A 56,743-nucleotide genomic window follows, 5' to 3' on the forward strand; every position below is an offset into this window, starting at 1 on the left:
AAGGATGAACGTAATTCCGGGGTCCGCCATCAAGAACGGGCCTTCGTCCACGATCCTTTTCTGATCCCATCCGACGCTGACACCGAACTGGACCATGGCGATGTAACGGTCGTATTGCTCTTTTTGCGGACGCATGGATGGATCGACATGGCCTGTATCGCGCCGTGTGTATGGCCCGACATTCGATCCATCGACGCCGGCCATGCCGATATCCCAGTCCGGGCAATTGTCGCGCCCGCTTTCCCACGGGTGGGTAATCGCAGCCGGTCCGTGCACGCAACGTACTTCATGCCACCAGCGATGCCATGCCAGCAGCTTGGGATAGATCGCCGCCAACCTGCCGCGGCCTGCGTTGCGGTCCATTTCCCACACACGCCGCACCATCGTCGCCGCCACTGGGGGCTGTGAGATGCCGGAGGTTGCGGGGCTTTGCCCCGTCGACCAGACATCGGGGCCGGGGAAGTAACTCGGGTCGGGTGCATGGAAGATGATATGAGGAACCATTCCGCACTCCCACTGGCTGGCGAGCAGAGTGTCGAATTCGTCCCAAGCGCGCGGTATATCAAAGGTCGCAAAGCCCCATGCTGCAAAGGCGCTGTCCCAGTTCCACTGGTAGGGGTAAAGACCGTGGGTGGGCAGCGTGTATCCACCCTTGTCGTTCTGGCGCAGGATCTGACGCGCCCGTTCGTGTAAGTCCATGGTCATCCTTTTACCGACCCTGCGGTCAGTCCTTTTGTCATGAAGCGTTCCAATCCCAGAAACAGGGCCATGATCGGCACGGTCGCAATGACCGATCCAGCCATCAGGTGCTGTCTTGGAATTTCAGAAGAATTGAGTGCTGCGATGCCCCGCGTTAGTGTGAACTTGGAGGGATCATCCAGCAGCATGAAGGCCAGCAGGAATTCATTCCACGCGATCATGAACACATAGAGTGAGACAGAGGCCAGCGCGGGCAGGGACAGCGGCAACGTGATCTTCCAGATCACTGCGAGGCGCGACAGCCCGTCCATCAGCCCGGCCTCCTCGACCTCGGCTGGCAGACCGCGGAAATAACCCTGCAGCATGTAAAGTGCGACGGGAATTGTCGTCACCGGATAGATCATCACGATCCCCCAGAACGAATTGCGCAGGCCCGTCATCGAAAAGGCGATGTAGATCGGCAGAGCCAGCACGATCATCGGCACCATGTAGATCAGCAGGATTGAGCGCGAAAACGCCGCCCGTCCCTGAAACCGCAGACGCGCGACCGCGTAGGCTCCGGGGATCGCGAAAGCCAGCGTGATAAACACTGTCAGTACCGAGATGAAGAAGGAGTTGAACAGGTACGTGCCGAAATTGAACTGGCTGAACAGTTCATTATACGACCGGAACAGTTCTGCCCCTTTGCCGATGTCGATTGAAAAATCCAGCGGGTTCTGCATCAGCTCGGACTGGTTTTTGAAGCTGGTCATCACCATGACGTAGAAGGGAATCAGCACGATTGCGGTGAAGAAGATGTAGCCGAACCCGGTCAGGAACCGGATCACCGCACCTTCGAATTCGTGCCGTGTCAGAGCGCCGGGCACCAGATCGTCTAGGATCACGCGGGCGGACACTACGAAGCCTGCCGCCAGTGCGACAGCGGCCAGTATCGCCACAAACGGCGAGGCCAGTTCGCCGATGGTGAGCGGGCCGACGTTCAGCAGGATCAGCGTCACCAGCGCGACCCCGCCAATGAGTTCGCCGATCCGCCCGCCCATCCGGTGACCGATCGCAAAGCCGATCACGCCCCCCCAAAGCAGCGAGAACAGGATGTGAGGCCGGAACGGATCGCCCGTTGCAAAGCTCATGATGATCGCAACCGTGGTCGACAGCACCACCATCCAGAGCGCGCCCAGAACCGGGCTGGTGAACCAGTTGAAACGGAGTGCTTTCATAGCCCTTCCTCCTGGCTGATATACTTGAGAAAGAAGATCGAGAACGTCAGCAGGCAGCCAAAGATGACAACCGCCACCGCAGCACCTGCGCCGATGTTCGAGACCGCAAAGGCCTGTTCATAGACGTTTACCGTAAGTGTCCGCGTACCCGCGTTTCCGCCTGTCAGCAGGAAGATGTCGTCGAACTTGTTGAAAGTCCAGATGAACCGCAGCAAGAACAACACGCTGAGGATGCCCAACAGTTGCGGAACGCTGAGATACCAGAATTGTTGAAACGGGGATGCGCCGTCCATGTCTGCGGCTTCGTACATGTCGGTGTCGATGCTTTGCATCCGGGCGAGGATGAACAGGAAGGACAGCGGGAAATACCGCCAGATTTCGAACACGGTGACCATGATCAGCGCCAGCGGGCGTTCGCCAAAGAAGTTGATCGCTTGCGGCGTCACGCCCATTTGGATCAGCAGCGCGTTGGCGGACCCCGAAAACGGGTCAAACAGGATGAGCCACGCAAAGGCTACCGCGATGACAGGGGCGACATAAGGAAAGAGGTAGAGACCGCGTAAGATTCCCTGACCTTTGAAGGATTTGTTCAATAGCAGCGCTGCGAAAAGGCCCACAAGCAGCGCGCCGATGGTGCCAAACACCGTGTAGAACAACGTGACCCACAGCACTTCCATGAACTCGTCGCCGTTAAAGATGCGGGAGAAGTTTTCCAGCGTGAACGTACTGTTTGTCAGGACGTTGGAGGACGTGCCTGTGGTCGTGGCCGGGCTGTCCTGAGGGCGCAGATCATTGTCGAGATAGGCCTGTTCGACCGTAACCGGTATGGTCAGCGTTTCGCGCGCACCGGGTTCCCAATCGCCAAGGTCGCAGTTCAGATCGCGCCCGGACAAATCACAGCGTTCGTCAAGCTCTTGAACCACCAATCCTTCGGGGACCACATCGGTAAAGGTGACGCCGGTAATTGGTTGATCTTGAGAGGAGTTGCGCAGGCGATAGCGGATTGTCGGCGTATCCCCAAGCGTTTCCGCGTCCCCGCGAATGTCTTCGCGCAAGGTGACCTCTGGCGCGCGCAAATCGCCCAGTTCAACGGGTTTGAACGAAATCCAGAAGATTGCGAGCAGGGGCAGTACCACGACCAGGGCAACGGCTGCGATTGTTGGAAACAGCAGGCCCCATGCAAGGCGCGCCTCGCGTTTGGCCAAGGGTCCTGTTCCGACGGGAGGCTGGAGCTCCGCCATTGGGACACCTCCTCAAGGTGTTTGGGGTGGAATATAGAGCAGGGTGGGGTGCCCGCATTGCAGGCACCCCTTTTGTGATTGGCTTACTGGACAGCGGCGATTGCGCTGTTCAGTTCGGCCACAGTTGCGGCAGCGTCACGATCGCCGTCGATGTATTCGCGCACCAGACGGTTGATTACCTGACTGTTGATGATCGCCGAGGCGGCGGACAACTGACCGTCAGCCACGCCCCAACGCTGGGCGACATCCAGACCGCCCACGATCTCTTCGATCATGGAAGCTTCATAGAGTTCACCAAGAGGGGCTTTACGATCAACGCCGACTTCGAGCGTGGCCCAAAGATCAGCAAACGCCGTTGGGTTGTCCGCTGTGCCGCGACGCACAGGGAATTTGCCCTCTGGTGCAATCGCAAGTGTAGCACCATAGCCTTCGTTCATCGAATACTGAACAAACTCCATGGCAGCATCCGTGGATGCATCGGACGTGATCCCAAAGTAGCGCACGTCGCCCCATGCCGCCCCATCCGGGTTTGATGGCCCGGCAAAGTTGGTCACGATGCCTGTGGCCGCCGCCAGATCGGTCGACGTTGGGTCGTCATTGATGGTGGGTGGGGCACTGTCGCGCAGACCAGCCAGTTCATCGAGGATGAAGGGCGACCAGATGATCATGGCCGCATTGCCGCTGAAGTAGAGCGTGCGCGACTGATCCCAGTAGAGATCACCCGGAGGGGATGCTTCCGCGATGGCTTTGTAGAAGTCCAGCACTTCGATAGTGGCAGCTTCATCCAGTTCCTGTACGCCATCAGGACCAACTGGCGATACACCATTGGCAAGGAACACATGTTCCAGAACCTGGCTCATAAAGTTTTCGTCAATCTTGGTCGCGGCCACAAACCCGTACATTTCTGGCGGGTTATGCAGGGCTTCGACCGCAGCAAGAACGTTGGCGTAGGAATTTGGTGGTTCAAGCCCTTTTTCCGCAAACAGATCGGCACGGTAGACCAGCATCTGCGTCCAACCATCGACTGGCACCGAGGCATAGCCATCCGGTGTTGCAGCCATCGAAAGCGCGCCGGGTGCAAACGTGTCGGCCCCGAGGGCTTCGACCACGTCAGTCGCGGCATCGATGTCAAGAATGCCCGCTTCGGTCCAGGGAGCTGCGAATTGCAGAGTGTGGTAGATCACGTCTGGCAGATCGCCGGCAGCAAAGGCAGCGGTCGCGCGTGTGCCCAGATCGTTTTCTGAGACTGGAATGACCTCAACCGTATGCCCGGATGCGGCAGCAAAGTCTGCGGCCATCGCTTCTTGGCGGGCTAGCCGCTCGGGCTGTTCTTCTGTTGTCCAAAAGCGCAGTTCTTCCGCTGACAGCGCCGTTGCCGACAAGGCGAGTGCCATGGCGACGCTTGTCCGAGCAAGGGTTTTTACATTTAGTTTCATATTTTCCTCCCTTTGAAACCTGTAAACTTAAGTGTGAGTTGGTTGGGGCACAGGGCCTGTTGACCCCCGCTCCAGAAATGTTGCGGCAACCGTTTCGCGCAAAGCCTCTGGTGGCTCTCCGCTGATACGACGAATGAGTAACGTGGCAAGCCGGGCGCCCGCCTGTCGGTTATCGACTGAATAGGTTGTGAGGGGGGGCTGCGCATGCGAACCTTCGTGGATGCCGTCATAGGCTACGACGGACAGGTCCGTCCCGATCTTTAGCCCTCGATCTGCGGCGGCTTTGTAGACGCCCAATGCGACCCGGTCGATGGCGCACACGATTGCGGTGGGTGGATTTGGTAAATCTAGTAGCTTAGCGCCGACCCGTTCGCCGTCCTCTGCCGTCACGGCATCTTCAAAGACCAGTTCCCGGGCAACTTTTCGTTCGCATGCCGCCATTCCGCGAACGAAACCGTCCCGCCGCAGACCTGCATAGTTGTAGATCAGACCGCCATTGATGAACCCGATTCGCTGGTGGCCCAGTTCGGCGAGGTGCAGAACCGCGTTGTGCATCGCGTCCTCGCCGCGCACATCAAACCATGCACATCCGGTGTCGTTGTCTTGCCGACCGTAAAGGACAAAGGGGACGTCGGCATCGCGAAACACGCTTACGCGCAGGTCATCGACCATGGCGCGCGGCAAGATGAACCCATCCGCCTTGCCGTCGCGCAGAAGATTACGGAAAGTTTCGATCAGGTGAAGGTCGTTGTCAGCCGACGCGACGGTCAGCGTATATCCTTCGGTGCTTGCCCCTTCGGACACGCCTGCAAGAAATTCTGCGAGGAAAGGACGCTGGGCGTCGTGATCCGATAGTTGCAGCACCAACCCAAGCGAGCGCGTGCGCCCGGTCTTAATCGCTTGGGCATGGCTGAGCGGCATATAGTTCAGCTCTTCGGCCATGCGTTTGACGCGGAGTTTGGTGTTGGCGGAGATGTCCGGGTACCCGTTCAAGGCGCGAGAAACTGTGGATTTTGTCAGCCCCAATGCAGCTGCCATATCACCGATTGTGACCCGCATCGCGGCTCGGTTGCCCGATAGTGGTGCTGTATTTATTGCCAAGAGTTCTTCTCCCCACGACTCACGTTCGTTTCCGAAACCGGTTTCGGCAAGAACTATTTTACGGAGTGGATAGAAGGCGTACAGACAGTGCTGACAGCCCGTCTTCGCCTTGGTTGGCAAAATTAGGAGCGATCGTTGATCTGAAGTGAGGGGTTAGTGATTACCGTTCACGCGATCGTCTTGCTGCGACCTGCGTTGCGTCCAGAGAAAATGCACCCGCCCAAAAACGTGCCTTCAAGCGCGTTATATCCGTGATAACCACCCCCGCCAAAACCTGCGACTTCGCCTGCAGCAAAGAGGCCCGGAATGGCAGCGCCGTTCACGCCGATCATCTGGCTTTCGAGGTTTGTTTGAAGCCCGCCCAGCGTTTTGCGCGTCAGAACATGCAATTTAACCGCGATCAGAGGGCCGTTGGCGGGATCAAGAAACTTGTGTGGTTTTTCGGTCCTCAGCAAGCGATCACCGCGATAGTTGCGCGCCGCATGGATCGCCATCATCTGGGCATCTTTAGAGAACGGGTTGTCGATCTGGGCGTCCCGCGCTTCGATCTGCGAACGCAGCCGTGTGGCGTCAATCAGGTTGCCGCCTGCGATCTGGTTCATGCCGTTGACGAGGGTTTGCAGGTCGTTTGCGACTACAAAATCCTCGCCCTTTTCTTTGAACGCCTCAACAGGGCCGGTTGCGTTCTTGCCAGAGAGAACGCGTTGCTTGATCACTTCGGCCCATTTTTTCGATGTAAGGTCCGGGTTTTGTTCAGAGCCAGAGAGCGCGAACTCCTTTTTGATTACCTTTTGGGTGAGAACGAACCAGCTGTAGTCGTACCCCGTGGCGAGGATTTCGCGCAGGGTTCCCATGCTGTCAAAACCGGGCAGGGCCGGGGGGGCGAACCGGTTGCCGCGGGCATCGAACCACATGGAGGATGGTCCCGGAAGGATGCGAATGCCATGGGAGGGCCAGATCGGGTCCCAGTTTTTGACCCCTTCGGTGTAGTGCCACATCCGGTCGCCGTTGATGACGTGTCCGCCTGCAGTCTCCGATATTCCGATCATCCGCCCGTCGACGTGGGCGGGCACGCCCGCAACCATATCCTTGGGTGCTGGGCCAAGACGCTCGGTTGGCCAGACCTTGCGCACCATCTCGAAATTTCCGCCGATGCCGCCAGAGGTGACGATGACGGAAGGAGCTTGGAAGGCGAAGTCTCCTGCTGGGTCGCGGTTGGTTTTTTGGCCGCGCTCAGATGCGTCCGCAGCTAGGATGGTACCACTCACCCCTTTCGCCGCTCCGTTTTCCATATCGATCCGGTCGACCTGATGGCGAAAGTGAAAGTGTAGTAAGCCCGCTTTTTCATGCTCAATGCAGCGGCGCACAAAGTGTTCGATGATGCCGGGCCCGGTACCCCATGTGAGGTGAAAGCGCGGAACCGAATTGCCGTGCCCATCCGCAAAACCGCCACCCCGTTCAGCCCAACCGACGATGGGAAACCAACGCAGGCCCATGGCGTGCAACCACGGGCGCATATCTCCGGCGGCAAAGTCGATGTAGGCTTCGGCCCATTTGCGTGGCCATGCATCTTCGTCTCGGTCAAATTGGGCGCTGCCCATCCAATCGTTGAGGGCTAGCTCTCGACTGTCCTTGATCCCCATGCGCCGCTGTTCTGGCGTGTCGACCATAAAGAGGCCGCCAAGGGACCAGAACGCCTGACCCCCTAAGAAACTGCGCGGTTCCTGATCGGCGATGATGACCTGTTTGCCTCGATCACCAAGTTCGGCGGCAGCGGCAAGGCCGGCGAGGCCGGAACCTACGATGATGGTATCTGCACTGGTCATGAGCGGCTGCGATACCATGCAAAGAAGGGAGCGGCGACGAGGTACATGGTGATCCCGTAAACACCCGAGGGGAGCGCTATTGCGCTGAACCCTTCGGTCTGGCCGGAGATAAGACCTGCCAAGGCAATCCCTAAGGTTGCGTTTTGTATGCCGGTCTCGATCGAAACGGTCTTGGCCTGTTGCCAGTTCAGAGCGGCGAGGCGTGCAAGGCCGAGACCGATGAGCAAAAGAGCGACGTTTAGGGTGATGAGGGCGGGCCCAAGTGTCGGCAAGTTGGTGGCGAAGATGTCCCAGTTCCCGGCGAGGGCTGCAATGATGATCACGATGAACAGGACTGTGGCAAGCGTCGACAGGATCGGATCGATCCGGATGGCCAAACGGGGTGCAAAATGCCGGATGGTGACACCAATCAGCACCGGCAACGTGGTGATTAGAAAGACCGCGAGCGTCAAGGACGCGACCGAAACAGGTGGTGCCGCGTCACCCATGAAGTGCACCACTGTCCATGCAGTGAGTGCCGGCACCGTCAGGAGGCTGAGCAAGCTGATGACTGCAGTGAGCGAAACAGACAGCGCAACATCCCCGCCCGCGAGCTTGGCCAAAATGTTTGAGGTCACGCCGCCGGGCGCAAAGCTGAGCAGCATAAAGCCGACGGCGATAGCGGGGGGAAGACCGAATACAGTGACGGTTGCATAGGCCGCAAGCGGCAGCAGGATCACCTGCGCGGTGGCGCCGACACCAAAGGCTTTCGGCGCGCGCAGGACGCGGGCAAAATCGCTGACCGTCAATCCGATGCCAAGGCTGAGCATGATGATGGCCAATGACAGCGGTAGTACAACGTTGATCAGAATATCCATATGTCTCCCCCCAATCTGCAGCCTAAACGCCCGTATGTTCGTCACGCAATCCTGACGCAAAGTCAGGGGTCGCCTTCAAAAGTCGGAAAACGGAACGATACAGTGGCAGTTTCCGTGTCCCATGGTCGAGTGTCGTCAGAGCGGCCAAAATACGAGGATGGCGGGAATGGAAACAGCGACCACGATGATCTCAAGAGGCAGGCCCATACGCCAGTAGTCGCCGAACTCATAGCCTCCGGGGCCGAGGATCAAAGTGTTGTTCTTGTGCCCGATCGGGGTGAGGAAGGCCGCAGAGGCCGCCACCGCCACCGCCATCAGGAACGGGTCGGGCGACACGCCGAGCGTTTGCGCCATCTGGATGCCCACTGGAGCGGCCACGATTGTGGTGGCGGTGTTGTTGAGCACGTCCGAGAGGCTCATCGTGACAACCATCAGGACAGTCAGCACGGCCCATGCGGGCATCCCTTGGGTCAGCGCGACCAGCCATCCCGCGATCAGCTCTGTGCCGCCGGAGCTTTCCAGCGCTGCCCCCAATGGGATCATGGACCCGAGAAGTACAATCACTGGCCATTCGATATGTGTATAAAGCTCGGACAATGGCACGATTTTGGAGAGAACAAAGGCCACCACCACGAGGCCGAGAGCGACGGGAAGGTAGAGCAGACCGACGCTGGCGGCGATCACCGCACCGACGAACAACCCGATCGCCAGCCACACTTTTTCATCTGCTGTCACGGCCAGCCCACGTTCGGCTAGCGGCAGAGCGCCCAGCCACTGCGTGACGTCGGCCCCTGTGTCACGGGGCACCAAGAGCAGCAGGATGTCGCCCGCGCGGATTTCGGTTTTGCGGATCTGTTTGGTGATCTTTTTGCCGCCTCGTGAAATGCCCATCAAGATCGTGGATTGCCGCCAATTGAGGCCCACGGCCTGGGCTGTGCGCCCGATCAAACGGGACTGATCGGTCACCACAACCTCTATGATTTCAACGCCTTCGCCTGCGGCCTTCAACTTGTCTTCACGGTCTGCCTCGGCCACTGCTAGGCTAAGTGCTGCTCGGAATTCATCGAGTGCATCGGGGGTTGCCTCAAGCACCAGTGTATCGCCGGCTTGCAGGGCAGATCCGCGCGCGCGACCGTAGCGGCGCTTGCCGTCGCGAATGAGGCCAATGATGGCGACGTCGGCCTTTTCAGCATCTTCTTCCAAAGTACCGAGGCGTTCGCCGATCAGTTTTGAGTCTTCGGGCACCGTCAGTTCGGCGATGTATTGCGAGACCTCTTCGGCCACGCTTTTTTCGTCCTCGCGCGCCGGAATCAACCGCCAGCCGACCAGCGCGACGAACAGCAGCCCCGCAATCGCTGCCACGCCGCCAACGGGGGCGAAGTCGAACATGCCAAACGGCTCACCCAGCGAATCCTGCCGGATGCTGGCGATGATGATGTTGGGCGGTGTGCCGATCAGCGTGACCATTCCCCCGAGGATCGTCGCAAAACTGAGCGGCATGAGGCTGAGCCCTGGGCTACGCCCTGCTTTTCGCGCCGTCTGGATGTCAACGGGCATCAGGAGTGCGAGGGCGGCGACGTTGTTCATGAATGCCGACAGCACCCCGCCGATGGCCCCCACAAGTGCGATATGCGCCCCAAGGCTTCGGCTTGCATCCACCAGCGTGCGCGTGATCAGAAAAACCGCACCCGACCGCACCAACCCTGCCGAGACCACCAGAACAAGGGCAACCACCAGCGTTGCGGGGTGCCCAAAGCCGGAAAATGCATCTGCGCTGGGCACAACGCCGAGGACCACGGCAATCATCAGTGCCGTAAACGCCACGATGTCATAACGAAAACGGCCCCATAGCAGCAGGCCGAACACCGCGCCGAAGAGAGAGAAGAGGATGATCTGATCTGTGCTCATGGACTGGGACGATAGGGGCGTGGTCCAGTCAGCACCAGACGCTAATTGTTTATCGCGGCAGGGGGCCAGCCCCCTCGCGCTGCGCGCTCACCCTCGGGGTTTTTTCAATCAGAGAAGATGGACGGGATGTCAGTGCTCCGCTTTGGTCTTGGGTCCTTGCCCCTTGGTGTCGCCTTGCCGTATAGCAACGCGGCACACAATTATCCGCACGCAGCAAGACAGGAGGCCCTATGGCAGGCCACAGCAAATGGGCAAACATCCAGCACCGCAAGGGACGTCAGGACAAGATCCGGGCCAAGCTGTTTTCCAAGATGTCCAAGGAAATCACTGTAGCCGCCAAGATGGGCGACCCGGACCCTGACAAGAACCCGCGTCTGCGTCTGGCCGTCAAAGAGGCCAAGTCGAATTCTGTTCCCAAGGACGTGATTGATCGCGCGATCAAGAAGTCTCAGGCGGGCGATGGAGATGAGTACGAGGAAATCCGCTATGAGGGCTATGGCCCCAACGGCGTGGCGGTGATTGTTGAGGCGATGACCGACAACCGCAACCGCACTGCATCCACCGTTCGCTCCACCTTCACCAAGAATGGCGGTAATCTCGGTGAAACCGGTAGCGTCGGATACATGTTTGAGCGCAAAGGTGCAGTCAGTTATCCGGCGGACGTTGGTGATGCTGATACCGTGATGATGGCGGCTATTGAGGCGGGTGCCGAAGATGTGGAGTCCGGCGACGACGGACACACAGTCTGGTGTGCCGATACAGACCTCAATGAGGTTTCAAACGCGCTTGAGGCCGAACTGGGCGAATCTGCCTCCACCAAGTTGGTCTGGCGCCCCACCATTACCACCGAGATGGATCTTGAGGCGATGCAAAAGCTGATGAAGCTGATGGACGCGCTTGAGGATGATGACGATGTTCAGCAAGTCACCACAAACTTTGAGGCCAGTGATGAAGTAATGGCGCAGCTCGAAGACGAATAGCGCGCCGCCTATTTTCTGTTTTGGAATAGGAAACGCCGCTCTGATGAAAGAGCGGCGTTTTTCGTGAGCGGTGTGCTCTCGCGGCCTAGAAGAACAGTTGGCGCGCGGCCTGACTCCAGCTTGCGCACGCAGCCCCCTGCGGCGCAGGTGTTTGGCGGCGCAACCGGCGCATCAGCCCTTTGAGGTCGTTCAAACGCGTGCGCGCAGCGTTGCCGCCTGCGCGGCTTTGAACCGACAGAATTTTCTCCTGCGTTTGCAGGGCGCCCTCGATCAGCTCGAGGTCTTGAAGGGTCAGGTCAACGCTATGTGTTTCATCAAGCATCGGAATTTATCCTTGTTATCTTTGACCAGCATAAGATTTCTAAACATGTACGCTAATCATCTATGATCAGATCACTGTGATTTCATTAGCTGGTGACACCTTTTGGCAAGAGATCGCCATCAGGGTTCAGCCGAAATAGGGGATGAGGTCGCGGAATGCTCTGTTTAATTGTGCAAAGCCGCTGTGCAAAAAACGTATAGCTCGTAGAGTCTTGCCAGAAGACCTTGCAGCACTTAAGGCCGCGTGAGCACTTTCTAAGGCGTCTAAAATGGCATCGTTTTTACCCGGATTTTTCCTGTCTTTGTCGCTGATCGTGGCGATCGGTGCGCAAAACGCATTTGTCTTGCGTCAGGGACTGCGCCGCGCGCACGTGTTTTGGGTATGTCTCACCTGTGCTTTGTCTGACGCGATTTTGATCATCTGCGGCGTCGCTGGGTTCGGGGCGTTGGCAGAGGCCGTGCCGTGGTTTGAGCCGGTGATGCGCTATGGTGGGGCCGCGTTTTTGCTGTGGTACGGATGGTGCAATGCCCGGTCAGCATGGAAGGGCGGCGCGGCGCTGGAACTGGGTAGCGAAGACACCCAGCCTTTGCGCGAGGCATTGTTGACCGTGCTGGCGCTGACCTGGCTGAACCCGCATGTGTATTTGGATACGGTTGTTCTGATCGGTTCGATTTCGTCCCAATATAATAGCAGACTGCTGTTCGGAATTGGCGCGACGCTTGCCAGTTTTGTATTTTTCTTTGCGCTTGGATATGGCGCGCGGCTGCTCGCTCCGATCTTTGCCAATGCCCGTGCGTGGCGGATACTTGACGCTGTTATTGCGTTAACAATGTGGGCTATTGCATTGAAGTTAATTTATCTTTGAAATGTGGGCTGCTGCATGTGTGACAGGGGCTTGCCTCTGCCGCGTCCAGCCCGCATTGATAGCCCATGCAGCAAGGCGAACCCAAACCACTGGTCGGTATTTTCTGGATGCTGGTGACGGGCCTGTGTTTTGTCGCCGTCACGGCTTTGGTCAAATACATGGGGCCGCGTGTGCCTCCGGCAGAGGCGGCGTTTTTGCGCTACTTTCTTGGGTTGGGGTTTCTGATCCCGATGCTGCCTGCGGTGCGCAACGCTCATTTGACCCCTCGCCAATGGAAGCTGTTCACCCTGCGTGGCGTGTTTCATTCAGGCGGGGTGATCCTGTGGTTTTATGCCATGACCCGCATTCCCATCGCTGAAGTGACGGCGATGAACTATCTTGCCCCCGTTTACGTCAGCATCGGCGCCGCGCTGTTTCTGGGGGAAACGCTGGCGCTCAGGCGCATCGCGGCCATTGTTGTCGCCTTGATTGGCACCGCGGTGATCTTGCGTCCGGGCTTTCGTGTGGTTGAGCCGGGGCATGTGGCGATGCTGTTTTGCGCCGTCACCTTTGCCGGGTCCTACCTGTTGGCCAAGATCATGGCGGATGAGGCGAAACCCGCAGTCGTTGTCTTTATGTTGTCGGTGTTCGTGACCATTGGATTGGCGCCCTTTGCGCTGGCCGATTGGGTGACGCCGTCATGGGGCGATTTGGGGCTGCTGTTTGCCGTCGCCTGCTTTGCCACCGCGGGGCACTACACGATGACAATGGCCTTTGCCGCGGCACCGGTGACCGTGACGCAGCCCGTGACGTTTTTGCAGCTTGTCTGGGCGGTGGCCCTTGGCGCGCTGGTTTTTGCCGAGCCGGTCGACATCTGGGTGATCCTTGGTGGTGCGCTGATCCTTGCATCTGTCACTTTCATTACATGGCGCGAGGCGGTGCTAAAGCGCAGACCCATCACGCCGCCGGCGCCTGCAACCAAGCTTTGATTTTTATTGATTGACGGATCAATAAAAAATCGCCTAGGTCCAAAGGGAGACGTGGGGCAAAGGGGCTGGCATGCCAAAAGTGGGGATGGAACCGATCCGCCGGGCGGCACTGGTTGAGGCGACAATCGCCGAAATTGGGGCGGCTGGATCGCTGGATGTGACGGTCGGCCAAATCGCCAAGCGGGCAGGGATGTCGACGGCCCTTGCGCATCATTATTTCGGTGGGAAGGATCAGATTTTTCTGGCCGCCATGCGTCAGATTCTACGTGATTTCGGGTGTGAGGTGATCCGCGAGCTGGAGGCTGCCCAAACCGCGCAGGCCCGTGCAGAGGCATTGATCGCGGCGAGTTTTGCACCGTCCTGTTTTGCCCCTGCGACTGTCAGCGCATGGATGACCTTGTATGCGCAGGCAACGACCAACCCCGAAACGCACCGTTTGCTGCACCTTTATCAACGCCGTTTGCGCAGCAACCTGACCCACGCCTTGCGTCCGCTTAGTCTTGATCCGCGTCGCGATGCCGAAATGCTGGGGGCGCTGATTGATGGGCTTTATCTGCGTGCGGCTTTGTCACCTGAGGCCTCTGTTGATGACGCCAAGAGCTACGCTGTGCGCGCACTTGAAACCTTGATCGGAGCAAAGCAATGAGCGCGCCCAACATCCTGATATTCATGGTGGACCAGCTGAATGGCACGTTGTTTCCGGACGGTCCCGCCGACTGGCTTCATGCGCCCAACCTCAAGAAACTCGCCGCCAGATCGACCCGTTTTGCCAATTGCTACACAGCGTCGCCCCTTTGCGCGCCGGGTCGTGCCGCCTTTATGTCGGGCCAGTTGCCCAGCGTGACAGGCGTGTACGACAATGCCGCCGAGTTCCCATCCTCCATTCCCACCTATGCCCACCATCTGCGCCGTGCAGGGTATCAGACCTGCCTGTCGGGCAAGATGCATTTCGTCGGCCCCGACCAGTTGCACGGATTCGAAGAACGCCTGACCACCGACATCTATCCGGCCGATTTCGGTTGGACCCCGGATTACCGCAAACCCGGCGAGCGGATTGACTGGTGGTATCACAATATGGGTTCGGTCACAGGGGCCGGGGTGGCCGAGATTTCCAACCAGATGGAATACGACGATGCGGTTGCCTTTCACGCGACGCGCAAGGTCTATGATCTGGCGCGTGGGCATGACGCGCGCCCATGGTGCCTGACAGTCAGCTTTACCCACCCGCATGACCCTTACGTGGCCCGCAAAAAGTACTGGGACCTGTACGACGATTGCGACCACTTGCTGCCCGATGTGCCTGCAGTGGATTACTCAGATCATGATCCGCATTCGCAGCGCATATTTGATGCCAATGACTGGCGCAGCTTTGACATCACCGAAGAGGATATCAAACGCTCGCGCCGCGCCTATTTCGCCAACATATCCTATCTTGACGACAAGATCGGCGAGGTGATGGAGGCACTGGAGGCCACGCACCAAGAGGCGGTGATATTCTTTGTCTCGGATCACGGTGACATGCTGGGCGAGCGTGGTTTGTGGTTCAAGATGTCCTTCTATGAAGGATCGGCACGGGTGCCCATGATGATCTCAAGCCCCGATATGACCCCCGGTTTGATCACGGATCCGGTCAGCAATATCGATGTTTGCCCGACCCTGTGCGATCTGGCGGGTGTGGACATGTCTGAAGTGGCCCCTTGGACAGCCGGGCAAAGCGTTGTCCCCCAAGGACAGGGGGTAGAGCGCACCGAACCGGTCGCTATGGAGTACGCGGCCGAGGGGTCTTACGCTCCGATGGTGTCGCTGCGCTATGGCAAGTGGAAGTACAACCGTTGCGCGCTGGACCCGGATCAACTGTTTGATCTGGAAGCCGACCCCCATGAATTGAACAACCTCGCGGATTTCCCGGCCCATCAGGGCACGCTGTCTCAATTGCGCGCCAAATCTGAAGCGCGCTGGGATCTTGACCGCTTTGATGCAGACGTCCGCGCCAGTCAGGCCCGCCGCTGGGTGGTCTACGAAGCACTCCGGGAGGGGGGCTACTACCCTTGGGATTATCAGCCCCTTCAAAAAGCATCTGAGCAATTCATGCGCAATCACATGAACCTCAACAACGTCGAAGAAAACCAGCGCTTTCCACGCGGCGAATAAACTTCTTTTGGCCCGAAACACAGCCGTCGGAGACACACACTCATGACCTATACAACCCAACCCACCGCCAGCCATTTCATCAACGGCAAATATGTCGAGGACACCAACGGCGCGGTTATCGACGTGATCTATCCTGCGACCGGGGAAAAGATCGCCCAGGTTCATTCCGCGACTCCTGCCGTGATCGAATTTGCGCTGTCCTCTGCGCGGCAGGCCCAAAGGGCTTGGGCTGCAATGACGGGCACGGAGCGGGGCCGTATTTTACGCCGCGCCGCGGACATCATGCGGGAACGCAATCATGACCTTTCGGTGCTTGAAACCTATGACACCGGCAAGCCCTATCAGGAAACAAGTGTTGTGGATGCCACAAGCGGCGCGGACGCGCTGGAGTATTTCGGTGGAATGGCGGCGACGCTGACTGGTGAACATATCCAGTTGGGCGAAGATTGGGTTTATACCCGCCGCGAACCGTTGGGGGTATGTGTCGGGATCGGGGCATGGAACTACCCCACCCAGATCGCAAGCTGGAAAGGCGCACCTGCTTTGGCCTGCGGCAACACGATGGTGTTCAAGCCATCCGAAACAACGCCGCTGTGTGCCTTAAAGGTTGCCGAGATTTTGCACGAAGCCGGTGCGCCTGCGGGCGTCTATAACGTCATTCAGGGGCTTGGGGATGTGGGCGCTGCTTTGGTCACGGATGATCGGGTGGACAAGGTTTCACTGACCGGATCCGTGCCGACGGGCCGTAAGGTTTATGCCGCGGCGGCCGCGGGCATCAAGCACGTGACGATGGAGTTGGGCGGCAAATCCCCCATGATCGTCTTTGACGACGCAGATGTCGAAAACGCCGTGTCCGGGGCCATTTTGGGGAACTTCTATTCCTCAGGTCAGGTGTGTTCCAACGGCACGCGCGTGTTCGTTCAAAAGGGGATGAAAGAGGCGTTTTTGACCCGTCTTGCTGAACGGCTGGAGGACGCTGTGATTGGCGATCCCCAAGACCCGGCCACGTCCTTTGGCCCGATGGTATCGGAGCGTCAGTTGGGCATTGTCGAGGGCTATATCGCCAAAGGCAAAGAAGAGGGTGCGTGCCTTGTCTATGGCGGCGCGCGTCTTCCACAGGACGGATTTTACATCGAACCTTGCGTCTTTGCGGATGTCACGGACGATATGACCATCGCGCGCGAAGAGATTTTTGGCCCTGTCATGGCGGTTCTTGATTTTGACGATGAAGACGAGGTGATGGAACGTGCCAATGCGACAGAGTTCGGTCTGGCCGCCGGTGTCTTTACCCGTGATCTGACCCGCGCGCACCGCGTCGCCGCCGGGTTTCAGGCGGGCACCTGTTACATCAACACCTACAATGACGCACCGGTCGAGGCGCCCTTTGGCGGGTCCAAACAGTCAGGCGTGGGCCGTGAGAATTCGAAGGCCGCCATAGCGCATTACAGCCAGCTGAAGTCTGTTTATGTGCGCATGGGCGATGTGGAAGCGCCATTTTAAGGCCCCTCAGAGAGGTTGGGCCCTGGGCGCTCTGAATGGGTAGGAATTTTGTTGCGAGGTGACTGAGGGTCGGTTCGATCCAAAAGCCACCTCACCATGAGGTAAAAGATGGAAAGTGACTATGTGATTGTCGGGGCGGGCAGTGCAGGCTGCGCTGTCGCCTATCGTCTGGCAGAAGCAGGGCAGTCGGTGTTGGTCATTGAACATGGCGGCACGGATGCGGGCCCGTTCATTCAGATGCCCGCTGCTTTGTCCTACCCGATGAACATGAAACGCTATGACTGGGGCTATCAATCCGAGCCCGAGCCGCATTTGAACAATCGCCGTCTGGTTTGTCCCCGGGGCAAGGTTATTGGCGGCTCATCCTCGATCAACGGAATGGTTTACGTGCGCGGCCATGCGCATGACTTTGATCACTGGGCCGAAAGTGGTGCCGACGGTTGGGCTTATTCGGATGTGCTGCCTTACTACAAACGGCTGGAAAGCTGGCACGACGGAGGCCATGGCGGTGATCCAACATGGCGCGGCTCTGATGGTCCGCTCCATATCACACGGGGCCCGCGCACCAACCCGTTGTTTCATGCCTTTGTTGAGGCGGGACGGCAGGCGGGTTACCCGGTGACGCAGGACTACAATGGGCAACAACAAGAAGGGTTCGGCCCGTTTGAGCAAACCGTATGGAAAGGGCGGCGTTGGTCGGCCGCGAATGCCTACCTCAAGCCTGCGCTGAAGCGTCAGAACTGCGATCTGGTGCGTGGTTTGGTTGAGCGCGTTGTGATCGAAGAGGGGCGCGCAGTTGGCGTCGAGTTGGCCGGTGGTACGATCGTGCGTGCGCGTCGAGAGGTGATCCTTGCCGCGTCGTCGATCAACTCTCCCAAGATCCTTATGTTGTCCGGGATCGGGCCTGCGGCACATCTGGCCGAACACGGGATCAAGGTCGTGGCAGATCGCCCCGGCGTTGGGGGAAATCTTCAGGACCATCTGGAGATGTACATTCAATATGCCAGCAAACAGCCGATCACGCTGTACAAGCACTGGAACCTTTTTTCCAAAGGGATGATCGGCGCGCAGTGGCTTTTCACCAAGACGGGGCTGGGGGCGTCCAACAACTTTGAAAGCTGCGGGTTTATTCGCAGCCGCGCTGGCATCAGTTACCCGGATATTCAATTCCATTTCTTGCCCATTGCCGTGCGTTACGATGGCAAAACAGCTGCCGAAGGACATGGCTTTCAGGCGCACACCGGACCGATGCGGTCAGTGAGTAGGGGGCGGGTGTCGCTGCGCTCGGCAAACGTAGCAGATGATCCGGTGATCCGCTTCAACTATATGAGCGAAGCGCAAGACTGGGAGGAGTTTCGCTCTTGCGTTCGGCTTGCGCGCGAAATCTTTGCACAGGATGCGATGGCACCATTCGTCAAGCACGAGATACAGCCGGGGGACGCCGCGCAGAGCGATGACGAACTGGATAGCGTCATCCGTGAACATGCTGAAAGCGCTTATCACCCTTGCGGGACCTGCCGCATGGGGCGCCGCGACGACAAGGGAGCAGTGGTTGACCCGGAAGGTCAGGTGATTGGCGTCGAGGCGCTGCGGGTTGTGGACAGTTCCGTCTTTCCTCGCATCACCAATGGGAATCTCAACGGTCCGTCTATCATGACCGGCGAAAAGATGAGCGACCATATTCTGGGCCGCGACCCGCTCGCGCGCAGCAATGACGAACCATGGGTTCACCCCGATTGGGAGACATCACAGCGTTAAACATGGGGTCGAAATGCGTTTGAAAATCAAACGCGACGTGCCCATGTTAACGAAGTGTTAAGGATTTGTTCTGCCCTTGTTCTGATCTGCGTAAGTCTGCCCGTTTGGGCGGATGTGTCTGGACACGTGCGTGTTATCGATGCGGATACGATCGATGTGGGTTCAACCCGCGTCCGCCTGCACGCAATTGATGCCCCTGAACAGGATCAGATTTGCCAGACAGAGCATGGAGTGGATTTTGCCTGTGGCGTCTGGGCCAGCGCGCAAGTAGCGGATCGGTTTGAAGGCCGATACGCACGCTGCGGCCAAAAGGACACGGACCGTTACGGCCGAGTTGTCGCCGCCTGTCAGGTGGGCGACGTCGATATGGGGCAGGAAATCGTATCGCAGGGCTGGGCCTTCGCCTATCGCCGGTACGGGATGGTCTATGATCTGGACGAAAAGTCGGCCTATGTCGCGGATCGTGGGCTGCATGGGTTTCTGGTGCAGTCGCCTGCGCAATTCCGCCAGACCCGCGCCAAGGGGCGGATACCACCCGACCCATTCTGCCGGATCAAAGGCAATATATCGAAAAACGGGCGCATTTTTCATGTCCCCGGTCAGGAATTATATGAACGGACCGGGATCAACACTGCCAAGGGCGAGCGTTGGTTCTGTTCGCCCGCCGAGGCGCGGGCTGCTGGCTGGCGTGCCGCGCGCCGCTAGCCCACTTCGTACGGCAGCACGCCGCGGCGGTCAGGATCAACGGTCAGTTGGCGCTCAAGCGGCGGAACAGAGCGTTGGTGACACTCCTTGCGCTCGCAAATTCGGCAGGAAATACCGATCGGTTCAAAGGCGGCATCCGCACCGACGTCCAATCCATCCGCAAAGACCAGATGCGGCGCATGCTTGACCTCGCACCCCAGTGCAATCGCATAGCGACGCACCGGTGCGCCAAACCGCCCGCCCGCTTTGGACACGTCTCGCGCTAGACTGACATAACGTATTCCGTCCGGAGTTTCGGCCAGCTGGCGCAGGAATTGTCCCGGAAGTTCAAAAGCGCTGTGCACGTTCCACAAAGGGCAGGCGCCGCCAAAACGCGCAAATTGCAGGCGTGTGGCAGAATGGCGTTTTGTGATGGTGCCTGCCTGATCGACCCGTACAAAGAAGAAGGGCACGCCCTTGGCCCCGGGCCGCTGTAACGTCGACAAGCGATGGCAGACCTGTTCGATGGAGGCGCCGAACCGGGTGGCGAGTTGTTCCAGATCGTGACGCGTGGATTGGGCGGCCTCCAGAAAGGTGGCGTAGGGCATCAGGGCGGCGCCGGCAAAGTAGTTGCCGAGCCCGATCTTGGCGATCGCCCGTGCCTCGCTTGTGTGAAAGCGGGCGAGGTCCAGCGTCGCCTCAAGAAGCGCGTCCTGACGCTCCAGCGCGACCTGAAGCAGTAATTGGAACGTCTGGCTTTGATGCGCGGCGCGCGTGGAAATGTGAACGGTCTTGGTCTCAGCGTCGTATCGGCGCAGCGTGTCGCTGTCTTCAAAACTGACGGTGATGCCCGCATTTGCAAGGGCAGAGATGGCAGCGGTGCGAATGTTGCTGTTCCCGTCATCGGCCGCTGCAAAGTGTTCAGCGGCGTGATCAACGGCGTCGATGTAATTGTCGCAATAATGGAAGAAATCCCGGACTTCCTCCCAAGGAGACGGACGCGCCCTCGCGTCTTCGCGTCCCAGCGCCTCGTCCAGCGAGGCGAGCCGTTCGTGTGTTTGTCGGTATGCGCGGTGCAGGTTGAGAAAGGCGTGCGCAAGGGCGGGTGCATTCGAAGATACAAGCCGCAGATCGGCGAGCGGCGGCATATCAGCGGCAAAAACTGGGTCGGCCAAGGCTTCGCGCATGTCCGACACAAGGCGCGCGCCATCGCCTGCGCTGAGTTCGGTGACATCCAGACCGAATTCCTTGGCCAGACTGAGAACCACGGAGGTGCTAACGGGCCGGTTGTTGTTTTCCATCTGGTTGAGGTAGGGGAGGGACACGCCCAGTTTCGCCGCAAAGTCCTTTTGGGTCAGGCTTACGCGTGTGCGAACTTCGCGCAGTTTGGCACCGGCGTAGAGTTTTGGACTGGCCATGCGAATCCTTGCATTTGCAGCTTTGCAATGAGGTCAGGCTAATTTTGCAAAGCAAGGCGCGCAACCCTTAGGCGAGAGCCAGCCTGCGTTCGCGTCGATAGACGGCGCCAATAGCCAACAAGGCGCACACGCCGGTGGCACACATGATGCCGACAAGCGGGAATGCCCCTGTTTCAGGTGTCAGGAGAAGGCCCGCAAGAGCGGACAGTGCCGCGCCGCCCCCGATCATGATCGCCCCGCCAAGGCCAGAGGCAGTCCCTGCAAGATGTGGGCGCACGGATAACATGCCAGCGGTGGCGTTGGGTATAACGAGGCCGTTGCCAAGGCCAACAAAGATCATCATCCCGAAAAAGCTAAGGGGTGTGCCGAGGCCGGCAACAAAGATCATGAGTGACGCAAAGGTGCCTGTTGCGTTGGCGATGCAGCCCCACAAAACCAGTTTGTTCACTCCGAACGTGGTCGCGTAACGCCCCGATAGAAAGTTGCCAAGGAAATAACCAATGGCAGGCGCGCCAAAGTAAAGCCCTAGTTCCGATGGGCCCATGCCGAAGACTTCGGTGCCCACAAATGGTGCGCCGCCAAGATAGGCAAAGAACGAGCCCGAGCAGAAAGCTGCAGCCAGCGAATATCCCCAGAAGCGGGGGGACATCAGCAATTCGGGGTACTCTTTGAACTGACCGATCAAAGACTTCGAGGATTTCTGCGCGGTCTCGCCGAGGTCTGTATAGACCAACCACATCATCAGTCCGCCGACTGTAAAGAAGAACCAAAAGACCGACTTCCAGCCAAACGCTTCATCCAGCAAGCCGCCCAAACCGGGAGATATCATCGGCACAACCGCCATGCCCATTGTGACATAGCCGATCATAGAAGCCGAATGATCCTGATCGTACAGGTCGCGAATGACGGCGCGGCTGAGCACCATGGCCACGGCGACCACGGCCTGTGACATGCGGAACACCAGAAAAACTTCGGCGTTGGGGGCGTAAATGCAGCCCAGAGTTGCCAGCATGAACAGTCCAATGCCCCACAACAGCACGCGGCGCCGCCCCAGATTGTCGGAAATCGGCCCGATGATTGTCTGCATCACCGCGGAAACCGCGAGGTACAGCGCCACGGACAACTGCATCACGCTGTAATCCGTTTCGAAATAGGCCGTCATGTTCGGCAGGCTGGGCAGGAACATGTTCATGACCATGGCCGAAACACCGGCCAGCAGGATCAGCGTGGAAATATGCGGTGGGGTGGATCGATCCAGAAAACGGACCTTGATAGGATTGTCCATGCTTTTGGAGGTAAGTCGCGCCAACTGAACTGTCCAGTGCAGTTTTGCACAGGTATCGGTGCTTAGCAAATTCGCAGTTTGCAATGGCAATGCTGTATATAGTTTGCAAATATGCCAATTGGCCGTTCACGGCGGCCCTTCGTGCCTGTATGATGCCGCAAAATCACCAGCGGGGACAGCATGAACGATATCCTGACCGAATTGGAAACGCGGCGCGCGGATGCGCGTATGGGCGGCGGGCAAAGGCGCGTAGACGCACAGCACGCACGGGGCAAGCTGACCGCGCGCGAGCGGATCGAATTGCTGCTGGATGAAGGGTCGTTCGAAGAGTTCGACATGTTCGTCACCCACCGATGCACTGATTTCGGGATGGAGGCGCAAAAGCCCGCAGGCGACGGCGTGGTCACAGGTTGGGGCACCATCAACGGCCGCATGGTATACGTGTTCAGTCAAGATTTTACTGTTTTTGGCGGGTCACTGTCAGAAACCCACGCTCAGAAGATCTGCAAGATCCAGGATATGGCCGTGCAGAACGGGGCCCCTGTCATCGGGATCAATGACTCTGGTGGCGCGCGCATTCAGGAAGGTGTGGCGAGCCTTGCGGGATATGCCGAAGTGTTCCAGCGCAATATCATGGCCAGTGGAGTCGTCCCCCAGATCAGCCTGATCATGGGGCCATGTGCGGGTGGCGCAGTCTACTCGCCCGCGATGACCGATTTCATCTTTATGGTCAAAGACACGTCTTACATGTTTGTCACCGGGCCTGATGTGGTCAAAACGGTCACCAACGAACATGTCACCGCCGAAGAGCTGGGTGGCGCGTCAACCCACACACGCAAATCCAGTGTGGCTGACGGGGCGTTTGAAAACGATGTTGAGGCGTTGGCCGAGGTGCGCCGGCTCGTTGATTTCTTGCCGCTCAACAACCGCCAAAAACCACCCGTGCGCCCATTCTTTGATGAGCCGGGCCGCATTGAGGCCAGCCTTGATACATTGGTGCCCAGCAATCCCAACACGCCGTACGATATGAAGGAATTGATCCTGAAGATCGCGGATGAGGGCGACTTCTATGAGATACAGGAAGAATTTGCCAAAAACATCATCACCGGATTTGTCCGTTTGGAAGGGCAGACTGTCGGAGTTGTGGCCAACCAACCGATGGTTCTGGCCGGATGTCTGGACATCGATAGTAGCCGCAAGGCCGCGCGCTTTGTCCGGTTTTGCGATGCCTTTGAAATTCCAATCCTAACATTGGTGGACGTGCCCGGTTTCTTGCCCGGAACATCGCAGGAGTATGGTGGCGTGATCAAGCACGGGGCAAAATTGCTGTTCGCCTATGGCGAGGCGACCGTCCCCAAAGTGACTGTGATCACCCGCAAGGCCTATGGTGGCGCCTACGACGTGATGGCCTCCAAACACCTGCGCGGTGATTTCAACTATGCTTGGCCCACGGCCGAGATCGCCGTGATGGGTGCCAAGGGTGCAACAGAGATTATCCACCGTGCGGATTTGGGAGACGCGGAAAAGATCGCTGCACATACGAAGGATTACGAGGACCGGTTTGCCAACCCGTTTGTCGCTGCCGAGAAGGGTTTCATTGATGAGGTAATCCAACCCCGGTCCACGCGCAAACGGGTGAGCCGTGCGTTTGCATCGTTGAGGGGAAAGTCGCTGCAGAACCCTTGGAAGAAGCACGACAACATTCCGCTTTGATCAAACGCCGGTTCACAGGAATGGAATTGAAACAGTCTATGGCCGCTCTTTTCATACTTTTTGCTTTCGCCGCCATACCTGCTTTTGCGGAGCGTCAGATCGCGGGCGGCATTGGTGGTGAGACCTTGTTTTTGGGAGTGACGTGACCGATGCCCGACTTTCACCTCCTTGCATCCGGCCCGCGCCCTGTTGCCCCGTTTTCCCACGCGGTGGAGTCCGATGGCTGGGTCATCCTGACGGGGCAGATGCCGACGGACCCGGATGCACCGGATGCGCCCTTGCCTCAAGGGATCGAGGCGCAGACCCGACGGGTGATGGACAATCTTGAGATCATCCTCAAAGGCGTCGGTCTTGACCTCAGCCATGTGCTGCAATGTCGTTGCTACCTCACCGCATTCGAGCGGGACTATGCCGCATTCAACGACACCTATCAGACTTACTTTCCCGAAGATCGCCGTCCGGCGCGCACCACTGTTGGTGTTACCGCACTTGCCGTTGGGGCCTTGGTAGAAATCGACTGCATCGCGAAGCGCCCAGAATGAAACGACGTTGGCATATCACAAGTCAGGACGGCACAGTTACTTTGGCCCGTCAACTGCCCGCCCGTTTTGATGTAGCGGCACGCGCGGACTTGCCCCCGGGGCGCCCTTTGCGCCTAGCTCATCAAATCCGACAGGATTTGTGGCGGGTGATGCGGAACGTACGCGGCTTTTCTCCGGTGGTACGCCTTGCGCCGACCGGCACTGGATGGGCGGTCACGGCTGGCGGGCGGGCGATTGGACGGATCAGCGCGGATACCGAAGCCACCATTGAGGCTTTGCTAAACGATACAACGAAACGGGCTCGTTGGGTTGCACAGGCGAGGATGACGTCATGAGCTCGTGGAAAAATCAGGCCTTCACCATCGCGCATGCAGACAGTGGCACCTTTGAAGGGGCGGGCCTGCGCCCATTCTTTGAATACCGCCAACTGGGCATCAAAGAAGCCACGTCAGGCAATTACGGAGCCCACGTGATCCGCGCCGTTCCGGGGATGGAAAGCCCCGGCACTTGGCACAGCCATGATCTGGATTTTCAGATGGTTTACGTGACAAAGGGCTGGGTTGTGTTCGAATACGAAGGGCAGGGCGAAAATATACTGCGGTCTGGTTCTTGCGTTTTGCAACCTCCGGGGATCGTTCATCGCGAGGTGCGCCATTCGGATGATATGGAGTTGATCGAGATTACCTCACCGGCTGACTTTACAACTCGAGAAGAAGGTGCAAAATGACGCCTCGTCACCTTCATAAGATGGCGAACAAGTTAGTGCGCAGGCTGACATTCGCCCGCACAGCAGCCCCGGAGGGAGGAGCTCGACGCCGCTTGCGGCACTGGGTCCGGGGCTGCGCATTTCTTACTTTACTGGCCGCACCTGTCACCGCACAGGAAGTTCCCTCGGGACAAACGCTTGCGCTGCACGAAGTGCTGGTGGACGCGGTCGAGACTGAAAGCTGGCTTCGATTTCGCTTTGTCGCGCCCCAAATTTCGCGCACAGACGGTGATGTTTCATATGCGCAAGCCGAGGCTGACTTTGCCCATCTTTGTGAGACGGTCGCGCGCCCTTACATGCGCGAATACGACCTCAGCGCGGATGTGATTGTTGTGGCCCTCATGGATCGCGCTGTTCCATTTGGCGAAGCAGATGCGGCAGCGACGCAGTTTATCGAGGCGTTTCGCATCGCTGATGACGCCTGCATATGGGAGGCTTTTTGATGAGAACGCCGACATATAGGCTTGGAAATGGCTTTGCGGCATTGCGGCCACATCCCGCGCAAGTCGTTGCACTACCGTTTATTTTTGACCCGATTTCCCATATACCATGGCCAAGGGGTCAGAGAGACCTCCTTACCTCGCAGGGAGTGCATCAATCGGTGCGCTCAAGAATTCTATACAGGAGAGACAGATGTCCAAGAGCATCAAAACATTGGGTTTGGTTAGCCTTTTGGTTCTGGTTGCCGCGTGTGGCAACAACAACAACGAAGAGTTCGTTGTGGTTGACCCGGAGCCCATCAGCCAAGAGCCAGTCCAGACCGGCAAGTACAAATAATTCCCCGGGGCGGGCCTCACGGCCCGCTCTGACACCCCTTATCGCGGGGGGCAGCACATGCTGAAGCATCGCGGATTTCCCGGCCGTTTGACGGGCACAGATTTCCAATTCACCATTCGACGCCCCAATCCCAAAGGGGTCACGCCGCTGACCAGCCGCGAGCGGTTTTCCGATCGTCGCCCCCCCGACAAGCGGGCGGATGCTGCATTTATGGCTGCCCTTTGGGCGCAGTTTGGTGCAGAGCCTTTCGAGCGTGGGAATCTGGATGCAGGCCGCCTCTCGTGGCTGTTTGGTCGCGAGGTGATCCCGGCCACAGATCCCTTTGATGTCGCTGATTATGAGGCCCTTTTGGTCATTGACGAGCCCGTGGCTCGCGCATCTTTTCCTGACGCATTTGACGGGGAGGGCGGTCGATGATCGGAGCAAAATCGCCAGCATATTCCCGTATATGGCTAAAATGGGCTGAAATGGAGCGCCGTCCAAAACTGTCCTATGCGTACGGCAAATGGCTGTGCGACGCTTCTGTGGTGCCTTCGGTTCCCCAGAACAAATCCGAAGGCATGTACCATTTGCGTACCCCTTCCCCTGGCGGGCAGCAGTTATTCTCCAACACGCTGCTGCCCGCCATTTTTTCGGCTGCCGTTTCGTCCCGTGCACAGGCGGATCTTTGCCCGCCTAGGCAGTTTGGCGCGCATCTGACACTCTGTTTCTCGCGCCGTTTGACCTTTGCCCTGCTTCGTCTATCCACAAAGAAAAAGAAAACGAGCACAGGAAAAACAAAATGGGCATCAAATACATCACGCTTTCATGCGTCGCAGCGCTTGGCCTTGCCGCTTGCGGAAACACTGCAGGCGAACAGGCCATCATCGGCGGCGCGGTCGGCGCAGGCGCGGCTGCCGTTGCGGGTGGCAGCATTGCGACCGGCCTTGCGGTCGGTGCTGCGGGCAACATTCTCGCGTGCGAGCTCGACATCGTCGGCTGCTAACGCGCGCGCGTTCCAACATCTGACATCTCAAAACCGCCGTCGTGCCCCGTTGCACGGCGGCGTTTTGCATTTTCTACCCAACTCAAGTGAGGGCCCATGTTCAAGAAGCTTCTGATCGCCAACCGTGGCGAAATCGCCTGCCGTGTCATCAAGACCGCGCGCAAGATGGGCATTGAAACCGTTGCAATCTATTCGGACGCGGATGCGCAGGCCCTGCACGTGCAGATGGCCGACGAGGCCGTTCATATCGGCCCACCACCGGCCAACCAATCCTACATCGTGATCGACAAGGTGATGGAGGCCATCACGTCTTCGGGTGCGCAAGCGGTGCATCCGGGGTACGGCTTTCTGTCCGAGAATTCGAAGTTTGCCGAGGCTTTGGCTGAAGTTGGCGTTGCATTCGTCGGCCCACCGGTCGGTGCGATTGAGAAGATGGGGGACAAGATCACATCCAAGAAGATCGCCAAGGAGGCGGGGGTCAGCACGGTTCCCGGTTACATGGGGCTGATTGCGGATGCGGACGAGGCGGTGAAGATTTCCAATGAAGTTGGCTATCCTGTGATGCTCAAGGCCTCTGCCGGGGGCGGCGGCAAGGGCATGCGCATCGCGTGGAATGACGAAGAAGCCCGCGAGGGTTTTCAGTCGTCCAAGAACGAAGCGGCCAATTCCTTTGGTGACGATCGGATCTTCATCGAGAAGTTTGTCACCCAGCCCCGGCATATCGAAATTCAGGTGCTTTGCGATGCCCACGGCAACGGCATCTATCTGGGCGAGCGTGAATGTTCGATCCAGCGCCGCAACCAGAAGGTCGTCGAAGAAGCCCCAAGCCCGTTTCTGGACGAGGCGACCCGCAAGGCGATGGGGGAACAGGCCGTCGCATTGGCCAAAGCCGTGGGTTATGCCAGCGCGGGCACCGTCGAATTCATCGTGGATGGGTCCAAGAATTTCTACTTCCTGGAAATGAACACGCGCCTTCAGGTGGAACACCCGGTGACCGAACTGATCACAGGCGTCGATCTGGTTGAACAGATGATCCGCGTTGCCGCCGGAGAACCCCTGAGCATTACTCAGGACGATGTGACCCTTACCGGCTGGGCCATCGAAAACCGGCTTTATGCCGAGGATCCTTATCGCGGGTTCTTGCCCTCGATTGGGCGTCTCACCCGCTATCGCCCTCCGATGGAGGTGGCAGCTGGACCGCTGCTGGATACCGGCAAATGGCAGGGTGAGGCCCCCAGTGGCGAGACGGCTGTGCGCAATGATACCGGGGTCTACGAAGGCGGTGAGATCAGCATGTATTACGACCCGATGATCGCCAAGCTGTGCACATGGGGTCCGGATCGGGCCACCGCCATTGAAGCAATGCGCGTGGCACTCGACAGTTTCGAGGTCGAAGGGATTGGTCACAACCTGCCTTTCCTGAGCGCGGTGATGGACCACCCCATCTTTATCAAAGGCGACATGACCACTGCCTTTATCGCCGAAGAATACCCGGACGGGTTTGAAGGCGTCACATTGCCCGAAGCGGAACTGGTCCGGGTGGCGGCGGCCTGCGCAGCCATGCACCGGGTCGCTGAAATTCGTCGCGCCCGCGTGTCGGGACGGATGGACAATCACGAACGCAAGGTGGGTGAAGATTGGAACGTGACGCTGCAGGACCGCTCGTTCGATGTGACGGTCGACGCAGATCAGTCTGGATCGACGGTCCGGTTCTCTGATGGTGCGACGCTGCGGGTGTCTGGCGCGTGGACTCCGGGTGATCAGCTGGCTGTAATGCAGGTGGAAGGCACGTCGCTTGTTCTGAAGGTCGGTAAAGTGTCAGGCGGGTTCCGCATCCGGACGCGCGGAGCGGACATGGTTGTGCACGTGCGCACCCCTCGTCAGGCTGAACTGGCCCGCATGATGCCTATCAAGACGCCGCCAGATACCTCCAAGCTGCTCTTGTGCCCAATGCCCGGGCTGGTCGTGACCCTGCATGTCGAACCTGGCGAAGAAGTGCAGGTGGGGCAGGCCCTATGCACCATCGAGGCGATGAAAATGGAAAACATCCTGCGCGCTGAGCGTAAGGGCATCGTATCCAAGGTCAATGCCGCTGCCGGTGACAGTCTGGCCGTTGACGAAGTCATTCTTGAGTTCGAGTGAGCGAAACAGGCAGCATAACCGGGTGGATATCCACCATCGACCCACGCCTGTGGCAGGCCGTACTGGCAGGCCTGTTTGTCGCCGTTGGCTGGATAGTAAACGGGGCACAGAACCGGGCCGATGCCCGTCGCTTGCGCCGCGAACGGCGTGATGATGTGCAACGGGCGCTCGTGGCTGAGATAAAGCATTATCTTGAGGTGCTGGAAGGCGAGGATCTCAATGCGGCGTGGGAGGCGATGCAGCCGCGCATCGCAACGGGGTATGTCCCGTTCTTGCCCACAGAGGACAACGACATGGTGTTCCAGTCCGTGCTGGCAGACATCCATATTCTGCCAAAAACAGTGATCGATCCGGTTGTGAAGTACTACTCACAACTCAAGGCGATCGAGGCACAGATCGCCGACTCGCGCTTGGATGCATTTGTCACGGGCACTGACGAAGATAGCATAAGGCGCCGTGAAATTTCGTACTTTGAGTATTTGCAGATGAAACAGCGCGCAAAGACCTATGCCGATCGGGCGCTGCGTGAAATGGGTGTGACGTCCGGGGTCAGTAGCCCGGGCTTGGCCCATTCCGACCAGTGATGGGGGTAGAACGTTTGGACGTATCAGACATTACATTCCCTCGTTTCACGACACCGCACATGCGCGGTGCTTTCACCCACAATATAGGCGTGCGTGCCTGTGCACGCAACTCTCAAGCTCAAGATGACACAGATGGGTTAAGGCTGCGCTACCACAGCTTTCAGCCGCCATTTTCGACCCGACGCTCGCGAATTTCGCGTTGCCGCATCGGCATACTGTCGATGGAACGCATCAACTGCCGCACGTCCCAAGGATACGGCTTGCGCAGTTTGACGCCGCCATCTTTGCCGATCAGTACAAGCATGAACCCACGCGGGCGCAATTTCGTGCGCAAAGCGCTGTCTCCGGACGGGTCCGTGTCGGTCAAAACAATGACGTCGCGGTCCAGCAACTCTTGGGCGCGTGTTTCCAGATATTCGATTTGCTGGCCAAAGTTCGGATCGGCAGGGCTGTCCGCGAATATGATGATCGGGCGCTTTTCCCAGACAAATTGGCTCAAATCTTCCACATCACCCTCGACAAAGAGGGCTTCTGCTGGCGTGACATCACCCTCTGCGGCCGCCAGTGAGCCGCCCAAAAGGCCTGCAATTACGACGGGTAGTACGTATTTCATATGCTCTCCTGATGGGGGATATGTAGATGTATTTTCGTCAATTACGACCGCCAGTCACATCATTTTTAGCTTTAATGCCTCTTCAAGTCTCTACATGCCAGCCTTGCCCATCTCGCGCACCCGACCTGTGCGTCACACGGCCCATAGGGCATCAAAAGGGGCACAGATGAAAGTCATTCTGCACATCGGGGCACACCGCACCGGCACGACGAGTTTTCAATCCTACATTCGTCGTCACAGCGCTGACTTGCGCGATGGAGGACTCGGGTTCTGGGGGCCTATGCGCACCCGCAAAGGGTTGTTTGCAGGCATTCAACCGACACCGGGTCTGGGTCTGACGGCCGCACGCCGCGCCCGCGGGCGCATTCTGCTCAATATGAAAAAGGCGCAAGCTAACGGTGTGGAAACCTTGCTGGTCAGCGATGAAAACATGATGGGTTCGGTCCGTATGAACCTGCGCAAAAGTCTCCTTTACCCCGACATTGGCGAGCGTTTGGCGCGTTACATTTGGGCGTTTGACCAGCGGATTGACAAGATCGTGCTGTCTATTCGCGCGTTGGATCATTTCTGGGCCTCGTCGCTGGCGTATGGTGTTGGGCGAGGCCATGCAGTGCCTAATGCCGCGCGGTGTCTGGGGATTGCGCGCCAGCCGCGCACTTGGCGCAATGTGGTGTTGGACGTGTCCTGTGCGGCCCCGCTTGCACAGATTGAGGTCATCCCGTTTGAAATGTCGGCAGATCGCCCGGATTTGATGCTGACGGCGGCCACGGGTCACGCGGCCCCCCGTGATGCAGCGCCCGAATGGTTAAATCGGGCACCGGCAGCTGCACAGTTACGGGATTTTTTAGCCGAGCGGGGGGAAGACATTGACGCCGTTCCGGATACGGATGGGCGTTGGAACCCGTTCGACACTAACGCGCGCGCGGCCCTGCGCGAAGCATACGCAGACGACATGCACTGGCTGATAAGCGGTGCAAACGGTCTTGCAACACTGACAGAAGAACTGGACCAGACACGCGCGGGGAAAACCCTGCCACACGGTCCGTACAAACGAGGACTAGGACATGACATCGAAGAAAGACGCATGGCGCAGCCTGGCTGAGGGTGAACTGCGCGGCAAACCCGTTGACGATCTGACATGGAAAACGCTCGAAGGGATCGACGTCGCCCCGATCTATACAGAGGCGGACCTTGCCGATGTCGGCCACCTTGGCACCATTCCTGGTGAGGCACCGTTTACGCGTGGCGTGAAGGCAACGATGTATGCCGGGCGACCGTGGACTATCCGCCAATACGCTGGTTTTTCAACGGCTGAAGAATCCAATGCCTTTTACCGCCGCGCGCTTGCGGCGGGTCAGCAGGGGGTGTCCGTTGCTTTTGATCTGGCCACACACCGTGGCTATGACAGTGACCATGAACGGGTTCAGGGCGATGTCGGCAAAGCCGGTGTTGCTATCGATTCAGTCGAGGATATGAAGATCCTTTTTGACGGAATTCCGCTGGAAAAAGTCAGCGTTTCCATGACGATGAACGGCGCAGTTGTTCCAATACTTGCAAGCTTCATTGTCGCCGGGGAAGAGCAAGGCGTGGACCGCGCCGCCCTGTCGGGCACCATTCAGAACGACATCCTCAAAGAGTTCATGGTGCGCAATACATACATCTATCCGCCTGAACCCTCGATGCGCATCATCGCGGATATCATCGCCTTTACGTCTGCCGATATGCCCAAGTTCAACTCGATCAGCATCTCGGGCTATCACATGCAAGAAGCTGGTGCGAACCTTGTCCAAGAGCTTGCCTTTACTCTGGCAGATGGCCGCGAATATGTGCGTGCCGCCATTGCCCGGGGCATGGATGTAGATGCGTTCGCGGGACGGCTTTCGTTCTTTTTCGCCATTGGCATGAACTTTTTCATGGAGGCGGCCAAGCTGCGGGCGGCCCGTCTGCTTTGGCACAAGATCATGGCGGAGTTTGAGCCGAAGAACCCGAAATCGAGCATGCTGCGGACCCACTGCCAGACGTCCGGCGTGAGCCTTCAAGAGCAGGACCCGATGAACAATGTGGTGCGCACCGCCTATGAGGCGATGGCTGCCGTGTTGGGCGGTACCCAATCTCTCCACACGAACTCCTTTGACGAAGCTATTGCTTTGCCAACACAATTTTCGTCCCGCATTGCGCGCAACACACAGTTGATCCTGCAAAATGAAACCGGCGTGACAAATGTGGTCGACCCGCTTGCGGGCTCCTACTACGTGGAAAAACTCACCCACGATCTGGCTGAAGAGGCCTGGAAACTGATCGAAGAAGTCGAAGAGATGGGCGGCATGACCAAGGCGGTCGCATCCGGCATGCCTAAACTGCGCATCGAAGAGGCTGCAGCCACCCGACAGGCCCTGATCGACAAAGGCGACGAGGTCATCGTGGGTGTGAACAAATTTCGCCTTGATGAGGAAGACCCGATCGACATCCTGGATATCGACAACGCTGCAGTGCGCGATAACCAGATCGCGCGCCTTGAAGGCATCCGTACGGCCCGGGATGAGGCTGCCTGTGCGGCCGCACTTCATGCATTGGAAGAGGGCGCGCGCGCCGATGGCAACCTTTTGGCATTGGCCGTCGAGGCGGCCCGCGCCCGTGCAACCGTAGGAGAGATCAGCATGGCTATGGAAAAAGTATTCGGACGCCACCGCGCCGAGGTTAAAACGCTCTCCGGAGTCTACGGTGCCGCCTATGAAGGCGACGAAGGATTTGCTGCTATCCAGAAGTCAGTTGAAGCCTTCGCCGACGCCGAGGGGCGGCGCCCTCGCATGCTGGTCGTCAAGATGGGACAGGACGGACATGATCGCGGCGCAAAGGTCATTGCGACAGCCTTTGCCGATATCGGCTTTGACGTTGATGTTGGCCCCCTGTTCCAAACTCCCGCCGAGGCGGCGCAGGACGCGGTGGACAACGACGTGCACGTGGTCGGTATCTCGTCGCAGGCGGCGGGCCATAAAACCCTCGCGCCGCAGCTGGTGAACGCCCTGAAAGAAGCTGGGGCCGAAGAGATCATCGTGATCTGTGGTGGGGTGATCCCACAGCAGGACTATCAGTACCTTTACGATGCAGGCGTCAAGGCGATCTTTGGACCGGGCACCAACATCCCGGCAGCGGCACAAGAGATCTTGACTATCCTCGGAGAAACAAGGGCTTAGACGATGAAGTTCGACCATTTGGTTGTCGGTGCTACAACACTGGCCGAAGCACAGGCCCATATTCAGGATGCGTTGGGTTTGACGATGCAACCCGGCGGGCAACACAGTGTGTTTCACACGCACAACGCGCTGATGGGTTTGGAGGATGGTCTGTATCTGGAGGCGATTGCGCCGGATCTTTCAGCTGATCCGCCGCCGCGTCCCCGTTGGTTTGATCTCGACCGGTTTGCAGGGCCAGCGCGTTTGTCGAACTGGGCCTGTGCCGTGGATGATTTGGAGGCTGACTTGCGTGATTTGCCAGAGGGGTGTGGCGCACCGGTTCAGGTGGCACGCGGCGCATTAGCTTGGCATATGGCCGTGTCAGCACAGGGCACAACGCCCTTTGACAATCTGTGGCCTGCACTGCTGCAGTGGCCCCCCGGGATTGTGCATCCGGCGACCAAGCTGAACCCAACCGGCGCGCGTTTGAAACGGTTCACGCTGCGCCATCCCGAGGCCGAAGTATTAATCACCACATTGGCGCGGCATCTGAATGACGACCGCGTCGCGGTCGAAACGGGGCCCATCGCGATGCAGGCGGTGTTTGATACGCCACATGGCGAACGCATCCTGTGATCCGGTTTGCGACACATCAGGATGCGGGCTGGATCGCGGCGATCTGGAACGCGATGATTGCTGATACGCTTTTCACTTTTACAACCGAGCCAAAGACCGAAGGTGCGATCTTGGAGATGATCGCAACCCGTCCCGTGTTTGTGCTGACAGACCAGACAGGCTTTGCCACATATGGTCCTTTTCGTTCGGGCCCCGGATACGCGGCGACCGTGGAACACTCCATTCTGCTGGACACATCGGCCCAAGGGCGTGGGCAGGGGCGTGCGTTGATGCAGACCTTGACGGAGCACGCGCGCAGCCAAGGTCATCACGTCATTGTGGCCGGGATCAGCAGTGCCAATCCGAACGCTGTTGCCTTTCACGCTGCCCTTGGTTTTGAAACCGTGGCCCAGATGCCTGAGGTTGGGCGCAAGAACGATCAATGGCTTGATCTGATCCTCATGCAAAAGCTGCTCGTATAGGTCTGATTGCCCTAACATGCGCGCGGACCTTGGCCTATAAGATGGCCTCATGTCGCTTTGGACTCGCATATCTGACGCTCTCGCGGCCCTCACTGCAGGTGAAGGGCTTACGGCTGTCTTTGATCGATTGCGCTCGCCTCCTGAACGCAGTGTTGCCTTTGCTATTGCTGTGATCGCTTTGGGGGCCAAAATGGCCAAGGCGGACGGGCAGGTGACCCGTGACGAAGTTACGGCCTTTCGGGACGTGTTTCACATTGCCGCGCAAGACGAGGCCGGGGCGGCACGTGTGTTCAACCTTGCCCGTCAGGATGTGGCGGGCTTTGAGGAATACGCCACGCGCATCCATTCCATGTTTTCCGATCAGCCCGAGACCCTGACCGACCTCATTGAGGGACTGTTTCACATTGCGATGGCGGACGGGTTTTATCACCCGAACGAGGATGCGTTTCTTGAGCAGGTGGCCCACATTTTTGCCATTCCAGACGTTGAATTCCGCGCCCTGCGTGCGCGGTTTGTCCCTGACGCTGTACCTGATCCCTACACCGTGCTCGGTATAACCCCGGACATGGATATTGAGGCTATGCGCAAAGTTTGGCGTAAACTCGTGCGCGAGAACCACCCGGATGCGATGATGGCCCGCGGCGTACCCGAAGAGGCTGTGCGTCTGGCTGAAAAACGCATGATCGATATCAACCGGGCGTGGGAAGACATCCGGAGTGCGCACGCCTGATGCGGCTTGCCACCTACAATATCGAGTGGATGACCAACCTGTTCGCTGACGATGGCGCGCTGTTGAACGATGGCGAGCCGTCGGGCCGCTATGGTGTCACCCGACAAGATCAGATTGCTGCGCTGTGCAACGTGTTTCAAGCCTTGGATGCGGACGGCGTAATGATTGTTGAGGCTCCGGATCAAGGGCGAAGTCGCGCTTCAGTGGCGGCTCTTGAGACCTTTGCCGCTAATGCTAGCATTCGGGCGCGCCGCGCTGTTATCGGTTTTGCCAATGACACACAGCAAGAGATTGCCCTGTTGTTTGATCCCGATGTCCTGACGGTGCGCCATGATCCGGAGATCCACGCCGGTGCGCCGCAATTTGACGGTGAATTCGCGATTGATTTGGACATCGATGCAACTGAGGACAGAGTTGTTTTTTCAAAACCTCCTCTTGAATTGGCGGTGGAGACTGGGGACGGGGCCCAGCTCCGTCTGATCGGCGCACATCTGAAATCCAAAGCCCCCCACGGGGCCAAGACGCGGGACGAGGTCCTACGCATGTCAATCGCGAACCGGCGCAAGCAACTGGCACAGGCGATCTGGTTGCGCACGCGCATCGCGGCGCATCTTGAGGAAGGTGCGTCGTTGATCCTGATGGGTGATCTCAATGACGGCCCGGGTCTGGATGAATACGAACACCTCTTTGGCCGCTCTTCGGTTGAGATCATTATGGGCGAAGGGGAGGCAGCGCTGTTTGATCCGCACGCGCGCCAAGGGTTGCAACGCCGCCTCGGCGCGATGCCGACCACTGCGCGGTTCTGGATTCGGCCTGAGCAACGTTATTTGCAGGCTCTCTTGGATTACATCATGGTATCGCCCGATCTGGCCAAGCGTGAAGGGCGCTGGCGCATCTGGCATCCGCTTGATGATCCGGAGTGCTGGGGACAGCCTGCCTTGCGAGATGCGCTGGTCACTGCGTCAGATCATTTCCCGGTGAGCTTGGATATCTCGCTTTGAGGTCCCATATTAAGGCTATGAAACGTCTGATCCTGATTGCGTGTCTGACATGTAGCACCCCGGCCATGGCCCAAGATGAGCGCGATGGGCTGTCTCTTATGGAACGGGGGGCGCAAATGCTGATGGAAGGCTTGATGCAGCAAATGGAGCCCGCACTTGAGGATTTCCAAGAGTTGGCGGATGAATATGGTCCCGCATTGCGCGATTTTACCGCCCAGATGGGGCCTGCACTGCGCGATTTGTTGGAACAGGTTGAGGACTGGAGCGTATATGAACCGCCCGAGATCCTCGATAACGGCGACATCATCATCCGGCGGAAACTGCCCACGGACACGCCAAAGCCCGATGAAGAGGGCCAGATTGAGCTTTAGCGTTTACGCTGCTTGACGGTCACTTCTGCGCGAAGCGACGCAGCCAGCGAGTTCAGCCGTGCTTCGGCCACCTCACCAAAAAGTGGCATCGCGTCCTTGGATAGGCGCAGTTCGAGCTTCTTTTTCTTGGGGTACCAGCGGAATTCTCCGAGATTGGCGTCTTTGTCCGTCCACATCATCGCGCCAAACCGCATGGCTTTGCCCAGTACTTCGGCGTCGATAAGCGTTTTTTCGTCCACAAGGTCATAGAGATATTCGAAATGGGTGCCTTCGCGCTGGTTGGTGTACCGGTGGAGCAGGGCGAGACCCAGAAAGATCCGTTCGGAGTGTTTCAGCCCGCCGAGGTTCGCACGGGTGGCGTTGTCGAAACACACTTCTGCACGATAATCGGGATGGGCGCGCCAACTCACATCGTGCAAAAGGCAGGCCGCCTTGATCAGGCGTTTGCGCTCGAATGGGGCGGATTTAAACAGCGGTTCCAAGAACTCATAGAGCCGTTTGCCAAAACCCGGCATGCGCGCATCCTTGGATTCGGCGAAATAGCACGCCTCAATCAGGGGATCACGGTCACGCAATTTTTGGGGCATCTGCTCGTAAAGCATCCCCTCGCGAATGCCGTAACTGGAAATGGCGATGTCTTTGGGCTTGAACGTTTTTATCAGCCGTACCAGCACCTCGGCTGCCAGTGGTGCCAGCGCCATACGCGCCGCTGAAATGCCGCAGGCATTGCGCAATTGTTCCGGATCGGGGTGTTTGGCGATGAATTTGGCTGTTTGACGGACGGCCTTAGGGGTCATGCGATATTCGTGTAGCACCTGCAAAGGGTAACCACGCCGGTGCATGTCCACTTTGCAGATTGCGCGCCATGAGCCGCCAACCAGAAACAGCCGATCACGCTGTGCGCCCATCGCGTCCTTGAGACGTTCCATGGTTGCTTTGATATGTGCGGCGCGCCCCTTTTTGCCACCCTTCACGGTTTGCAGTTTGAGAGGGCCGAGATCAGAAGTCTCCCGGCGCCCCACGATGCCCCCCGATATTTCCGCCAGTTCCATGGACGATCCACCAATGTCGCAGACCAGACCGTAAGAGCCGGGCCAGCCAAGCAGAACACCCTGAGCGGACAGCCGTGCCTCTTCCCGTCCGTCTATGACGCGCACGTAAAGACCGGTTTCGCGTTCAACATCCGCGCAAAAGGCCGGGCCGTCGCTTGCGTCGCGCACGGCCGCCGTGGCTACGACGGTCAGATCAGACAGCCCCATGCCCTGAGCCAGACGGTTGAATCGGTGCAACGCAGCAAGGGCACGCACGCGGCCTTCCGGGTTCAGACGTCCGGTGCCGGACATGCCGGCTCCGAGGGCGCACATGATCTTTTCATTGTAGAAGTAGGCCGGGCTGCGCGCGGCCCCGTCAAAGACCACAAACCGGACCGAGTTTGAGCCTACGTCAACGACACCAACACGGGACAAAGCGCGGGCTGAAGGGTCTTCAAACAGCGGACGGCCAAAAAGACCCCCGTCATGATGCGGTTCGACCAAAACGTTCATGGACCCCCCGTGGTGCCGATCTTGTGATCAGTGATGAACCAGTGAGACGCCTTGGTCAATGCGCTCGACGATCCGGGCGCGTGCGCTTAGTCCTCGGTGTGGGTCAGTTTGGGCACGTCTGAGGCCCCCGCCGATCCACGCCCGGAGAGCGAGGGGTTTTCCATGAAGAAGCGATGGCAGTTGAAGGCAAATGTCCCTTCGGGCAACTCTGGACGCTTAAAACTGCCATCGGGTGCCATGACCCAGCTTTGTGCCACATCGGCGAGGTTTGCGGCCATGACCTGGCTCACGATCTGCGCCTTTACGGTGGCGTTTTCAATCTCGACCAGTGTTTCGACCCGCCGGTTCAGGTTTCGCCCCATCCAGTCCGCTGAAGATATAAACACGCGGGCTTTCTTGGACGGCAGCCCATGCCCGTTGCCAAAGCAGACGATGCGCGAGTGTTCGAGGAACCGCCCAACGATGGATTTAACCCGGATGTTATCGGAGAAACCTTTGATCCCCGGCCGCAACCCGCAGATACCCCGCACGACAAGGCTGATTTTCACGCCCGCCTGTCCTGCTGCATAGAGCGCATCGATGACTTCGGAATCGATCAACGAATTCATCTTGGCCCAGATCACAGCCGGTTTACCTTTGGCGGCGTAGTCAGCTTCGGCTTGGATCATTTCCAGCAGTTTGGGTTTCAGGGTGGTTGGCGAAATGGCGAGGTTGTCTAGCGCTTCGGGCGGGGCGTATCCGGACAGGTAGTTGAAGACTTTGGTCGCATCGCGCCCCAGTTTCGGATCGCAGGTGAACAGCGACACGTCGGTGTAGATACGGGCCGTGCCGGGGTGATAGTTGCCGGTGCCAAAATGGGTATAGGTCACCAGCTTTTTGCCTTCGCGGCGCACCACGGTGCTGATTTTTGCATGCGTCTTGAGGTCAATAAAGCCGTAGACCACATGCGCACCCGCCCGTTCGAGGCGGCGCGACTGGCGGATGTTGGCGGCCTCATCAAAGCGGGCTTTGAGTTCGACAAGGGCGGTGACGGACTTGCCGTCTTCTGCCGCTTCACACAGGGCTTCGACGATGGGTGAGTTTTTTGAAGTCCGATAAAGCGTCTGTTTGATCGCTACGACGTCCGGGTCCCGCGCCGCTTGCTGAAGGAAACGTACCACCATGTCGAATGTCTCGTATGGGTGATGCAGCAGCATGTCTTTTTGGCGGATGGCGGACAGCATGTCGCCGTCAAAGTCACTGACCCGCTCGGGGACGCGTGGGGTAAACGAGGGCCATAGCAAATCCGGACGATCATCCAGCACCAGCGCACTGAGGTCCGCCAGACCAAGCATACCATCGACCTCAACCACTTCGGAATCCGTGACCCCAAGTTCTTCCTTGATAACCGCCATCAGCGCGTCTGGCGCGCCTGCGGAGTGGGTCATCCGCACCACTTCCCCACGGCGACGGCGTTTCAGGGCAACTTCAAACTCGCGCACGAGGTCTTCAGCTTCTTCTTCGACTTCCAGATCGCTGTCGCGCAGCACGCGGAATTCGAAATGTGCCTTGAGTTTATAGCCCGGGAACAAGTTCGGGATGTGCAGGATCAGCAGTTCTTCTAGCGGCAGGAACCGTTGGCCGGGGCCGGGCAGGGCGATGAAGCGGTCGATCTGGGCCGGGATGGGCAGCAGGGCCTGAAGTTTGCGTTTGTCGGACTTGCGCTCCATCTGTAGGGCCAGCGCATAGCCGGTGTTGGGGATAAAGGGGAACGGATGTGCAGGATCAATGGCCAGAGGAGAGAGGACGGCAAAGACTTCGGCAAGGAATACGTCCTCAAGATGCGCGATGTCTTCTTCGGTCAACTCTTCTGGTGTCAGGACATTGATGCCAGCTGCGTCCATCGCTTCGTGCAGGTCCTTGAGGACCCGTTGTTGTTCGGTCAGCAGTGCACGCGCGTTTTCGTTTATCAGCACCAGCTGTTCGGCGGGCGACAGGCCATCTGCGGCGGGAGTTGTGTTCCCTGCGATGGCCAGTTCGCGCAAGCCTGCGACGCGAACGGTGTAGAATTCATCAAGGTTGCCGGCCGAGATCGACAGGAACCGCAGCCTTTCCAAGAGCGGAACGCGCGGGTTCTCCGCCTCTTCCAGCACGCGCCAGTTAAAGCTCAGCCAGCTGAGTTCACGATTAAAAAACCGGCCCGGACCGTTTGTGTCCAGATCGGGCAGGTCGACAGGTTCGGGAAAGGGCGAGGCAAGAAAGTCGGCATTGGTCATGGGGCGGATATGGCGATCACATGTGACGGTTAAGTGACGTTTATCCCCTATCGTCCGTGTCAATGTCCAGCAGCTCTGCGGCAAGGGCGCGTGTCACTGGCTTTTTGCGGGCCAGACTTGTTGCATCGAGGGTGGCGACGATGCGCCGCGCGGCCTCGAAAGAACGTTCCATATGGGTGACCAGATAGGGGATCACATCCGCCCGTGGCGTCAGTTGACGGTCATTAAACAGTTTGCCCAGCACTGCCGCCAGCAAGTTGTCATCTGCGGGATCGAGGGCCGCGTGCCCTGCCGCGTCAATCCGGCTTTGCAGATCAGGCAGTGACATGGCCCAAAGGGACGGGGCTTGGGTGCCTGTCATCAGCAAATGCTGTCCTGCCTCGGCCAACTGGTTGTGAAGATGAAACAGGGTTGTCTGGGTGTCCATGTCTTTAGAGATCAGAGGCACGTCTTCGACCGCGACTGGCCCTGTTGGGGGAGTGTCGAGGAGGTCAGAGGTCAGATCACGTGCCGCTATGATCCGTGCGCCGCTGGCGGCGGCCCAAACATGGGTGAGGTGCGTTTTTCCTGAGCCTCCGGGACCGCTCAGTACCAGTTTGCGCAATGGCCAGTTCTGCCAGTCATCGATCATCTTCAAGGCCAGCGCGTTGGATGGCGCTACAAGGAAATCGTCACGCCCAAGCGCTGCGCGTGCAGGCAGATCCAGTCCCAGTTGCGTGGCCATGATCAGTCTTCGGTCTCGATGTCAGCCTCTAATCCTTTGTAGAGGCGACTGTCTTTGTACTGGTCTGCGAGGAACCGCACAAACACCCCAATGGCGGCGGCCATTGGCACCGCAACAAGCATGCCGACAAAACCAAATAGAGCGCCAAACACCGTCAGGGCGAGGATAAGCCAGACTGGGTGCAGTCCGACACTTTCACCGACCAGTTTTGGTGTCAGTACATTTCCTTCAGCAACCTGACCAATCATGAAAATGATGGCCACTGCAGCGATCATGCCCCATTCCCCCCAGAACTGGAACAGCGCCAAACCGATGGCCAGAGCGCCGCCCACAAGCGCGCCCACGTAAGGAATGAAGGTCAAAAGACCCGCCACGAAACCAACGACAAGCCCGAACTGAAGGCCCACCACCATCAGCGCGACAGCGTAATATGTTCCAAGGATCAAGCAGACTGTACCCATGCCCCGGATAAACCCGGCCAGGGTCGTGTCAACTTCGTGAGCGAGGCGGCGGATGACGGGCGCATGATCGAGAGGCAGCAGGGCGTCGATGCGTGCAATCATTCGGTCCCAATCCAGCAGCATGTAAACCGCCACCACAGGCACGATGACGAACAGCACTATGATGTTGATAAGGCTTGCCGCTGAGATCAAGGCAGAGTTGAGCAGGTCACCCCCCCGTTCAGAGATGGTTTGGCCGATGCTCGAAAGCGTTTGATGTACGGCCGAATTTTCATCCAGCAGGCTGGGAAAACGTTCGTTGAGGAAGGTTGTTGCGTCTTCGGCGATTTGGGGTGCGGCGTTGAACAGTTGCACGGACTGCTGAACAAGGTTGGGGATCACCAAGAGGATGAGGATGACAAAGACGATGATCGCGCTGACGGTGATGATCCCTGTGGCGAGGGCGCGGTTGCAACCGTGCTCCTCAAGCCAGTCAGCGACCGGATCAAGGAAATAGGCGATAGCGGCCCCAAGAAAGAAAGGCAGCAACTGATCACCCAGCGCGTAAAGCAGCAAGAAAAAGATCGCCGCGGCGATCCCCCAATATTTTAACTGATCGCGCACCGGCAGGGCCATGCTGTCTCCCTTTTAACCTTGGGTCCACATTGCGGTTTTTACCCCCGCTTTCAAGGGAAGAAGTGGTCGCAAGCATAGTGCGTCTTTGCCTATACGCGGCTTCACGGCTGTAATTGGCCCGCGCGGTCAAGGCACGCATCCGCCTTTTTCCCGGACTGCCGTTCAAGTGTGATTGCGGCCTTTCACCCTTTCGCCTAATCAGGTCCAAATATCTGATGGAGTGCTGATCGTGCGTTTGAGCCGTTATTTTTTGCCCGTACTAAAGGAAAACCCCAGCGAGGCGCAGATCGTGAGCCACCGCCTGATGCTGCGGGCTGGCATGATCAAGCAAGCCAGCGCGGGGATTTATTCCTGGCTGCCACTTGGCTTTAAGGTTCTGCGCAAGCTGGAAAACATCGTCCACGAGGAACAGGCGCGCGCTGGTCACATGGCCATGCTGATGCCCACCATTCAATCGGCTGATCTGTGGCGTGAAAGCGGGCGTTATGATGCCTACGGCGACGAGATGCTGCGCATCAAGGATCGCGGCGGGCGTGATATGCTGTTCACCCCCACGGCCGAAGAGTTGATCACGGATATCTTTCGATCCCATGTCGGCAGCTACAAAGACTTGCCGCTGACCATGTATCAGATCCAGTGGAAATTCCGCGACGAGATCCGCCCGCGCTTTGGCGTGATGCGGGGCCGCGAATTTCTGATGAAGGACGGCTACAACTTTGACCTGACCAAAGAAGACGCGCTGCACGCCTATAACCGCCATCTGGTCAGCTACCTCCGCACCTACGAGCGGATGGGCTTGCAGGCCATTCCGATGCGTGCGGATTCTGGACCGATTGGCGGGGATGATACCCACGAGTTCCTCGTATTGGCCGACACTGGTGAGTCTGAAGTGTTCTATGACAGTGCCGTCACCGACCTCACCTTTGGCGATCGTCACATCGACTATGATGATGTGGCTCAGTGCGCGGGCGTGATGGAAGAGTTCACGAATCTTTATGCCCGCACCGACGAAACCCACGACGAGGCGTTGTTCAACGCCATTCCCGAGGAACGCCGTCGCGTGGCGCGCGGAATCGAGGTGGGGCAGATTTTCTACTTTGGCACCAAGTATTCGGATGCTTTGAACGCGGTTGTGCAGGGCCCGGATGGCAAGCAGGTACCAGTGCATATGGGCAGCCACGGTATCGGTGTCAGCCGCCTGATGGGCGCCATCATCGAAGCCAGCCATGATGACAACGGCATCATCTGGCCAGAAGGCGTCACACCCTATCACTGCGGCATCGTGAACCTTAAACAGGGCGATGCAGAGGCGGACGCGGCTTGTGAGGCTCTATATGCAAGCCTTGGTTTGCTGGGCCTTGAGCCGCTTTATGATGATCGCAACGAGCGCGCTGGGGGCAAGTTTGCCACGATGGACCTGATCGGACTGCCATGGCGGATCACCGTCGGGCCACGGGGTCTCAAGAACGGCGTGGTCGAACTGACCTCGCGCCGTACAGGGGTGAGCGAAGAGTTGCCGCCCGAAGAGGCGGTCAAGCGCGTAGCGGAGATTTACGCGGCACATTGATCGCCGCCTTGTGCTAGGCTGTAAGTGATGAAAGCGCTTGTTTTATCCGTGCTGATTTTGGCGCTGCTGCCTTTGGCAGCGGCCTCTCAGGACGCTGACCGGGTGGAGGCAATGCGCGCGGCCTATGCGGAGTGGCTGGAGCGCAATCAGACGACCGGAACAGGTGCGCTGGCGTTCCAAGGTGCCGACACCTACGCGATTGGGGATGCCACCGCACCCATTGAATTGGCGAGCGTCAGCAAATCCATCACCGCGCTTTGCGCCGCAGCGCTTCTGGATTCGGGTGATCTGGACATGTCAGTTTCAGTTCGCGATGTGCTGGGCCGCGGCCCGGATGTCAGCGTTGCATCCCTTGTGACCCACACCAGCGGCCTCACCGAGGATGTCACACAGAAGCTGATGCCGGAGTGGCTGGACACCGACGGACAACGCGGCTTTGACGTGCTGGAGGCGATGTCGGCACCAACCGGAGTGTCGGGGCAGTACGTCTACAACAACGTCAACTACGCCTTGTTGGGGTTGGTGATCGAGGCCAGCGTTCCGGACAGTTATGAAGACACCTGCAAACGCCTCGTGTTGGATCCTGTAGGCGTGACGGGTATGCCATCACCGCGGGCTGGCGGGTTCCTCAGTTGGGGCGGTTGGACAATGTCGCCTTTGGATTATGCGCGGTTGCATGCACATTGGTATGGGCAAGGCACCGCAACGGGTCGCAATCCATTTGACTATCCACATGTGCAATTGTTCGAAAACGGACCCTACTATGGGCTTGGCACCGTGTTTCGCCCCAACCACACTGGCGATGGTACTTTCAATTTTTGGCATTTCGGTGCGCTCTGTTTTCCCGGACGCATGAACGTTGGTTCTTACGCCGTCACATTCGGTGGAAAATGGACTGCCATCATGGGCTATGACGCCTGTGTGGATTTCGACACCATGCTGGCGTTAGATACACAAATTGGCCGTACGGCTTACGGGGCGGTGGAATGATTGCCCGGGTTCTGGTTTTGGCGGGCGGTGTCTTGGGCGGCGCGTCAGCGTCTCAGTTCCCGGAATTCGCCCAACAGTACACCCAGCGTCTGGGCGGAGCAGTGGATGCGCTGGGCGAGGTGGTTGCAGACTTTGACGCCTCGGCGGCAGATGCTGGCCTGACGCGGGACGCGGCACTGGCTGAACTGCAAGGCAGCGCATTTCTGGATGCGAGGCGGCAGGATATGACGCGCACGTTTGAGCGTTACGAGAGCTTGCAAGCCGATCTGACAAAGCTGGAAGGGGCAGGGCCGTTTATGCGTGCCTATCACGCGACCAGCATGAGCGACCGAGACGTTGCGCGCGCGGCGATGGAGACGTTTGAACCAGCGGTCCCTCTTGGCATGGCGGGGCTGACGTTTGCAGGGTCAGGATTTGTTGCGGGGCTGTTCGGCATTTGGGTGGCGCTCAAACTGTTGATGTGGCCGCTTCGCCGCCGCGCCGGAACGGCGGTCTGATCCGGCGACGAAATCCTGTTTGGGTAGGTGATTTTCCAAGAACAGATGTGTTTCCTGCGCCCACGAAGCCGCACCGTGTTATCGATGGCCACGGCGAGCGCGTAGTGCCCGCACGCCTTAGCGTGGCGCGTGTCCAACCCAAGCCTCTGACTGCAACCGCTTGACCTCCGCCTGCGTCTCGCCCAAGTCTGCTTGCAAACAGAGCAGGAGCCCGAAACCGTGGCCACACCCCCTTTTGCCCCTTTCGAGTGGATGATCGCATGGCGTTACTTGCGCGCGCGTCGCGCCACCGGCGGCGTCAGTACGATGACATGGATCAGCCTGATCGGGATCACGCTGGCGGTCTTTGCGCTGATCGCGACGCTGTCGGTTCGCTCGGGTTTTCGTGCGGAGTTTGTGGATACGATCCTTGGGGCCAATGCCCACGTGACGGTCTATCAAATTGGAGAGGTCACTCAGGCGGGAACCATTGACCGCACCATCGCGGATTACGATGAACGGGCAGAGGCCTTGCGTGCCGTGCCGGGTGTGACTCGCGCTGCGCCGATTGTGCGTGAGCAGGTTATGGCCAACTTGCGCCAAAGCAATGCGGGCGTCCAAGTCTTTGGGATATCGGCGGAAAACCTTGGCAGTTTGCCGCGCATTGCGGACCCCGAAACAGCCCGGGGTGACATCGCGCGCTTTGAACAAGGTGTGGCCATCGGCTCGGGCGTGGCGCAGGAACTGGGCGCGCAGGTGGGAGACCGGATCAAGCTGATTTCACCCAATGGGGTGAAAACCGCCTTTGGCACCTCGCCACGCATCAACGCATATGAAGTCACGTACATATTCTCAGCCGGGCGCTACGACATCGACCGGGTGCGTGTCTATCTGCCTCTGGCCGAGGCACAGTCGTTCTTTAACCGCGAGGGGGTCGTGGACGAGATCGAGGTGATGGTCGAAAACCCCGAGGCCGTCGACAGCTATGCCGCCGCACTTAAACAGACGGCCGGCGAGCGCAGCCAGTTGTGGACGTGGCGCGATGCCTCGGGCAGTTTTTTGCGCGCGCTCGAGGTTGAGGACAACGTGATGTTCATCATTCTGTCGATCCTCGTTCTGATCGCGGCGATGAACATCGTCTCGGGCCTGATTATGCTGGTCAAAAACAAGGGGCGCGACATTGGTATACTGCGCACCATGGGGCTGACCGAAGGATCAATCCTGCGCATCTTTTTCATTTGTGGCGCCTTCACGGGCATGATCGGGACGGCCATGGGCGTAGTACTCGGTTGCCTCTTTGCACTTTATATCGATCCACTGTTTTCGCTGGTGAACTACCTTATGGGCGGAGGTGTATGGGATCCATCCATTCGCGGTATCTATGCGCTGCCAGCCCAGTTAAACCTGTCGGATGTGCTCAGTGCGGTTAGCCTGTCTCTCGGGCTGTCCTTCATCGTCACCATTTTTCCGGCACGTCGTGCGGCCCGCATGAACCCGGTGGAGGCGCTGCGTTATGAGTGATGTGGTGCTGGAACTGAAGGACATCGCCAAGACCTACAATGCGGGCAAACCGTCCGAAGTTGCGGTGCTTCGCGGCGTAGACCTGAGTGTGGGCAAAGGTGAAGTTGTTGCACTTGTTGCGCCCTCCGGTGCAGGAAAGTCGACATTGCTGCACATTGCGGGTTTGCTGGACACGCCTGACGCAGGAACGGTCGAATTGGGTGGTCAGAACCTGAGTGGGCAATCTGATCGGCGCCGGACTTTGGCGCGCCGGGCGGATGTGGGGTTCATCTACCAGTTCCACCACCTGTTGCCTGAGTTTTCAGCCTTGGAAAACATCGTGTTGCCGCAGTTGAGTAATGGAACGTCGAAAAGCGCCGCGTCTGAGCGTGCAATGATGCTCCTCGAAAAGGTTGGGGTGGGCCCGCGTGCGGATCACCGTCCGGCCGAACTTTCTGGCGGCGAACAACAGCGCGTCGCCTTTTGCCGCGCTCTGGCCAATGAACCGCGACTGCTATTGGCGGATGAGCCAACCGGAAACCTGGACCCGGCTACGTCAGATCAGGTGTTTGATGCGCTGATGGGACTGGTGCGTGACACAGGGTTGTCGGCGCTGATTGCCACTCACAACCTTGAACTGGCGGCCCGGATGGATCGCACATTGCGGCTGGATTCTGGGCGGTTGGTGTAAGCTGTCCATTATCCGTTACGCTTGACGCTTGCCAAGCTCTTTGATCAGAATGTGTGGCGCGGCCCTCGCCGTGAAGGACGAATACAATGACCTCCGTTTCTCTTGCCGACATCGAACGCACAGTTCAGGCCGCACTGGTTGCCCATGGCGCTGGCACCTTTGCTGCTGCAGAAGTGGCACGGGCCGTGGCTCGGGCCGAAGCGACGCACAACCGGATATGCGGGTTGTATTATCTTGAAAGCTACTGTGCGCAGTTGAAAACGGGCCGTGTGCAAGGGGATGTGGTGCCGGTGGTAACGGCCGCGCGTCCGGCGGCTATTCAGGTCGATGCGCTTATGGGCTTTGCGCAACCGGCCTTTGCATATGGGCTTGCCCCGGCACTGGACGCTGCGCGTCAGTTTGGCGTCGCCACGCTGGCCGTGGGCCACGCGCATACTTGTACCTCGCTGGGCTATTTTACCGAACAGATCGCGGCGGCCGGGTTGATCGGGATCGGAATGACTAATGCCTCACCCATCGTTGCTCCGCCCGGGGGCAAGACGCGGATGATCGGCACCAACCCTATTGCGTTCTCTGTGCCAGACGGGGAAGGGGGGCTGGCAATGCAGTTTGATCAGTCCACAACCACCGTGGCCTTGGGCAAGATCACAATGGCCAAGGCAGCGGGCGAAGCTATACCTCTTGGCTGGGCCCTAGATGCCGAGGGTAACCCGACAACGGACCCGGAGGCCGCGATCAAAGGCTCGCTCGTGTCCATGGGCGGGTACAAAGGGTGGGGGTTTGGCCTGATGGCTGAACTGCTGGCCGCAGGAATGACAGGCGGCGTTCTCAGCCGGGACGTCAAACCGCTCAAGGCGCCCGAAGGGCCACCGCATGATCTTGGCCAGTTTTACATCCTCATCGATCCCAGTACCTCAACCGACTTTGCGCGCCGCGTCGTCGATCTGAGTGAACTGATCGCGACTGACGAGGGCGGGCGCATGCCGGGACAACACCGCGTGATCGCGGATCCGATCGATGTGGACCCAGCGGCGTGGGAACAAGCTCAGGCGCTGGCCGAGCGCAGTTAGGGCGCGGATAACACCCGCGCCTTACGCCTGTTGGGTCAGCCACACCCCCGCCGCCATCAATGCAATCCCGCCCATCCGAGCCGGACTAAGGGCGGCAGCCTGTGCACCGAACAGACCAAAATGGTCAATGGCGGCGGCGCTGATCAACTGCCCAATCAGCACAAAGAACACCGCGTTGCCGATGCCAAAATGCGGGGCAATGAACGTGATGGACAGCACGTAGAACGCAATCAGTGCTCCAGCGAGGAACAGATGCTTTGGCGCCTCGGCCACCTTGGACAAACCGTGCCCACCTGTGAAGGCAAAGACCACTCCCGCTGTCACCAGCGCCACTGTGAACAAAACCGTGGCCGCCGCCGCCGGATTGCCCAGTCGTGTGCCTAGGGCGGCGTTGAGCGCGGCCAGAACGGGGATGCCAATCCCGGCCAACAGCATGATGAGGGCGTATTGGGCCATGGGTGATCTTTCCTTATCCGTCATGTCTCAGCCGCAGATCCCGTTCAGCTCAACACCGTCCCATGGCAGGCGCACATTGTGCTGACGCGACTGGGGCAGGGCGGCCACGGGCATGGACTTGGATATGAGTGCATGGAGCCGATGCGTGCGCGGGGCCTGGGGGGCAAGGGCGCGGCAACATACGAACTCTTCCACGATGGCCCCCTGCTGCTCGAAACCGAATTCGGAAAACTTTCGTTCCACTCCAACATCAAACAGGTAGGGATCGTCGCTCGTCTGATGTTCGCGTGCGGCCCGGAGCGGGGAATAGCCCGTCACATCCCGGTTCTGCCATTGCCAGACATGGGTAAGCTCATGGGCAAGCAGCATGGCAGCGATCAGGTTGATCTCGTCCGGGTAGTCAGGGACGTAGTTTTCCAGATACCAATCCTTGTCGAAAAGCACATGCTGCCAAAGGGCCACAGCCGCGGGCTTGGCTGTGACGATCCCTTCGGTTGCCGGGGGCAGGATCAACTCGCGGCACGTTGTACGTGGCCGCGCCTTGCGCCGAAAGGTGACGGCGCGGGTCGGGGCGCCGTCCACAAGGCGCACGCGCTTGGTGTCCAGAGCATCCCCGTGGATCGTCGCGGAAAAGGCGATCTCGGCCTCTGTCAGGGGCCGTCCACAGCCCGTCAGCAGGGCAAGGATCAAAAGGGTGCGCAGGAACATGCGCCCAATAGGGGCCAGATCGGTTTTGGGATCAAGAAGCAACTGCGTGAACACCGTCGCTCTTATCCCGGCACGGCGAACGTGCCGGTGGCATGGGCAATTGGTTTGTTCGCAGGCAGGGCGGTCAGGGTGCAGCGTGCAAAGATCATCGACCGGCCTGCGCGCAAAATCTGTGCCTCTGCGCGTACCGTGTCGCCGGAGCCGGGGCGCAAAAACTGGGTGTCGAGCGTGATCGTCGCCACGGGAATCATTTGCCCTTGATTCGCGCCAGCGGCCAGCACCATGACTGTATCTGCTAGGGTCGCCAAAACCTGGCCTGACACAATACCACCAATGCGTGCGATCTCATCTGTTATTGGTATGTCAACAGTCACTCCCGTATGGTCGCATTGTGTGACAGAGGGCGACAGAGCAAGGACCCACGGAGCAAAGCTTTCGTCCAGGAAACGTTGGGCATCGGAGGCTGTAATCATGCGTTCAGACTGCGGCATAGGCGGAAAGGATGCAAGATTGGGCAAAATCCCGCTTAGCAAAAATCCGGTCTCTAAAATGCCTTGAAGATGCCTAGTTCTGGTAAACTGCTGTACACCTTTGTGGGTCAAAAAAGGTCAGGCTGCGGATGAGTGAGTGTCCGACGGTTTGTAACGAGTATGAAGGCGAGAGCGAAAGCTCTCGCCTTTTTCAATTGTCCATTTAGTTGGTGCGTCGCTCGATGACGTATCGCAAAGCAAGGCGCGAGAAGGGCCGAGCTGTTTCAATCTCTTTGAGCGGATCCAAGGCCGTAGGCCGCCGCTGCATCGCCAGGCGGCACCGCGACAAGTGATGCGGCTTCAAGCAAGACAAGTAGCAATCTCTACATTTTCCACCTGCATGCATACATCCCGGCGATGCCTTAGGTCGGTTTAGGTGGACAAGGGTAATTTGCTATGGATTATGAACTCCGCCTCAAGGGGAGAACCAATCAAACATCCAACTCCTCCACAAACCGCGCGTTCTCCTGAATGTACTGAAACCGCATCTCCGGCTTTTTCCCCATCAGGCGCTCGACCAGATCGCCCGTCTCTCCGGGTTCATCATCGTCAATCGACACGCGGATCAGTTTGCGCGTCGCGGGGTTCATGGTGGTGTCTTTGAGGTCCTTGGCGTCCATCTCGCCCAGTCCCTTGAACCGGGACACGTCGATCTTGCCCTTGCCGCCCAAACCGCTCTCCATCAGCGCGTTCTTTTCGACCTCGTCCAGACAATAAACCCGCTTGGCCCCTTGGGTCAGGCGGAACAGCGGCGGGCAGGCGAGATACAGGTGCCCGGCATCGATCATCGGCCGCATCTGTGTGTAAAAGAATGTCATGAGCAGAGCCGCGATATGTGCGCCGTCCACGTCCGCATCGGTCATGATGATGACCTTGTCATAGCGCAGATCATCGACGTTGAACTTGGCCCCCAGACCAACCCCAAGTGCTTGGGTCAGGTCCGAAATTTCGGCATTGGACCCCAGTTTGCTTGAGGCCGCCCCGAGCACGTTCAAAATCTTACCGCGCAGGGGCAGCAGCGCTTGGGTCTTGCGGTCGCGCGCCATCTTGGCTGACCCACCGGCACTGTCGCCTTCGACGATGAACAATTCGGTGCCTTCGCGGGACTTGTTGGAACAATCGGTCAGCTTGCCGGGCAGGCGCAGTTTTTGCGTGGCCGTCTTGCGTGCCGTTTCTTTTTCTTGCCGTCTGCGCAGGCGCTCTTCGGCCCGCAGCACCAGAAAATCGAGGATCGCGCCTGCGGATTTCGTATCCGCCGCCAGCCAGTTATCAAAGTGATCGCGCACGGAATTCTCGACCATCCGCTGGGCATCCACGGTGGCCAGCCGGTCCTTGGTCTGACCCACGAATTCAGGTTCACGGATGAAACAGGACACAAGCGCACCCGCCCCAGTGATCAAATCCTCGCGGGTGATGGTGGAGGCCTTGCGGTTGTTCACCAACTCGCCATAGGCCTTGATGCCCTTGAGGATCGCGGCCCAGAACCCGGCCTCATGCGTGCCGCCTTCGGGCGTGGGCACGGTGTTACAGTAGGATTGAATGAACCCGTCACGCGCAGGCGTCCAGTTGATCGCCCATTCCACCTTGCCTGGTACCTTGAATTTTTCAAAGGACACCGATCCTGCGAATGGAGCATCAGCGTAAGTGGTCGCCCCGGCCATCACTTCGTTCAGATAGTCTGCAAGGCCGCCGGGAAAGTGGAACGTGGCCTCGGTCGGTGTCTCGCCATCTTGAACCGCCGTTTTCCAGCGAATTTCGACGCCGGAAAACAGGTAGGCCTTGGACCGCGCCATCTTGAACAGGCGCGCAGGCTTGAGGGTGAGAGAGCCAAAGATCTCCGCATCCGGATGGAAGGTAACGGCTGTGCCGCGCCTGTTTGGGGCGGACCCGACTTTCTCCAATGGGCCTTGGGGCAGGCCGCGGGAAAACTCCATGGCATAAAGCTCGCGATTGCGGGCGACTTCGACCCGCAGGTGGTCGGACAGGGCGTTGACGACAGAGGAGCCGACGCCGTGCAGACCGCCAGACGTCTCATAGCTGTCGCCCGAAAACTTGCCGCCTGCATTCAGCGTGCAAAAGATGATCTCGAGGGCGGATTTGGACGGGTCCTTGGGGTGTGGATCGGTCGGAATGCCCCGCCCGTTGTCGCGCACTGACACATGCCCGTTCTCGTGCAACTCGACTTCGATCCAAGTCGCGTGGCCTGCAACGGCTTCGTCCATGGAGTTGTCGATGATCTCGGCGACCATGTGGTGTAGTGCGCGGTCGTCCTTGCCCCCGATATACATGCCCGGGCGCAGGCGCACGTGTTCCATGTCCTCCAGCACCTGAATGGAGGAGGCATCATAGTCCGAGGCTTTCGCGGCCCCGCTTAACAAGTCGGTCATGGCAGCTGCTCTTTTTTGTTAATTAAGCAGAGTATGGCAGACCGTCTATTTGGGGGGAAGGGGTTAGCGCCTTGGATATTGGCACCGCACACACAAACAGGCGCGCTCAGTCCCCCGAGTTAGTGTTGTGTGGACCGCAACCGGCGAGGGGCACTTCCCAAGTCTCGAAAATGAAGAGGCTCTACCCCGGCCAGCGTTTACCCAGAATACCCGCTGTCTGCTGTTCCTCGACGACCTTGCGGTAGTGTTTCATGCTGTGATCCTGGCCAAAGACGGACCGACGTGCACGTGCCTTATGGACATGACCCATATGGAAAAACGATGGCGGCAGATCGCACACCTTGTCATCGTCCCGGTTGATACAAATGCACAGTTTGGAATGCTTGATCGCCCCACGGTTACGCCTTGGGCGTGGTGAGGCAAAGCCGATGCCCGGCACGCCATATGTGCGTACAAGGATTTGTGTGGCTGCAGCGCCCAGTGAATGTCCGATGATGTACTTGGGTCTCAGCTTTTCCCGCTCCAGCCATGCATAGATCATCTGTGCGTGTCGCAGAAATCCCTGATGCCAGATGGTTCCGGACGCTCCGGTTTCAGTATGCGCGTCGTTCAGCCGGTATCGCTTTCCCCCGATATTGAGGACCCGCAGGTTGAATTTGAGGTAGTCGGCGACCGAGTTCGATCCCGGGATCAGCAGGATGTCACCTTTCAGGAACTGTGCCTGCACATCGTCCTGGTCCAACTCGTGGCGCATGGCTGTGGCGAGCGAAGGGTTGGCGCGCCCGGCATAAGAGGCTTCGGCCATCTGTGCGGCCAGTTTGATGTCGTAACTATGGGTCATGGCAATGTATCCGTTTTGAATATTTGCCACTATGACGCGAAAATTATGACCTGAAAAGTAAGGTCATCCCAACCAGTCCCGGATGATCCCTGCCACGCGATTTGGGTGCTGATGCAGCACCCAATGATCTCCATCCGGGATCGACACGCGGGTGAGGTCGGGCACGAATTCCTCCAGCCCGGCGTTGGCTTCGGGCAGCAGGGCGGTGTCTCCTTCGCCCCAGATCAGCAAGTGTGGGCAGTAGACCATGAACCGCTCCAACGGCATATCAGGCAGATCGATCGGCACGCCAGGGTCAGCCACGGCCAGAGGTGAGGCGCGATACCAGTTGATCATGCCGCGCAGGCCTGATTTCCGCCACGCGGCCTTTTGCGCTTCCAGCACATCGCCTGTCAGCCATGATGTGTCCATGTGGGACGAAAACATGTCCATGAGGCGGGAAAAATCATCAGCCTCCAGCACCGCGTCCGATTTGGGATTGCGCAGCTTGTTGATGTATTGCGAGGCCTCCGACTGCGCGCCCCCGGCAGCAATAGCGCGCTGAAACACGATTGGGTGCACGCCGTTTGCTACGACTAGGTGGCTGACCAGATCGGGGCGGAACATCGCCAGCCCGTAAGCCACCGCCGATCCCCAGTCATGTCCCACGACAATCACGGCCTCTGAACCGATCAGGGTGGCCATATCGCCAACCAACGCCTCCATGGCATAGGCTTCTACTTCTTGCGGAGCATAGCTTGCGCCATAGCCGCGCTGATCCGGTGCGATGCAGTGGAACCGGTCCGACAAAAGCAACGCCAGATCGTTCCATGCCCCGCCGTACTCGGGGAAACCGTGCAACAGCAGCATCTTGGGCAGTCCCTCGACCCCCCATTCGCGCACGGTAAAGGTATGCCCGTTCAAATCCTTTTCAGAGACGCGCATCATTCGCCTTTTTCCTTTGTCTCAAACCGCAAGCCCTTGGCGGTGCGCGGTGCAAAGCCCGCCCAATAGGTGTGATCTTCAGTCGGGTCCCCACCTTCGTCAAGCGCAACAACCCCGTCTCCTGCATTCGGGGTCAATGCCAGATAGTCGGCCATGTCGGTCTTTCGCTTCACATGCAGTCCCATAAAAGCCGTGGCAAAGTGCTGAGCGATATTGTTCATGCGTGTCGTGTCCCAGACCGCATCGGCGTAGTGCTCAAAGGGTGGAAAATCGAGCACCTCAGACGGCTCCCAACTTTCGGCAGGTGCGGGCATTGGTGCGGCGGCGTTGTGGTTGGCATAGTCAAAGGTCAGCAGGTGGCGATCCGTTCCGACGGCGCTCTCAAAGATGCCGCGCATGGCTCCGTAGACAGAAACGTCATCATCGCTGCCGGCCATCAGCATCAGCGGCACGCGAAGCCCGGCCAGACCATCCGTGTCCCAGAACCCGGCATTGTTGCCCCAGGGACCGATGGCGATCACTGCCTTGATGCGTGGATCCATCAGCGCCTCATGGCTGTCAGACCCAGCCAAATGTTGTTCGAGTAAACCGTTGGGCGTCCCCCAGCTCAACTCCGTTGAGGCTTGGGTTACGCCAGCCCCTCCGAAGATCAGGGCGCCGTATCCCCCCATGGAATAGCCGATGACGCCAGTGTTCTCGGCGTCCACGATAACGCCCAGTGGTCCGTCTAGCGTGGCCATATAGTCTACCACAAACGCCTGATCCAGCGGGCGGTTCAGCAATGTCGATCCAAACGCCCCCTGATCGGAATAGGTGCTGTCGGTGTGATCAATGGAGACAGCCACATAGCCCTTGGAGGCGAGGTTTTCGCCCAGATGGCTCATCAGGTACCGGTTCCCCGGATAACCGTGGCTGATTACGATCAGTGGAAACTGCGCACCAATGGCAGGCACGGCATCGCGTGCGGCTCGGCCCGTCAGCGTGACCTCCGTCACCCCATCGCGCAACTTAGCGGTATAACTGCCGCCCTGCACCGTGCCGAGTTCTGCTGGATACCAAACCTCTAATTTCAGTGGGCGATCGTAGCGGGGCACATCTTCGCCCTCTATGCCCAGAACGTTGACACTGTCTGGTATGGTGGCGGTCAGCGTCTGCACCCCGATGGCAAACATGCCGTAAGATGCGAGCGCTGGCGCGTCGGGGCGGACCTGATCAATGGGATTGGCCAGCGCTGCAGTCGTCATGGCGGTTGCCAGGGCGGCGATGGCAGAGACAGGGCGGAGTGTCATGGTCTACTTCCTTTACGGCTTGTCCAACGGCACAGCTCGCTGGAAAATTCCCTCATTACGAGAAACATTGTGACAGAGCGCTACGTTGGATCAAGAGATATCGTGCGCACATGACATTGCCGTGCTGCCACTCAGTTTTGTTCACGATGGGGTTGAGGCCGCTCAAGCGCATCGCTACATCTGAACCATGTCCATTTTTCGCGCCCCTTTGCTGGCATTTTGCCTTACTGCAATCCCGATCGCCGGTCAGGCACATCCGCATGTGTTTATCGACACAACCTTGCGGGCCGTCGTTGACGCGGATGGCACCTTCAAAGGGCTTGAGGTGGAATGGGCCTATGACGATTTTTATTCCCTCCTGATCTTTGCCGATCTGGGGATGGATTCAGATGGAGATGGCCGGCTGCGTGACGACGAAATTGCGCGACTGGACGGCTTCGATCTGGAATGGATAGAGGGTTACGAAGGGGACAGCTACGCCCGCCAAAATGGCATGCCAGTTGCGCTTGGCGCACCTGAATCTCGCGGCACACGGGTTGAGGGCGGGCGCATCATCACTACCCATTTCCGCGCCGCTGAAGCGCCCGCAGCTGGTCTTGAGCTCAAGGTGTTCGATCCCACGTTTTATACCGCCTACGCTCTTGTTGGGCAGGTCGATGTGGAAGGTCCGTGCACGGCGAGCATTGAAACTGCCGACCTCGACGCCGCATACACCAAGCTCGAAGAACTGCTGTATGCCACGCCCGAAGATGAGGCGACCGATTACTATCCCGAAGTAGGCGAATCCTTTGCCGATACGGTGATGCTGTCATGCGATTCCTGAGGATCGGCGTGGTTCTGGCCGCGGCTGTTGTTTTGCTGTGGCTGTTTGGGTTCGGTGGTATGGCGGATCTTTCCCGCTGGGCCAACGGCCAGCAGCGCGAAACACAAAACGCACTGGCCCAAGGCTTGCGCGCCGTGCGTGCGGGTGAGGCCGGCGCCTGGGCGACCTTGATGGGACTCTGC

Annotated in this window: 56 protein-coding genes (2 of these 56 running past the window's edge); 33 read left to right on the forward strand and 23 right to left on the reverse strand. The window is 58.6% G+C overall.

Annotated elements, in window-relative coordinates; genetic code table 11:
* The 8 genes from ABJD00_RS18780 to ABJD00_RS18815 all read right to left on the reverse strand — a co-directional run.
* Positions 1–699 carry the 5' portion of an MGH1-like glycoside hydrolase domain-containing protein gene (locus ABJD00_RS18780; RefSeq protein WP_413831883.1) on the reverse strand. It extends 558 nt beyond the left edge of the window, so 699 of the gene's 1,257 nt are visible here — the first part of the coding sequence; it begins with the start codon at positions 697–699; its stop codon lies off the left edge, out of view.
* Between the two features lie 2 nt (positions 700–701).
* Positions 702–1,916 (reverse strand): carbohydrate ABC transporter permease, encoded by a 1,215-nt coding sequence (locus ABJD00_RS18785; protein ID WP_413831885.1) that lies wholly within the window; start codon positions 1,914–1,916, stop codon positions 702–704.
* Positions 1,913–3,157, reverse strand: coding sequence for an ABC transporter permease subunit (locus ABJD00_RS18790; RefSeq protein ID WP_413831887.1), 1,245 nt, complete (start codon positions 3,155–3,157; stop codon positions 1,913–1,915). Before ABJD00_RS18790 ends, ABJD00_RS18785 begins: the two co-directional genes overlap by 4 nt.
* Positions 3,158–3,240: 83 nt before the next feature.
* Positions 3,241–4,593, reverse strand: a complete 1,353-nt coding sequence (locus ABJD00_RS18795) for an ABC transporter substrate-binding protein (RefSeq protein ID WP_413831889.1) — start codon at positions 4,591–4,593, stop codon at positions 3,241–3,243.
* Positions 4,594–4,620: 27 nt separating this feature from the next.
* Entirely contained in the window at positions 4,621–5,694 is a 1,074-nt protein-coding gene (locus ABJD00_RS18800; protein ID WP_413831891.1) for a LacI family DNA-binding transcriptional regulator, read from the reverse strand.
* Between the two features lie 167 nt (positions 5,695–5,861).
* Positions 5,862–7,520 (reverse strand): FAD-binding dehydrogenase, encoded by a 1,659-nt coding sequence (locus ABJD00_RS18805; protein WP_413831893.1) that lies wholly within the window; start codon positions 7,518–7,520, stop codon positions 5,862–5,864.
* Positions 7,517–8,377 (reverse strand): bile acid:sodium symporter family protein, encoded by an 861-nt coding sequence (locus ABJD00_RS18810; RefSeq protein ID WP_413831895.1) that lies wholly within the window; start codon positions 8,375–8,377, stop codon positions 7,517–7,519. Before ABJD00_RS18810 ends, ABJD00_RS18805 begins: the two co-directional genes overlap by 4 nt.
* Before the next feature lie 135 nt (positions 8,378–8,512).
* Positions 8,513–10,285 carry an SLC13 family permease gene (locus tag ABJD00_RS18815; RefSeq protein WP_413831897.1) on the reverse strand — a complete coding sequence of 591 codons (1,773 nt, stop codon included), beginning with the start codon at positions 10,283–10,285 and terminating at the stop codon, positions 8,513–8,515.
* 230 nt (positions 10,286–10,515) lie between these two features.
* On the opposite strand from ABJD00_RS18815, the gene ABJD00_RS18820 reads away from it, so the two are divergent.
* Complete coding sequence (locus ABJD00_RS18820; RefSeq protein ID WP_413831899.1) at positions 10,516–11,265, forward strand: YebC/PmpR family DNA-binding transcriptional regulator; 750 nt, start codon at positions 10,516–10,518, stop codon at positions 11,263–11,265.
* A gap of 85 nt (positions 11,266–11,350) precedes the next feature.
* On the opposite strand, the gene ABJD00_RS18825 is transcribed toward ABJD00_RS18820, so the two are convergent.
* Positions 11,351–11,587, reverse strand: a complete 237-nt coding sequence (locus tag ABJD00_RS18825) for a hypothetical protein (protein ID WP_413831901.1) — start codon at positions 11,585–11,587, stop codon at positions 11,351–11,353.
* A 268-nt stretch (positions 11,588–11,855) separates the two neighbouring features.
* Between ABJD00_RS18825 and ABJD00_RS18830 the strand changes: the two genes are divergently transcribed.
* The 7 genes from ABJD00_RS18830 (at position 11,856) to ABJD00_RS18860 (ending at position 19,534) form a co-directional block, all read left to right on the forward strand.
* On the forward strand, positions 11,856–12,452 hold the full coding sequence (locus ABJD00_RS18830) for a LysE/ArgO family amino acid transporter (RefSeq protein ID WP_413831903.1): 597 nt from the start codon (positions 11,856–11,858) through the stop codon (positions 12,450–12,452).
* A 65-nt stretch (positions 12,453–12,517) separates the two neighbouring features.
* Positions 12,518–13,420 carry a DMT family transporter gene (locus ABJD00_RS18835; protein WP_413831905.1) on the forward strand — a complete coding sequence of 301 codons (903 nt, stop codon included), beginning with the start codon at positions 12,518–12,520 and terminating at the stop codon, positions 13,418–13,420.
* A gap of 70 nt (positions 13,421–13,490) precedes the next feature.
* Positions 13,491–14,066, forward strand: coding sequence for a choline-responsive transcriptional repressor BetI (gene betI / locus ABJD00_RS18840; RefSeq protein ID WP_413831907.1), 576 nt, complete (start codon positions 13,491–13,493; stop codon positions 14,064–14,066).
* Positions 14,063–15,571 carry a choline-sulfatase gene (gene betC / locus ABJD00_RS18845; protein WP_413831909.1) on the forward strand — a complete coding sequence of 503 codons (1,509 nt, stop codon included), beginning with the start codon at positions 14,063–14,065 and terminating at the stop codon, positions 15,569–15,571. The genes betI and betC overlap by 4 nt, the downstream gene beginning before the upstream one ends.
* Before the next feature lie 42 nt (positions 15,572–15,613).
* Positions 15,614–17,071, forward strand: coding sequence for a betaine-aldehyde dehydrogenase (betB, locus tag ABJD00_RS18850; RefSeq protein ID WP_413831911.1), 1,458 nt, complete (start codon positions 15,614–15,616; stop codon positions 17,069–17,071).
* 108 nt (positions 17,072–17,179) lie between these two features.
* Entirely contained in the window at positions 17,180–18,829 is a 1,650-nt protein-coding gene (gene betA / locus ABJD00_RS18855) for a choline dehydrogenase (RefSeq protein WP_413831913.1), read from the forward strand.
* Between the two features lie 126 nt (positions 18,830–18,955).
* On the forward strand, positions 18,956–19,534 hold the full coding sequence (locus ABJD00_RS18860) for a thermonuclease family protein (protein WP_413831915.1): 579 nt from the start codon (positions 18,956–18,958) through the stop codon (positions 19,532–19,534).
* On the opposite strand, the gene ABJD00_RS18865 is transcribed toward ABJD00_RS18860, so the two are convergent.
* On the reverse strand, positions 19,531–20,931 hold the full coding sequence (locus tag ABJD00_RS18865; protein ID WP_413831917.1) for a helix-turn-helix domain-containing protein: 1,401 nt from the start codon (positions 20,929–20,931) through the stop codon (positions 19,531–19,533). The two genes, ABJD00_RS18860 and ABJD00_RS18865, sit on opposite strands and share 4 nt — an antisense overlap.
* Positions 20,932–20,998: 67 nt before the next feature.
* Positions 20,999–22,216 (reverse strand): multidrug effflux MFS transporter, encoded by a 1,218-nt coding sequence (locus ABJD00_RS18870; protein WP_413832038.1) that lies wholly within the window; start codon positions 22,214–22,216, stop codon positions 20,999–21,001.
* 180 nt (positions 22,217–22,396) lie between these two features.
* On the opposite strand from ABJD00_RS18870, the gene ABJD00_RS18875 reads away from it, so the two are divergent.
* The 10 genes from ABJD00_RS18875 to ABJD00_RS18920 all read left to right on the forward strand — a co-directional run bounded on the left by ABJD00_RS18875 (position 22,397) and on the right by ABJD00_RS18920 (position 29,725).
* On the forward strand, positions 22,397–23,929 hold the full coding sequence (locus ABJD00_RS18875) for an acyl-CoA carboxylase subunit beta (protein WP_413831919.1): 1,533 nt from the start codon (positions 22,397–22,399) through the stop codon (positions 23,927–23,929).
* A 149-nt stretch (positions 23,930–24,078) separates the two neighbouring features.
* On the forward strand, positions 24,079–24,471 hold the full coding sequence (locus ABJD00_RS18880) for a RidA family protein (RefSeq protein ID WP_413831921.1): 393 nt from the start codon (positions 24,079–24,081) through the stop codon (positions 24,469–24,471).
* A complete protein-coding gene (locus ABJD00_RS18885; RefSeq protein WP_413831923.1) occupies positions 24,468–24,806 on the forward strand; it encodes a hypothetical protein in 339 nt (112 codons plus the stop codon). Before ABJD00_RS18880 ends, ABJD00_RS18885 begins: the two co-directional genes overlap by 4 nt.
* Positions 24,803–25,198, forward strand: coding sequence for a cupin domain-containing protein (locus ABJD00_RS18890; RefSeq protein WP_413831925.1), 396 nt, complete (start codon positions 24,803–24,805; stop codon positions 25,196–25,198). Before ABJD00_RS18885 ends, ABJD00_RS18890 begins: the two co-directional genes overlap by 4 nt.
* 92 nt (positions 25,199–25,290) lie before the next feature.
* Entirely contained in the window at positions 25,291–25,680 is a 390-nt protein-coding gene (locus ABJD00_RS18895; RefSeq protein WP_413831927.1) for a DUF6497 family protein, read from the forward strand.
* A gap of 190 nt (positions 25,681–25,870) precedes the next feature.
* Positions 25,871–26,014, forward strand: coding sequence for a hypothetical protein (locus ABJD00_RS18900; RefSeq protein ID WP_413831929.1), 144 nt, complete (start codon positions 25,871–25,873; stop codon positions 26,012–26,014).
* 57 nt (positions 26,015–26,071) lie between these two features.
* The gene (locus tag ABJD00_RS18905) at positions 26,072–26,431 is read left to right on the forward strand and encodes a hypothetical protein (RefSeq protein ID WP_413831931.1); all 360 of its coding nucleotides are present in this window, start codon (positions 26,072–26,074) and stop codon (positions 26,429–26,431) included.
* 364 nt (positions 26,432–26,795) lie between these two features.
* Positions 26,796–26,999: a hypothetical protein gene (locus ABJD00_RS18910; RefSeq protein WP_108837084.1), complete on the forward strand. Its 204-nt coding sequence runs from the start codon at positions 26,796–26,798 to the stop codon at positions 26,997–26,999.
* A 96-nt stretch (positions 27,000–27,095) separates the two neighbouring features.
* Positions 27,096–29,141: an acetyl-CoA carboxylase biotin carboxylase subunit gene (locus ABJD00_RS18915; RefSeq protein WP_413831933.1), complete on the forward strand. Its 2,046-nt coding sequence runs from the start codon at positions 27,096–27,098 to the stop codon at positions 29,139–29,141.
* A complete protein-coding gene (locus ABJD00_RS18920; protein WP_413831935.1) occupies positions 29,138–29,725 on the forward strand; it encodes a hypothetical protein in 588 nt (195 codons plus the stop codon). The genes ABJD00_RS18915 and ABJD00_RS18920 overlap by 4 nt, the downstream gene beginning before the upstream one ends.
* Positions 29,726–29,885: 160 nt before the next feature.
* On the opposite strand, the gene ABJD00_RS18925 is transcribed toward ABJD00_RS18920, so the two are convergent.
* Positions 29,886–30,338, reverse strand: a complete 453-nt coding sequence (locus ABJD00_RS18925) for a DUF4174 domain-containing protein (RefSeq protein ID WP_413831937.1) — start codon at positions 30,336–30,338, stop codon at positions 29,886–29,888.
* A gap of 166 nt (positions 30,339–30,504) precedes the next feature.
* Here ABJD00_RS18925 and ABJD00_RS18930 point away from each other — a divergent pair, with 166 nt between their 5' ends.
* Genes ABJD00_RS18930 through ABJD00_RS18960 form a run of 7 tightly spaced genes read left to right on the forward strand, consistent with a single transcriptional unit; the run spans position 30,505 to position 36,710 of the window.
* On the forward strand, positions 30,505–31,440 hold the full coding sequence (locus ABJD00_RS18930) for a hypothetical protein (protein ID WP_413831939.1): 936 nt from the start codon (positions 30,505–30,507) through the stop codon (positions 31,438–31,440).
* The gene (gene scpA, locus ABJD00_RS18935; protein WP_413831941.1) at positions 31,403–33,532 is read left to right on the forward strand and encodes a methylmalonyl-CoA mutase; all 2,130 of its coding nucleotides are present in this window, start codon (positions 31,403–31,405) and stop codon (positions 33,530–33,532) included. The genes ABJD00_RS18930 and scpA overlap by 38 nt, the downstream gene beginning before the upstream one ends.
* Positions 33,533–33,535: 3 nt before the next feature.
* The gene (locus ABJD00_RS18940; protein ID WP_413831942.1) at positions 33,536–34,147 is read left to right on the forward strand and encodes a VOC family protein; all 612 of its coding nucleotides are present in this window, start codon (positions 33,536–33,538) and stop codon (positions 34,145–34,147) included.
* A complete protein-coding gene (locus ABJD00_RS18945; RefSeq protein WP_413831944.1) occupies positions 34,144–34,608 on the forward strand; it encodes an N-acetyltransferase family protein in 465 nt (154 codons plus the stop codon). Before ABJD00_RS18940 ends, ABJD00_RS18945 begins: the two co-directional genes overlap by 4 nt.
* A 49-nt stretch (positions 34,609–34,657) precedes the next feature.
* On the forward strand, positions 34,658–35,338 hold the full coding sequence (locus ABJD00_RS18950) for a TerB family tellurite resistance protein (RefSeq protein ID WP_413831946.1): 681 nt from the start codon (positions 34,658–34,660) through the stop codon (positions 35,336–35,338).
* Positions 35,338–36,339: an endonuclease/exonuclease/phosphatase family protein gene (locus ABJD00_RS18955; RefSeq protein ID WP_413831948.1), complete on the forward strand. Its 1,002-nt coding sequence runs from the start codon at positions 35,338–35,340 to the stop codon at positions 36,337–36,339. The genes ABJD00_RS18950 and ABJD00_RS18955 overlap by 1 nt, the downstream gene beginning before the upstream one ends.
* Before the next feature lie 17 nt (positions 36,340–36,356).
* Positions 36,357–36,710: a hypothetical protein gene (locus ABJD00_RS18960; RefSeq protein ID WP_413831950.1), complete on the forward strand. Its 354-nt coding sequence runs from the start codon at positions 36,357–36,359 to the stop codon at positions 36,708–36,710.
* Here ABJD00_RS18960 and ABJD00_RS18965 read toward each other — a convergent pair.
* The 4 genes from ABJD00_RS18965 to ABJD00_RS18980 form a co-directional block, all read right to left on the reverse strand.
* Positions 36,707–38,254 (reverse strand): Ppx/GppA family phosphatase, encoded by a 1,548-nt coding sequence (locus tag ABJD00_RS18965; protein WP_413831952.1) that lies wholly within the window; start codon positions 38,252–38,254, stop codon positions 36,707–36,709. The genes ABJD00_RS18960 and ABJD00_RS18965 overlap by 4 nt on opposite strands.
* 86 nt (positions 38,255–38,340) lie before the next feature.
* Positions 38,341–40,509: an RNA degradosome polyphosphate kinase gene (locus tag ABJD00_RS18970; RefSeq protein ID WP_413831954.1), complete on the reverse strand. Its 2,169-nt coding sequence runs from the start codon at positions 40,507–40,509 to the stop codon at positions 38,341–38,343.
* 40 nt (positions 40,510–40,549) lie between these two features.
* Entirely contained in the window at positions 40,550–41,233 is a 684-nt protein-coding gene (locus tag ABJD00_RS18975; protein WP_413831956.1) for a DnaA ATPase domain-containing protein, read from the reverse strand.
* Positions 41,234–41,235: 2 nt separating this feature from the next.
* Positions 41,236–42,309 (reverse strand): AI-2E family transporter, encoded by a 1,074-nt coding sequence (locus tag ABJD00_RS18980; protein WP_413831958.1) that lies wholly within the window; start codon positions 42,307–42,309, stop codon positions 41,236–41,238.
* 229 nt (positions 42,310–42,538) lie between these two features.
* On the opposite strand from ABJD00_RS18980, the gene proS reads away from it, so the two are divergent.
* The 6 genes from proS to ABJD00_RS19010 all read left to right on the forward strand — a co-directional run bounded on the left by proS (position 42,539) and on the right by ABJD00_RS19010 (position 48,603).
* Positions 42,539–43,876: a proline--tRNA ligase gene (gene proS, locus ABJD00_RS18985; protein WP_413831960.1), complete on the forward strand. Its 1,338-nt coding sequence runs from the start codon at positions 42,539–42,541 to the stop codon at positions 43,874–43,876.
* Positions 43,877–43,903: 27 nt separating this feature from the next.
* On the forward strand, positions 43,904–44,866 hold the full coding sequence (locus tag ABJD00_RS18990; RefSeq protein WP_413831962.1) for a serine hydrolase domain-containing protein: 963 nt from the start codon (positions 43,904–43,906) through the stop codon (positions 44,864–44,866).
* On the forward strand, positions 44,863–45,363 hold the full coding sequence (locus tag ABJD00_RS18995) for a DUF2937 family protein (protein ID WP_413831964.1): 501 nt from the start codon (positions 44,863–44,865) through the stop codon (positions 45,361–45,363). The genes ABJD00_RS18990 and ABJD00_RS18995 overlap by 4 nt, the downstream gene beginning before the upstream one ends.
* 252 nt (positions 45,364–45,615) lie before the next feature.
* Positions 45,616–46,863 (forward strand): lipoprotein-releasing ABC transporter permease subunit, encoded by a 1,248-nt coding sequence (locus ABJD00_RS19000; protein ID WP_413832040.1) that lies wholly within the window; start codon positions 45,616–45,618, stop codon positions 46,861–46,863.
* On the forward strand, positions 46,856–47,533 hold the full coding sequence (locus ABJD00_RS19005) for an ABC transporter ATP-binding protein (protein ID WP_413831966.1): 678 nt from the start codon (positions 46,856–46,858) through the stop codon (positions 47,531–47,533). Before ABJD00_RS19000 ends, ABJD00_RS19005 begins: the two co-directional genes overlap by 8 nt.
* A gap of 86 nt (positions 47,534–47,619) precedes the next feature.
* Complete coding sequence (locus ABJD00_RS19010; RefSeq protein ID WP_413831968.1) at positions 47,620–48,603, forward strand: Ldh family oxidoreductase; 984 nt, start codon at positions 47,620–47,622, stop codon at positions 48,601–48,603.
* Positions 48,604–48,624: 21 nt separating this feature from the next.
* Here ABJD00_RS19010 and ABJD00_RS19015 read toward each other — a convergent pair whose 3' ends face one another.
* The 7 genes from ABJD00_RS19015 to ABJD00_RS19045 all read right to left on the reverse strand — a co-directional run bounded on the left by ABJD00_RS19015 (position 48,625) and on the right by ABJD00_RS19045 (position 55,738).
* On the reverse strand, positions 48,625–49,059 hold the full coding sequence (locus ABJD00_RS19015; protein ID WP_413831970.1) for a DMT family transporter: 435 nt from the start codon (positions 49,057–49,059) through the stop codon (positions 48,625–48,627).
* A gap of 27 nt (positions 49,060–49,086) precedes the next feature.
* A complete protein-coding gene (locus tag ABJD00_RS19020) occupies positions 49,087–49,767 on the reverse strand; it encodes a hypothetical protein (protein WP_413832042.1) in 681 nt (226 codons plus the stop codon).
* 62 nt (positions 49,768–49,829) lie between these two features.
* Positions 49,830–50,240 carry a PaaI family thioesterase gene (locus ABJD00_RS19025; protein WP_413831972.1) on the reverse strand — a complete coding sequence of 137 codons (411 nt, stop codon included), beginning with the start codon at positions 50,238–50,240 and terminating at the stop codon, positions 49,830–49,832.
* 488 nt (positions 50,241–50,728) lie between these two features.
* Complete coding sequence (locus ABJD00_RS19030; RefSeq protein WP_413831974.1) at positions 50,729–52,684, reverse strand: DNA topoisomerase IV subunit B; 1,956 nt, start codon at positions 52,682–52,684, stop codon at positions 50,729–50,731.
* Positions 52,685–52,865: 181 nt separating this feature from the next.
* Positions 52,866–53,525, reverse strand: a complete 660-nt coding sequence (locus ABJD00_RS19035) for a hypothetical protein (RefSeq protein ID WP_413831976.1) — start codon at positions 53,523–53,525, stop codon at positions 52,866–52,868.
* Between the two features lie 63 nt (positions 53,526–53,588).
* Entirely contained in the window at positions 53,589–54,452 is an 864-nt protein-coding gene (locus ABJD00_RS19040) for an alpha/beta fold hydrolase (protein ID WP_413831978.1), read from the reverse strand.
* Positions 54,449–55,738: an alpha/beta hydrolase family protein gene (locus tag ABJD00_RS19045; RefSeq protein WP_413831980.1), complete on the reverse strand. Its 1,290-nt coding sequence runs from the start codon at positions 55,736–55,738 to the stop codon at positions 54,449–54,451. The genes ABJD00_RS19040 and ABJD00_RS19045 overlap by 4 nt, the downstream gene beginning before the upstream one ends.
* 187 nt (positions 55,739–55,925) lie before the next feature.
* On the opposite strand from ABJD00_RS19045, the gene ABJD00_RS19050 reads away from it, so the two are divergent.
* Entirely contained in the window at positions 55,926–56,561 is a 636-nt protein-coding gene (locus ABJD00_RS19050; RefSeq protein WP_413831982.1) for a DUF1007 family protein, read from the forward strand.
* A protein-coding gene (locus tag ABJD00_RS19055; RefSeq protein ID WP_413831984.1) for a nickel/cobalt transporter crosses the window boundary here: on the forward strand, positions 56,549–56,743 show its start. It continues 717 nt past the right edge of the window; the window shows 195 of its 912 coding nt (coding positions 1–195); its start codon is at positions 56,549–56,551; its stop codon lies beyond the right edge, outside the window. Before ABJD00_RS19050 ends, ABJD00_RS19055 begins: the two co-directional genes overlap by 13 nt.

The organism is Tateyamaria sp., from assembly GCF_039945315.1.
Classification (GTDB): Bacteria; Pseudomonadota; Alphaproteobacteria; order Rhodobacterales; family Rhodobacteraceae; genus Tateyamaria.

Excerpts from the sequence above, each read along its gene's own strand:
- ABJD00_RS18890 (WP_413831925.1), top strand. The coding sequence starts at position 24,803 with ATGAGCTCGTGGAAAAATCAGGCCTTCACCATCGCGCATGCAGACAGT.
- ABJD00_RS18830 (WP_413831903.1), top strand. The coding sequence starts at position 11,856 with ATGGCATCGTTTTTACCCGGATTTTTCCTGTCTTTGTCGCTGATCGTG.
- betC (WP_413831909.1), top strand. The coding sequence starts at position 14,063 with ATGAGCGCGCCCAACATCCTGATATTCATGGTGGACCAGCTGAATGGC.
- ABJD00_RS18980 (WP_413831958.1), bottom strand. The coding sequence starts at position 42,309 with ATGGCCCTGCCGGTGCGCGATCAGTTAAAATATTGGGGGATCGCCGCG.
- ABJD00_RS18880 (WP_413831921.1), top strand. The coding sequence starts at position 24,079 with ATGCCCGACTTTCACCTCCTTGCATCCGGCCCGCGCCCTGTTGCCCCG.
- ABJD00_RS18905 (WP_413831931.1), top strand. The coding sequence starts at position 26,072 with ATGCTGAAGCATCGCGGATTTCCCGGCCGTTTGACGGGCACAGATTTC.
- ABJD00_RS19020 (WP_413832042.1), bottom strand. The coding sequence starts at position 49,767 with ATGTTCCTGCGCACCCTTTTGATCCTTGCCCTGCTGACGGGCTGTGGA.
- ABJD00_RS18815 (WP_413831897.1), bottom strand. The coding sequence starts at position 10,285 with ATGAGCACAGATCAGATCATCCTCTTCTCTCTCTTCGGCGCGGTGTTC.
- ABJD00_RS18955 (WP_413831948.1), top strand. The coding sequence starts at position 35,338 with ATGCGGCTTGCCACCTACAATATCGAGTGGATGACCAACCTGTTCGCT.
- ABJD00_RS19000 (WP_413832040.1), top strand. The coding sequence starts at position 45,616 with ATGATCGCATGGCGTTACTTGCGCGCGCGTCGCGCCACCGGCGGCGTC.
- ABJD00_RS18965 (WP_413831952.1), bottom strand. The coding sequence starts at position 38,254 with ATGAACGTTTTGGTCGAACCGCATCATGACGGGGGTCTTTTTGGCCGT.
- ABJD00_RS19005 (WP_413831966.1), top strand. The coding sequence starts at position 46,856 with ATGAGTGATGTGGTGCTGGAACTGAAGGACATCGCCAAGACCTACAAT.
- scpA (WP_413831941.1), top strand. The coding sequence starts at position 31,403 with ATGACATCGAAGAAAGACGCATGGCGCAGCCTGGCTGAGGGTGAACTG.
- ABJD00_RS18805 (WP_413831893.1), bottom strand. The coding sequence starts at position 7,520 with ATGACCAGTGCAGATACCATCATCGTAGGTTCCGGCCTCGCCGGCCTT.
- ABJD00_RS18930 (WP_413831939.1), top strand. The coding sequence starts at position 30,505 with ATGAAAGTCATTCTGCACATCGGGGCACACCGCACCGGCACGACGAGT.
- ABJD00_RS18870 (WP_413832038.1), bottom strand. The coding sequence starts at position 22,216 with ATGGACAATCCTATCAAGGTCCGTTTTCTGGATCGATCCACCCCACCG.
- ABJD00_RS18940 (WP_413831942.1), top strand. The coding sequence starts at position 33,536 with ATGAAGTTCGACCATTTGGTTGTCGGTGCTACAACACTGGCCGAAGCA.
- ABJD00_RS18970 (WP_413831954.1), bottom strand. The coding sequence starts at position 40,509 with ATGACCAATGCCGACTTTCTTGCCTCGCCCTTTCCCGAACCTGTCGAC.
- ABJD00_RS18835 (WP_413831905.1), top strand. The coding sequence starts at position 12,518 with ATGCAGCAAGGCGAACCCAAACCACTGGTCGGTATTTTCTGGATGCTG.
- ABJD00_RS19030 (WP_413831974.1), bottom strand. The coding sequence starts at position 52,684 with ATGACCGACTTGTTAAGCGGGGCCGCGAAAGCCTCGGACTATGATGCC.
- ABJD00_RS19015 (WP_413831970.1), bottom strand. The coding sequence starts at position 49,059 with ATGGCCCAATACGCCCTCATCATGCTGTTGGCCGGGATTGGCATCCCC.
- ABJD00_RS18915 (WP_413831933.1), top strand. The coding sequence starts at position 27,096 with ATGTTCAAGAAGCTTCTGATCGCCAACCGTGGCGAAATCGCCTGCCGT.
- ABJD00_RS18795 (WP_413831889.1), bottom strand. The coding sequence starts at position 4,593 with ATGAAACTAAATGTAAAAACCCTTGCTCGGACAAGCGTCGCCATGGCA.
- ABJD00_RS18865 (WP_413831917.1), bottom strand. The coding sequence starts at position 20,931 with ATGGCCAGTCCAAAACTCTACGCCGGTGCCAAACTGCGCGAAGTTCGC.
- betI (WP_413831907.1), top strand. The coding sequence starts at position 13,491 with ATGCCAAAAGTGGGGATGGAACCGATCCGCCGGGCGGCACTGGTTGAG.
- ABJD00_RS18875 (WP_413831919.1), top strand. The coding sequence starts at position 22,397 with ATGAACGATATCCTGACCGAATTGGAAACGCGGCGCGCGGATGCGCGT.
- ABJD00_RS18925 (WP_413831937.1), bottom strand. The coding sequence starts at position 30,338 with ATGAAATACGTACTACCCGTCGTAATTGCAGGCCTTTTGGGCGGCTCA.
- ABJD00_RS18995 (WP_413831964.1), top strand. The coding sequence starts at position 44,863 with ATGATTGCCCGGGTTCTGGTTTTGGCGGGCGGTGTCTTGGGCGGCGCG.
- ABJD00_RS18885 (WP_413831923.1), top strand. The coding sequence starts at position 24,468 with ATGAAACGACGTTGGCATATCACAAGTCAGGACGGCACAGTTACTTTG.
- ABJD00_RS18825 (WP_413831901.1), bottom strand. The coding sequence starts at position 11,587 with ATGCTTGATGAAACACATAGCGTTGACCTGACCCTTCAAGACCTCGAG.
- ABJD00_RS18900 (WP_413831929.1), top strand. The coding sequence starts at position 25,871 with ATGTCCAAGAGCATCAAAACATTGGGTTTGGTTAGCCTTTTGGTTCTG.
- ABJD00_RS19045 (WP_413831980.1), bottom strand. The coding sequence starts at position 55,738 with ATGACACTCCGCCCTGTCTCTGCCATCGCCGCCCTGGCAACCGCCATG.
- ABJD00_RS18990 (WP_413831962.1), top strand. The coding sequence starts at position 43,904 with ATGAAAGCGCTTGTTTTATCCGTGCTGATTTTGGCGCTGCTGCCTTTG.
- ABJD00_RS18910 (WP_108837084.1), top strand. The coding sequence starts at position 26,796 with ATGGGCATCAAATACATCACGCTTTCATGCGTCGCAGCGCTTGGCCTT.
- ABJD00_RS18820 (WP_413831899.1), top strand. The coding sequence starts at position 10,516 with ATGGCAGGCCACAGCAAATGGGCAAACATCCAGCACCGCAAGGGACGT.
- ABJD00_RS19025 (WP_413831972.1), bottom strand. The coding sequence starts at position 50,240 with ATGATTACAGCCTCCGATGCCCAACGTTTCCTGGACGAAAGCTTTGCT.
- ABJD00_RS18790 (WP_413831887.1), bottom strand. The coding sequence starts at position 3,157 with ATGGCGGAGCTCCAGCCTCCCGTCGGAACAGGACCCTTGGCCAAACGC.
- ABJD00_RS19010 (WP_413831968.1), top strand. The coding sequence starts at position 47,620 with ATGACCTCCGTTTCTCTTGCCGACATCGAACGCACAGTTCAGGCCGCA.
- betA (WP_413831913.1), top strand. The coding sequence starts at position 17,180 with ATGGAAAGTGACTATGTGATTGTCGGGGCGGGCAGTGCAGGCTGCGCT.
- ABJD00_RS18960 (WP_413831950.1), top strand. The coding sequence starts at position 36,357 with ATGAAACGTCTGATCCTGATTGCGTGTCTGACATGTAGCACCCCGGCC.
- ABJD00_RS18975 (WP_413831956.1), bottom strand. The coding sequence starts at position 41,233 with ATGGCCACGCAACTGGGACTGGATCTGCCTGCACGCGCAGCGCTTGGG.
- betB (WP_413831911.1), top strand. The coding sequence starts at position 15,614 with ATGACCTATACAACCCAACCCACCGCCAGCCATTTCATCAACGGCAAA.
- ABJD00_RS19035 (WP_413831976.1), bottom strand. The coding sequence starts at position 53,525 with ATGACCCATAGTTACGACATCAAACTGGCCGCACAGATGGCCGAAGCC.
- ABJD00_RS19040 (WP_413831978.1), bottom strand. The coding sequence starts at position 54,452 with ATGATGCGCGTCTCTGAAAAGGATTTGAACGGGCATACCTTTACCGTG.
- ABJD00_RS19050 (WP_413831982.1), top strand. The coding sequence starts at position 55,926 with ATGTCCATTTTTCGCGCCCCTTTGCTGGCATTTTGCCTTACTGCAATC.
- ABJD00_RS18810 (WP_413831895.1), bottom strand. The coding sequence starts at position 8,377 with ATGGATATTCTGATCAACGTTGTACTACCGCTGTCATTGGCCATCATC.
- ABJD00_RS18785 (WP_413831885.1), bottom strand. The coding sequence starts at position 1,916 with ATGAAAGCACTCCGTTTCAACTGGTTCACCAGCCCGGTTCTGGGCGCG.
- ABJD00_RS18950 (WP_413831946.1), top strand. The coding sequence starts at position 34,658 with ATGTCGCTTTGGACTCGCATATCTGACGCTCTCGCGGCCCTCACTGCA.